Origin of the sequence: Haloarchaeobius sp. FL176, assembly GCF_024609245.1 — an archaeon.
Taxonomy (GTDB): Archaea; Halobacteriota; Halobacteria; order Halobacteriales; family Natrialbaceae; genus Haloarchaeobius.
This window is the reverse complement of sequence record NZ_JANJYH010000015.1, coordinates 1-56,944: the sequence shown is the minus strand read 5'-3', so window position 1 is coordinate 56,944 and position 56,944 is coordinate 1. Positions and strand designations below refer to the sequence as shown.

At 68.6% G+C, this 56,944-nt stretch carries 52 protein-coding genes (1 of these 52 cut by a window edge); 34 read left to right on the top strand and 18 right to left on the bottom strand.

The genetic code is table 11. The features are described from left to right. The 4 genes from NO978_RS18380 to NO978_RS18365 form a co-directional block, all read left to right on the top strand. Positions 1-694, top strand: partial view of a hypothetical protein gene (locus tag NO978_RS18380; protein WP_257300995.1) — the 3' portion only. The gene continues 587 nt to the left of window position 1, outside the view; 694 of the gene's 1,281 nt are visible here — the last part of the coding sequence; the start codon falls outside the window, past its left edge; it ends in the stop codon at positions 692-694. An 84-nt stretch (positions 695-778) separates the two neighbouring features. Beyond that, positions 779-1,576, top strand: a complete 798-nt coding sequence (locus NO978_RS18375; protein ID WP_257300994.1) for an electron transfer flavoprotein subunit beta/FixA family protein — start codon at positions 779-781, stop codon at positions 1,574-1,576. Further along, complete coding sequence (locus tag NO978_RS18370; protein ID WP_257300993.1) at positions 1,573-2,529, top strand: electron transfer flavoprotein subunit alpha/FixB family protein; 957 nt, start codon at positions 1,573-1,575, stop codon at positions 2,527-2,529. Before NO978_RS18375 ends, NO978_RS18370 begins: the two co-directional genes overlap by 4 nt. Positions 2,530-2,644: 115 nt before the next feature. Next, positions 2,645-3,487: a polyprenyl synthetase family protein gene (locus NO978_RS18365; protein ID WP_257300992.1), complete on the top strand. Its 843-nt coding sequence runs from the start codon at positions 2,645-2,647 to the stop codon at positions 3,485-3,487. 29 nt (positions 3,488-3,516) lie between these two features. Here NO978_RS18365 and NO978_RS18360 read toward each other — a convergent pair whose 3' ends face one another. Beyond that, the gene (locus NO978_RS18360; RefSeq protein ID WP_257300991.1) at positions 3,517-4,602 is read right to left on the bottom strand and encodes a DUF373 family protein; all 1,086 of its coding nucleotides are present in this window, start codon (positions 4,600-4,602) and stop codon (positions 3,517-3,519) included. Positions 4,603-4,763: 161 nt separating this feature from the next. Here NO978_RS18360 and NO978_RS18355 point away from each other — a divergent pair, with 161 nt between their 5' ends. Then, positions 4,764-5,387 carry a recombinase RecA gene (locus NO978_RS18355; RefSeq protein ID WP_257300990.1) on the top strand — a complete coding sequence of 208 codons (624 nt, stop codon included), beginning with the start codon at positions 4,764-4,766 and terminating at the stop codon, positions 5,385-5,387. Here the strand turns inward: NO978_RS18355 and NO978_RS18350 are convergent, their stop codons facing one another. Beyond that, positions 5,388-5,777, bottom strand: a complete 390-nt coding sequence (locus NO978_RS18350) for a hypothetical protein (RefSeq protein WP_257300989.1) — start codon at positions 5,775-5,777, stop codon at positions 5,388-5,390. Between the two features lie 128 nt (positions 5,778-5,905). On the opposite strand from NO978_RS18350, the gene serB reads away from it, so the two are divergent. Further along, entirely contained in the window at positions 5,906-6,541 is a 636-nt protein-coding gene (gene serB, locus NO978_RS18345) for a phosphoserine phosphatase SerB (RefSeq protein WP_257300988.1), read from the top strand. An 83-nt stretch (positions 6,542-6,624) separates the two neighbouring features. Next, positions 6,625-7,104, top strand: coding sequence for a hypothetical protein (locus NO978_RS18340; RefSeq protein WP_257300987.1), 480 nt, complete (start codon positions 6,625-6,627; stop codon positions 7,102-7,104). Here the strand turns inward: NO978_RS18340 and NO978_RS18335 are convergent. The 3 genes from NO978_RS18335 to NO978_RS18325 form a co-directional block, all read right to left on the bottom strand. Continuing rightward, complete coding sequence (locus NO978_RS18335) at positions 7,101-8,402, bottom strand: O-acetylhomoserine aminocarboxypropyltransferase/cysteine synthase family protein (RefSeq protein WP_257300986.1); 1,302 nt, start codon at positions 8,400-8,402, stop codon at positions 7,101-7,103. The genes NO978_RS18340 and NO978_RS18335 overlap by 4 nt on opposite strands. A 512-nt stretch (positions 8,403-8,914) precedes the next feature. After that, a complete protein-coding gene (gene metX, locus NO978_RS18330) occupies positions 8,915-10,153 on the bottom strand; it encodes a homoserine O-acetyltransferase (protein ID WP_257300985.1) in 1,239 nt (412 codons plus the stop codon). Next, positions 10,150-11,478: an O-acetylhomoserine aminocarboxypropyltransferase/cysteine synthase family protein gene (locus tag NO978_RS18325; protein ID WP_257300984.1), complete on the bottom strand. Its 1,329-nt coding sequence runs from the start codon at positions 11,476-11,478 to the stop codon at positions 10,150-10,152. Before NO978_RS18325 ends, metX begins: the two co-directional genes overlap by 4 nt. A gap of 192 nt (positions 11,479-11,670) precedes the next feature. On the opposite strand from NO978_RS18325, the gene NO978_RS18320 reads away from it, so the two are divergent. Both NO978_RS18320 and NO978_RS18315 read left to right on the top strand, forming a co-directional pair. After that, positions 11,671-12,867 (top strand): alanine racemase, encoded by a 1,197-nt coding sequence (locus NO978_RS18320; protein WP_257300983.1) that lies wholly within the window; start codon positions 11,671-11,673, stop codon positions 12,865-12,867. Beyond that, entirely contained in the window at positions 12,864-14,156 is a 1,293-nt protein-coding gene (locus NO978_RS18315; RefSeq protein ID WP_257300982.1) for a D-arabinono-1,4-lactone oxidase, read from the top strand. The genes NO978_RS18320 and NO978_RS18315 overlap by 4 nt, the downstream gene beginning before the upstream one ends. Positions 14,157-14,417: 261 nt before the next feature. On the opposite strand, the gene NO978_RS18310 is transcribed toward NO978_RS18315, so the two are convergent. Continuing rightward, a complete protein-coding gene (locus NO978_RS18310) occupies positions 14,418-15,869 on the bottom strand; it encodes an aldehyde dehydrogenase (protein WP_257300981.1) in 1,452 nt (483 codons plus the stop codon). A 148-nt stretch (positions 15,870-16,017) separates the two neighbouring features. Here NO978_RS18310 and NO978_RS18305 point away from each other — a divergent pair, with 148 nt between their 5' ends. The 6 genes from NO978_RS18305 (at position 16,018) to NO978_RS18280 (ending at position 24,677) form a co-directional block, all read left to right on the top strand. After that, positions 16,018-16,929: an MBL fold metallo-hydrolase gene (locus tag NO978_RS18305; protein WP_257300980.1), complete on the top strand. Its 912-nt coding sequence runs from the start codon at positions 16,018-16,020 to the stop codon at positions 16,927-16,929. 74 nt (positions 16,930-17,003) lie between these two features. Then, positions 17,004-18,953 carry a long-chain fatty acid--CoA ligase gene (locus NO978_RS18300; protein WP_257300979.1) on the top strand — a complete coding sequence of 650 codons (1,950 nt, stop codon included), beginning with the start codon at positions 17,004-17,006 and terminating at the stop codon, positions 18,951-18,953. A 173-nt stretch (positions 18,954-19,126) separates the two neighbouring features. Beyond that, positions 19,127-21,109, top strand: coding sequence for a long-chain fatty acid--CoA ligase (locus tag NO978_RS18295; RefSeq protein WP_257300978.1), 1,983 nt, complete (start codon positions 19,127-19,129; stop codon positions 21,107-21,109). Between the two features lie 105 nt (positions 21,110-21,214). Beyond that, positions 21,215-23,146 (top strand): cation:proton antiporter, encoded by a 1,932-nt coding sequence (locus NO978_RS18290; RefSeq protein ID WP_257300977.1) that lies wholly within the window; start codon positions 21,215-21,217, stop codon positions 23,144-23,146. Positions 23,147-23,210: 64 nt separating this feature from the next. Next, positions 23,211-24,014, top strand: coding sequence for an N-acyl homoserine lactonase family protein (locus NO978_RS18285; protein WP_257300976.1), 804 nt, complete (start codon positions 23,211-23,213; stop codon positions 24,012-24,014). Positions 24,015-24,146: 132 nt separating this feature from the next. After that, positions 24,147-24,677, top strand: a complete 531-nt coding sequence (locus tag NO978_RS18280) for a 2'-5' RNA ligase family protein (RefSeq protein ID WP_257300975.1) — start codon at positions 24,147-24,149, stop codon at positions 24,675-24,677. 34 nt (positions 24,678-24,711) lie between these two features. Here NO978_RS18280 and NO978_RS18275 read toward each other — a convergent pair whose 3' ends face one another. From NO978_RS18275 to NO978_RS18265, 3 genes are all read right to left on the bottom strand, one after another. Then, positions 24,712-24,942, bottom strand: coding sequence for a hypothetical protein (locus NO978_RS18275; protein ID WP_257300974.1), 231 nt, complete (start codon positions 24,940-24,942; stop codon positions 24,712-24,714). Positions 24,943-25,174: 232 nt separating this feature from the next. Further along, positions 25,175-25,942 (bottom strand): ABC transporter ATP-binding protein, encoded by a 768-nt coding sequence (locus NO978_RS18270; protein ID WP_257300973.1) that lies wholly within the window; start codon positions 25,940-25,942, stop codon positions 25,175-25,177. A gap of 351 nt (positions 25,943-26,293) precedes the next feature. Then, the gene (locus tag NO978_RS18265) at positions 26,294-27,484 is read right to left on the bottom strand and encodes a thiolase family protein (protein WP_257300972.1); all 1,191 of its coding nucleotides are present in this window, start codon (positions 27,482-27,484) and stop codon (positions 26,294-26,296) included. A 189-nt stretch (positions 27,485-27,673) separates the two neighbouring features. Between NO978_RS18265 and NO978_RS18260 the strand changes: the two genes are divergently transcribed. Genes NO978_RS18260 through NO978_RS18250 form a run of 3 tightly spaced genes read left to right on the top strand, consistent with a single transcriptional unit; the run spans position 27,674 to position 32,338 of the window. Beyond that, positions 27,674-30,052 (top strand): flippase activity-associated protein Agl23, encoded by a 2,379-nt coding sequence (locus tag NO978_RS18260; RefSeq protein WP_257300971.1) that lies wholly within the window; start codon positions 27,674-27,676, stop codon positions 30,050-30,052. 48 nt (positions 30,053-30,100) lie between these two features. After that, positions 30,101-31,453 carry an ATP-binding protein gene (locus NO978_RS18255; RefSeq protein ID WP_257300970.1) on the top strand — a complete coding sequence of 451 codons (1,353 nt, stop codon included), beginning with the start codon at positions 30,101-30,103 and terminating at the stop codon, positions 31,451-31,453. A 60-nt stretch (positions 31,454-31,513) separates the two neighbouring features. Beyond that, positions 31,514-32,338, top strand: a complete 825-nt coding sequence (locus NO978_RS18250) for an MBL fold metallo-hydrolase (protein ID WP_257300969.1) — start codon at positions 31,514-31,516, stop codon at positions 32,336-32,338. Positions 32,339-32,517: 179 nt separating this feature from the next. Here the strand turns inward: NO978_RS18250 and NO978_RS18245 are convergent, their stop codons facing one another. The 3 genes from NO978_RS18245 to NO978_RS18235 form a co-directional block, all read right to left on the bottom strand. Further along, positions 32,518-33,414 (bottom strand): winged helix-turn-helix domain-containing protein, encoded by an 897-nt coding sequence (locus NO978_RS18245; RefSeq protein ID WP_257300968.1) that lies wholly within the window; start codon positions 33,412-33,414, stop codon positions 32,518-32,520. Between the two features lie 216 nt (positions 33,415-33,630). Then, entirely contained in the window at positions 33,631-34,602 is a 972-nt protein-coding gene (locus NO978_RS18240) for a DUF5787 family protein (RefSeq protein WP_257300967.1), read from the bottom strand. A gap of 41 nt (positions 34,603-34,643) precedes the next feature. Next, positions 34,644-34,790: a hypothetical protein gene (locus NO978_RS18235; RefSeq protein WP_257300966.1), complete on the bottom strand. Its 147-nt coding sequence runs from the start codon at positions 34,788-34,790 to the stop codon at positions 34,644-34,646. 166 nt (positions 34,791-34,956) lie between these two features. Between NO978_RS18235 and NO978_RS18230 the strand changes: the two genes are divergently transcribed. The 6 genes from NO978_RS18230 to NO978_RS18205 all read left to right on the top strand — a co-directional run bounded on the left by NO978_RS18230 (position 34,957) and on the right by NO978_RS18205 (position 39,846). After that, a complete protein-coding gene (locus NO978_RS18230; protein WP_257300965.1) occupies positions 34,957-36,789 on the top strand; it encodes an SLC13 family permease in 1,833 nt (610 codons plus the stop codon). 115 nt (positions 36,790-36,904) lie between these two features. After that, the gene (locus tag NO978_RS18225; RefSeq protein WP_257300964.1) at positions 36,905-38,140 is read left to right on the top strand and encodes a translation initiation factor IF-2 subunit gamma; all 1,236 of its coding nucleotides are present in this window, start codon (positions 36,905-36,907) and stop codon (positions 38,138-38,140) included. 3 nt (positions 38,141-38,143) lie between these two features. Beyond that, a complete protein-coding gene (locus tag NO978_RS18220; RefSeq protein WP_257300963.1) occupies positions 38,144-38,530 on the top strand; it encodes a PIN domain-containing protein in 387 nt (128 codons plus the stop codon). A gap of 4 nt (positions 38,531-38,534) precedes the next feature. Beyond that, positions 38,535-39,104, top strand: a complete 570-nt coding sequence (locus NO978_RS18215; RefSeq protein ID WP_257300962.1) for a DNA-directed RNA polymerase — start codon at positions 38,535-38,537, stop codon at positions 39,102-39,104. After that, positions 39,105-39,302: a transcription elongation factor subunit Spt4 gene (gene spt4 / locus NO978_RS18210; protein ID WP_257300961.1), complete on the top strand. Its 198-nt coding sequence runs from the start codon at positions 39,105-39,107 to the stop codon at positions 39,300-39,302. It begins immediately after the preceding gene. Between the two features lies 1 nt (position 39,303). Beyond that, positions 39,304-39,846: a GTP-dependent dephospho-CoA kinase family protein gene (locus tag NO978_RS18205; RefSeq protein WP_257300960.1), complete on the top strand. Its 543-nt coding sequence runs from the start codon at positions 39,304-39,306 to the stop codon at positions 39,844-39,846. Here the strand turns inward: NO978_RS18205 and NO978_RS18200 are convergent. Beyond that, positions 39,843-42,296, bottom strand: a complete 2,454-nt coding sequence (locus NO978_RS18200) for a methyl-accepting chemotaxis protein (protein ID WP_257300959.1) — start codon at positions 42,294-42,296, stop codon at positions 39,843-39,845. The two genes, NO978_RS18205 and NO978_RS18200, sit on opposite strands and share 4 nt — an antisense overlap. Before the next feature lie 214 nt (positions 42,297-42,510). Between NO978_RS18200 and NO978_RS18195 the strand changes: the two genes are divergently transcribed. The 3 genes from NO978_RS18195 to NO978_RS18185 are packed head-to-tail and all read left to right on the top strand — an operon-like array spanning position 42,511 to position 44,585. After that, complete coding sequence (locus NO978_RS18195; RefSeq protein ID WP_257300958.1) at positions 42,511-42,822, top strand: 30S ribosomal protein S24e; 312 nt, start codon at positions 42,511-42,513, stop codon at positions 42,820-42,822. 2 nt (positions 42,823-42,824) lie between these two features. Then, the gene (locus NO978_RS18190; protein ID WP_257300957.1) at positions 42,825-42,959 is read left to right on the top strand and encodes a 30S ribosomal protein S27ae; all 135 of its coding nucleotides are present in this window, start codon (positions 42,825-42,827) and stop codon (positions 42,957-42,959) included. Next, on the top strand, positions 42,960-44,585 hold the full coding sequence (locus tag NO978_RS18185; protein ID WP_257300956.1) for a bifunctional N(6)-L-threonylcarbamoyladenine synthase/serine/threonine protein kinase: 1,626 nt from the start codon (positions 42,960-42,962) through the stop codon (positions 44,583-44,585). It begins immediately after the preceding gene. A gap of 3 nt (positions 44,586-44,588) precedes the next feature. Here the strand turns inward: NO978_RS18185 and NO978_RS18180 are convergent, their stop codons facing one another. Next, positions 44,589-45,590 (bottom strand): transcriptional regulator, encoded by a 1,002-nt coding sequence (locus tag NO978_RS18180; protein ID WP_257300955.1) that lies wholly within the window; start codon positions 45,588-45,590, stop codon positions 44,589-44,591. A gap of 181 nt (positions 45,591-45,771) precedes the next feature. Here NO978_RS18180 and NO978_RS18175 point away from each other — a divergent pair, with 181 nt between their 5' ends. The 6 genes from NO978_RS18175 to NO978_RS18150 all read left to right on the top strand — a co-directional run bounded on the left by NO978_RS18175 (position 45,772) and on the right by NO978_RS18150 (position 51,233). After that, complete coding sequence (locus tag NO978_RS18175) at positions 45,772-47,040, top strand: tRNA(Ile)(2)-agmatinylcytidine synthase (protein WP_257300954.1); 1,269 nt, start codon at positions 45,772-45,774, stop codon at positions 47,038-47,040. Positions 47,041-47,114: 74 nt separating this feature from the next. Then, positions 47,115-47,378, top strand: coding sequence for a hypothetical protein (locus tag NO978_RS18170; protein ID WP_257300953.1), 264 nt, complete (start codon positions 47,115-47,117; stop codon positions 47,376-47,378). 156 nt (positions 47,379-47,534) lie between these two features. Beyond that, positions 47,535-48,515 carry an ABC transporter ATP-binding protein gene (locus NO978_RS18165; RefSeq protein ID WP_257300952.1) on the top strand — a complete coding sequence of 327 codons (981 nt, stop codon included), beginning with the start codon at positions 47,535-47,537 and terminating at the stop codon, positions 48,513-48,515. Continuing rightward, positions 48,512-49,360 carry an ABC transporter permease gene (locus NO978_RS18160; RefSeq protein ID WP_257300951.1) on the top strand — a complete coding sequence of 283 codons (849 nt, stop codon included), beginning with the start codon at positions 48,512-48,514 and terminating at the stop codon, positions 49,358-49,360. Before NO978_RS18165 ends, NO978_RS18160 begins: the two co-directional genes overlap by 4 nt. Positions 49,361-49,461: 101 nt before the next feature. Continuing rightward, positions 49,462-50,373: an ABC transporter ATP-binding protein gene (locus tag NO978_RS18155; RefSeq protein ID WP_257300950.1), complete on the top strand. Its 912-nt coding sequence runs from the start codon at positions 49,462-49,464 to the stop codon at positions 50,371-50,373. Then, complete coding sequence (locus NO978_RS18150; protein WP_257300949.1) at positions 50,370-51,233, top strand: ABC transporter permease; 864 nt, start codon at positions 50,370-50,372, stop codon at positions 51,231-51,233. The genes NO978_RS18155 and NO978_RS18150 overlap by 4 nt, the downstream gene beginning before the upstream one ends. A 126-nt stretch (positions 51,234-51,359) precedes the next feature. Here NO978_RS18150 and ligA read toward each other — a convergent pair whose 3' ends face one another. The 4 genes from ligA to NO978_RS18130 are packed head-to-tail and all read right to left on the bottom strand — an operon-like array spanning position 51,360 to position 55,735. Continuing rightward, on the bottom strand, positions 51,360-53,450 hold the full coding sequence (ligA, locus tag NO978_RS18145) for an NAD-dependent DNA ligase LigA (RefSeq protein WP_257300948.1): 2,091 nt from the start codon (positions 53,448-53,450) through the stop codon (positions 51,360-51,362). A 46-nt stretch (positions 53,451-53,496) separates the two neighbouring features. Further along, positions 53,497-54,555, bottom strand: coding sequence for a hypothetical protein (locus NO978_RS18140; protein WP_257300947.1), 1,059 nt, complete (start codon positions 54,553-54,555; stop codon positions 53,497-53,499). A 42-nt stretch (positions 54,556-54,597) separates the two neighbouring features. Next, positions 54,598-55,155, bottom strand: coding sequence for a magnesium transporter (locus NO978_RS18135; protein ID WP_257300946.1), 558 nt, complete (start codon positions 55,153-55,155; stop codon positions 54,598-54,600). A 1-nt stretch (position 55,156) separates the two neighbouring features. Then, positions 55,157-55,735, bottom strand: a complete 579-nt coding sequence (locus NO978_RS18130; protein ID WP_257300945.1) for a magnesium transporter — start codon at positions 55,733-55,735, stop codon at positions 55,157-55,159. Positions 55,736-55,889: 154 nt separating this feature from the next. On the opposite strand from NO978_RS18130, the gene surE reads away from it, so the two are divergent. Then, entirely contained in the window at positions 55,890-56,738 is an 849-nt protein-coding gene (gene surE, locus NO978_RS18125) for a 5'/3'-nucleotidase SurE (protein ID WP_257300944.1), read from the top strand. The last annotated feature ends 206 nt before the right edge of the window (positions 56,739-56,944 follow it).

Genomic DNA, 56,944 nt, shown 5'->3' with positions numbered 1-56,944 from the left:
GCTGTACGAGGGCCAGCGGTTAGTGCTGAACAGTCCGACGAACTACGGTATCCGCGACTCCCCCGACAACAAGGGGCCGGACAACGGGACGCTGATGTGGGACGGCCCGGCGAGGTTCGAGCCGGGGTATCTGGAGGCGACGTACTTCGAGCTCGCACCCCCGAACACGTCCACCCCGACGGAGCCCGGTCCCGGCCCGGGGGACGAGCGACTATCGCCGTTCCTGCTCGTCGGACTCGTCGGCATCCTCGTCGTCGCGGCAGCCGGTGGCGCGTACATGTTCGCGAAGCGCCAGTCGGAGACACCGGCTGGCGGCGACCAGGAACCGACACCGAACGGTGGACACGGCGGGACCCTCGACGGCGACGACGGGTCCGGCCCCACCGACGGCTCGCCCGGCGGTGCGGCGGCCGGGACGACCGAGACCGAGCCGGCGGACGAGCAGGGAGGAGACGGCGACGTTGACGAGGAGCTGCTATCCGACGAGGAGCGCGTACTCCGGCTGCTCGACGACAACGGCGGGCGGATGAAGCAGGCGAACATCGTCAAGGAGACGGGCTGGTCGAACGCGAAGGTCTCACAGCTGCTGTCGGGGATGGCCGACGACGAGGAGGTACGGAAGCTCCGCATCGGCCGCGAGAACCTCATCACGCTCCCCGACGAGAGTCTCGGTGAGTTCGACGACGAGCAGTGACGGCGTAGACCGCCGCAAAAACGGTTCTCGGTGGACGCCCGGTTTCGTAACCATTTACGTACGGGGCAGCGTTAGCCTCTGACGATGAAAGTTCTCGTTACCGTCAAGGAGGTAGCCGCCGTCGAGGACGAGTTCCAGATCGCGGGCACGTCCATCGACGAGACGTACCTCGAGTACGACCTCAACGAGTGGGACGACTACGCCGTCGAGGAGGCCGTCCAGCTCCAGGAGGCCGGCATCGCGGACGAAGTGGTCGCCGTGACCATCGGCCCGGAGCGCAGCGAGGAGACCATCCGGATGGCGCTCGCGAAGGGTGCGGACCGGGCGGTCCGAATCTGGGACGACGCACTGGAAGGCGCGGACCTGCTCGACGTCGGCGCGAAGACCGCCATCCTCGAGAAGGTCGTCGAGGAGGAGGACCCGGATCTGGTCCTCTCCGGCGTGCAGGCCGACGACGACGGCTTCGGCGCGACCGGCGTCTCGCTGGCCGACGCGCTCGGCTACGAGTGGGCTGCCGTCGTGAACCACCTCGAACAGGACTCCGTCGAGTCCGGTACTGCGTCGATTCGGCGGGAGCTCGAGGGTGGCGTCGAGGAGCTCACCGACGTGGAGCTGCCCGCCGTCCTGACCATCCAGACGGGTATCAACGAGCCGCGCTACGCGAGCCTCCGCGGCATCCGGCAGGCACAGCGCAAGGAGATCGCACCGAAGACGCTCGACGACCTCGGCCTCGACGCCGCGGCCGTCGAGAACGAGCTGACACTGACCGACATGTACGAACCCGAAACGGAGAGCGACGCGACCTACTTCGAGGGAGGCCCCGACGAGGCGGCGGGACAGCTTGCTGACCTGCTCCGCGAGAAGGGGGTGGGCGCACAATGACGGACGTACTGGCCATCGCCGACCACCGGCGCGGTGAGCTCCGTGACATCTCGTTCGAACTCGTGACCGCGGGCCGCGAGCTGGCGGACGAGACCGGCGGCGACCTCCACGTCGCCGTCATCTCCGGCGATACCGAGCGCTTCGGTGAGCAGCTCCAGCTCGACGGCGTCGACACGGTCCACACCGTGGACAACGGTGAGGAGTTCAACCACGACGTGTACGCACAGGTCGTCACGCAGCTGTTCGACGCCGTTGCGCCGCAGTTCCTGCTCATGCCCAACTCGGTCAACGGGCTGGACTACGCGCCGGCCGTCGCGAACCGGCTGGACCTCACGTACGTCAGCGACGTCGTCGACATCGGTGTCGACGGCTCGACGCTGACGGCGACCCGGGAGATGTACAGCGGCAAGGTCGAGACGACGACCGCGGTCGAGGCCGACCAGGTCGCCGTCTCCATCCGCGGTGCCGAGTGGCCCGGAACCGAGGACACCGGCGACGCGGCCGTCGAGACGTTCGAGGCCGACGTCGACGAGTCCGCCGTGCGCTCGACGGTCACCGGCTTCGAGGAGGTCGGCGGCGGCGACGTCGACATCAGCGAGGCGGACGTGCTCGTCTCCATCGGCCGCGGTATCGAGGAGGAGGAGAACCTCGACCTCGTTCGCGACCTCGCGGACGCGCTCGACGCGACGCTGTCGTCGTCCCGCCCCATCGTCGACGCCGGCTGGCTGCCGAAGAACCGCCAGGTCGGGCAGTCCGGGAAGGTCGTCACGCCGGACGTCTACATCGCAATCGGCATCTCCGGGGCGGTCCAGCACGTCGCCGGCATGAAGGGCAGCGACACCATCGTCGCCATCAACACGGACCCGAACGCGCCCATCTACGACATCGCGGACTACGGCATCGTCGACGACCTGTTCGACGTCGTCCCCGCGCTCATCGAAGAGTTCGAGTAACCACCGCACCGGGGGCTTCGAGCGCCTGAGCCCCGGAACGCACGGTCTGGTTGATGTTGTCGCTACTTGGCGTGTTCCGTCACCTACTTTTCGCGGCGTTCCTAAGGCTCTCGCGATGGAGTTCCTGAAGCGTCGGCGTGAGCTGGTCGACGACCGGCTCGTCGAAGTGTTGGACGCCGTCGAGCCGCCGGAGCTTGCCGACGAGCTGCGACACGTCTCGCTCTCGGGGGGCAAGCGGGTGCGACCGACGGTCACCGTACTCGCCTGCGAGACGGCGGGCGGGAGCCCGGAGGACGCCGTCGACTTCGGGGTCGGTATCGAACTGGTCCACAACGCGTCGCTCGTCGTCGACGACATCATCGACCAGTCCGAGGTCCGTCGCGGCACGGCCGCGGCGTGGTCCGAGTACGGCTACGGGCCGGCGATCGTCGCCTCCGACGGGCTGCTCGGGGAGGCGTTCGCACTGTTCTCGTCGGACCCGCAGGCGATGCAGATCGTCTCCGAGGCGATGGTCGAACTCGGCGAGGGCGAGGCGACGGAGCTCGCCGCACAGCCGACGAACGAGCACGAGTACATGGAGCTGGCGCGTCGGAAGACCGGCGCGCTGTTCCGCGCCGCCGCCGAACTCGGCGCGGTCGCGGCCGACGCCGACGCCTACACGGTCGAGGCGCTGGGCGAGTACGCCGAGCGCGTCGGCGTCGCGTTCCAGATTCGCGACGACGTGCTCGACGCGACCGCGGACGCCGACGACCTCGGCAAGCCCACCGGACAGGACGCCGAGATGGACCGCCCCTCGGTCGTGCAGGTGACTGACCTCACCCCCGCGGAGGCGAACGAGCGCGCGAAGACCGAGGCAAATGCGGCACTCGACGCGCTCTCGACGGTCGACGGTGGCAACACCGACGCCGGCGAGTACCTGGAGGACCTCGCGCGGTTCGTCGTGGTTCGGGAACGGTAGTCTAGCCGTCGTCGCCCGCGAGCTGGCCCTTATCCCGCCTCGACCCGCTCCGAGAAGTGTGTCTCCGCGATGGCGAAGGCGAGCGTGCTCGCCAGCCCCAGCAGCGTGCCACCCAGCAGCACCGCCGCCATGCTCGACAGCACCATGAACTGGAGGAAGTAGGCGGCGACCGAGTGGAGCACGACGCCCATCGCCACCACGTAGAACGGCGCGTTCAGGTAGCGCCACTCCAGCGTGCCGGCGATGTACTCGTCCGTGATCTGGCCGAGGCTGGTCGTCACTCCGGCGGCGGCGAACCAGCGCACGGCACCGAACGTGAGCGCGGCGAGTACCTCGGTCGCGGTGAGACCGGTCTCGCTCGCGGCCTGGACCGCCTCGAGCTGTTCGACGCCGGAGACGCCGCCGACGACGAGCAGCGCCGCGGCGACGACGTACGAGATGAGCGTCATCCGGCCCGCGTAGAGCCCGCGCCGGGCACGGTCGACCGCCGCGTCGATGCGTTCACTGAGGCCGAGCCCGCGCGAGATGAGGTAGAGCCCGAGCAGCGCCGAGGAGAGCCCCAGCATCGAGCCGGGGAGGTTCAGCAGGTCACCCAGTAGCGCGAGCGGGTAGATGAGCACAAGGATGCCGATGGGGACGAGGATTGTCCCCCGCGTCTCGGGGTCGTTCAGCACCTGCTTGATGGTGTAGTACATCGACTCGAGGTCCTGTGCCTGCCGGACGACCACCCGGCGAACGCCGTCGACCTTCACCCGCGAGCGGATGACCGGGATGACGGACTCGTCCTGCGCGCCGTCGGTGACGATGAGCGCGGTGACCTCCTCGCTGGTCGACAGCCCGGCGAGCACCTCGTCGACCTCCTCGCCGACCTGTCTGTTCGCGCTCACGTCCCCGCGCTCGTTGCCCGCGACCGCCGCGACCTCGACCGATTCGGCGGCCAGCTCGTCGACGAGGTGGACCCCCTGGAACAGGACGTTGACGTCGCTGTCCTCGGGGTCTACCGTGGCGAGCTTGACCGCCGCCTCTTCGACGGCGTCACGGCCGACGACCGGCGTGCGCACGTCGGTCTTACGGCCCACGTCGTCGTCGAGGTCGACGCACAACACGAGCAGCATTCACGTCTCCGTTGGCCGGTACCGGTCAAGTGCTTTTGGTTCCGTGTCAGTACGACGATACGCGTTCGCGTGTCCGGCGGGCGCTCGCTGGTGGCGATACGGCCAGCCAACGAGGCGAAGGGTGGCATTCATACGGGTTGCGACCAAACGCCCACGGGAGTATGCACGCGACGGCCGGGTCGGTCCTCGACACGATCCCGCGGGGGGCGAACGTGATGATCGCGGGACCGCCGCTGACGGGCAAGCGCCAGCTGCTGTACGAGCTGCTCGGTGGGGACACGACGGACGGGACGGTGTTCGTCTCGACCCGCAAGCGGGCGTCGACCGTCGAACGGGAGTATCGACAGGTGGCTCCCGGGCCGGCCTTGCGGGTCGTCGACTGCGTGAGCGGCCAGTTCGGGGAGACACACCGGACCGGCCACCATCGCTTCGTCTCGGACCCGGGCGACCTGACGGGTATCGGTATCCGCACCTCGGAGTTCATGCGCCAGCTGCAGGCGTCCTGTGAGACGGTCGGGCTGGGTGTGCACACGCTGTCGACGATGCTGATGTACTCGGACCTCCGACGCGTGTACCAGTTCCTCCACGTGTTGACGGGCCGCGTTCAGAGCAACGACTTCCGCGGCGGGTTCGTCCTCGAGGACGTGGGCGACCTGCGGTCGAACTCGGTGCTCAGACAGCCGTTCGACGGGCTGGTCGAGGTGCGCGACGGGGACGAGGCGCGAGAAGTACGGACCCGCGGGCTGGACATCGGCCCGCGGGCGTGGACACCGCTGCCGCAGTGACTACAGCTCCTCGTTCTCCAGTCCCTCGAGGGTCCGCTCGACGGTCTCGCTCCCCGCCCGGTCCGCGACGACGACGACGCCGGACCAGTCCTCGTCGGGGAACGAGGCGACGACGACCTCGTCGTAGAAGCGGAGGGTCGCGTCGAGGTGGCCGAAGTCGAACAGCGAGTCGTCGCTCGGCGGATCGCCGAGCCCCTTCATCATCAGCGTCTGGATGCGGTGCTCGAACTCCTCGTCGGTGAACTGCGCGCTGACGTCGTCGCGGACGTGCAGGGTCTCGTACGACTCGCCCTCGAAGCGGAAGGCGAGCCGGACGTCGTCGCCGAGGTCGAACTCGGAGAGGAGGGCCCTGAGCTGGGGGTCCTCGACGCCGTCGAAGTCGTCGGTCATGGACGGTGGTTCGCCGGGTCGCTACATAAATGATGTGCGCGACCACACCTGCTGCCGGTCCCTGGGTCGTGGAGGTAGCCCTGCGGGAACCTGAACCCCTTTACCGGCCGGTGTCGAACGGGGAGCCAATGACGCTGGTCGCGTTCGACTTCGACGGGACGCTCTCGGACTCCGAGATGACGGTGCTGCTCGGCCGCCGCTACGGCGTCGCCGAGCAGATGGAAGAGATCACCGCGCGGGCGATGAACGACGAGATCGGCTACGCCGAGAGCCTCCGCCAGCGCGCGGCACTGCTTTCGGAACTGCCGAACGAGGACGCCCAGGCGGCGTTCGACGAGGTGCGTCTGCGCCCCGGTGCGGCCGACCTCATCAGCGAACTGAACGAGGCCGGCGTGACGACGGCGGTGTTCACGGGCGGGTTCCAGCGTGGCGTCGAGGCCGCCCTCGAACGCGAGGGCATCACGGTCGACGCCATCGTCTCCAACCGGCTGCCCGTCGCCGACGGCGAGCTGACGGGCGAGGTCGAGGGGCCGCTCGTCGAGGGGACGAAGGACGACGCGCTCGAGTCCCACGCGGCCGAGCTCGACATCGACATGGCGGACACCGTCGCGGTCGGCGACGGCGCGAACGACCTGCCGATGCTGGAGGTGGCTGGGCTCGCGGTCGGCTTCGACCCGAAGCCGGCGGTGGAGCCGGCCTGCGACGAGACGGTGACGACGATGGCCGAGCTACGCGAGCTGCTGGACGCACGCGGCGTGCTCTGAGCCGGCGCGGAGCGGGATCGGTTCTGGTCCACCCGGGTTGTCGCGAGGCCAGCCTCGAAGTAGGTCCGGCGCCAACCACCCGCATGAGCCTCGAACCCGTCGCCTCGGTCGTCCCGCCACTCAGGATTCTACTCGGTGTCGTCGCGGGGGTGATAGCGACCCGTGGGATGGATATCGTGATGGCGAGACTACCAGAGGGCGGGACTCCGCCCTCTGTCGCCGCCGGCGTGCTCACCGAACGGTCGCCCGACACCGCGCCCGACCGCCTGGCTGCGGTCGTGCACCACGTCGCCGGCTGGCTGACCGGGCCGCTGTTCGTGACGCTGCTGCTGCTCGCGGAAGGTGTCCTGGGGACCGGTCCGGTCGCGCTCGTGGCCACCACGCTGCTGCTGTTGGTCCTGATGGTCGGCTTCTTCGTCGTCGTCGTGCTCCCCCGGGTCCGCGGGCTGGCCCGCCAGCGGGTGCGCCAGACGGGGCGCGACTGGGCCATCTCCGCGGCGGCCTACCTCGTCGTACTCGTCCCGCTGGTGTGGGCGAGCACCGAACTGCTGGGCGCGCTCTAGTCCGTCGCCTGCCCGATGGCCTGGTCGAGGTCCGCGACGATGTCCGCGACGCCCTCGGTGCCGACCGAGAGCCGGACCATGTCGGGCGTGACGCCCGCCGCGAGCTGCTCCTCCTCGGTGAGCTGCTGGTGCGTCGTACTGGCGGGGTGGATGACGAGCGTCTTCGCGTCGCCGACGTTCGCGAGCAGGCTCGCCAGCTCGGTCGACTCGACGGTCGTCCGCGCGGCGTCGTAGCCCTGCGCCAGCCCGAACGTGATCATGCCGCCGTAGCCGCCTTCGAGGTACTCGCTGGCGGCCTCGTGGGTCTCGTGGTCCTCGAGGCCTGGGTAGTTCACCCACGACACCTCGGGGTGGTCCGCGAGGTGCTCGGCGACGACCTGGGCGTTCTCGCAGTGTCGGTCCATCCGCATCGGCAGCGACTCGAGGCCCTGGATGGTCTGCCAGGCGTCGAACGGCGACTGCTGGTTGCCGAGGTCGCGCAGCCCGCGAGCGATGGCGGCGTAGGTGAACGCGGCATCGCCGAAGCGCTCGGCGAAGTTGACGCCGTGATACGCCGGGTTGTCCTGTGCGATCTCCGGGTAGTCCTCGGCGTACTCCTCCCACGGGAACGAGCCGCCGTCGACGAGGACGCCCCCGACCGTCGTGCCGGAGCCGTGGAGCCACTTCGTCGTCGACTCCCAGACGAGGTCCGCGCCGTGCTCCAGCGGTCGGCAGAGGTACGGCGTCGCGAACGTGTTGTCCACGAACAGCGGGACGCCGTGCTCGTGGGCGATGTCGGCGAGCCGCTCGATGTCCGGCGTCACGAGCGCCGGGTTTCCGATGGTCTCGAAGTGGACGTACGCCGTGTCGTCGTCGATGGCCTCCGCGTAGGCGTCGTAGTCCAGCGTGTCCACGAATCTGGCCTCGACGCCGTTTCGCGGCGCCGTGTGCGTGAAGTACGTGTACGTCCCGCCGTACAGCGACGACGCGGTGACGATGTTGTCCCCCGCGTCGGCCAGCAGGAACGTCGCGAGGTTCAGCGCGCCCATCCCCGACGCGGTGGCGACCGCACCGACGCCGCCTTCGAGCGCGGCGATGCGCTCCTGTAGCGTGGAGACGGTCGGGTTCATCAGCCGCGAGTAGATGTGTCCCGGCTTCTCAAGTGCGAACTGGGCGGCGGCGTCCTCCGCGTCGTCGAACACGTAGGAGGTCGTCTGGTACAGCGGCGGCGCGCGTGCGCCCGTCGCCGGGTCCGGTTCCTGTCCCGCGTGCAGCGAGTCCGTCGCGAACTGTCGCTCGTCGGAGTCCTCGTCTGTCATAGGTCCGTATATGATTGGTGGGGGTAGTAACGCGGTGGTAGCGGCCGGATTTGACGCTATGAGTGACGGTGGTTGGTGGTGTTTCGTGTGGGGTGTGCTTCGGCATCGTGACTGCGACCAGCCGGTAGGTTCGGTCAATCGTGGAACTCGTTGGTGCCAACAACGGCCAGAGATCTCCTCCAATCGTTGGACTCGCACGGCCCTCGACCAAGCAGAAAGCCCCGCCCCGTCTCGGCTCGGAGGACTCGCTGCGCTCCTCACTTCGTTCCGGTGCTTGCGTCGTCCGCCTTCATCGAGACGGGAGCCCCTTTCAGTCTCACCCCGCACAGCAACCACGCCTCGTTCCTCCCCAGCCTCTTGCGATGCTCGGACCGCTTCCTTCGGTCGCGTCCCTGCGCTTCTCATCCCTCGCGCGGACTGGCTCGCGTGCCGAAGGCCGCGAGCCAGCGCGCGCCGGCGGTAGAAGTGTACGTTCTGTGTGAATCTCTGACGCGACAACGCCCCAACCCGGTTCAATCCCCGAACAGGCTCGTGTGCACCGGCGCGAACTCGTCACCGTCGTCGGCTGATTCGGCGGTGTCGGTGACGGCCTGCCCGGCGACGCCGTCGGCGACGAAGTCCGACAGCGGCGGGCCGACGCGCTCGGGTTCGACGAGGAAGGCGTCGTGGCCGTGGTCGGAGTCGACGACGTGGTGGGCGACGGGAACGTCGGCCTCCCGGGCGGCCTCGGCGAGTCCCTCCGACTGCGCGACGGTGAAGTGCCAGTCGCCGGTGAACGAGAGGCAGAGGAGTTCGCCGTCGAACGCACCGAGGGCGGCGGCATCGGACTCGTAGCCGGCGGCGGCGTCGTACTCGTCCATCGCGCGGACGAGGTAGAGGTACGCGTTGGCGTCGAAGCGCTCGACGAATCGCTCGGCGTTGTAGTCGAGGTAGGACTCCACGTCGCGGTACGGGAAGAAGGAGCCGGCGGGGTCGGGCACCTCGCGGGAGTGGCCACGGCCGGCGGAGCGGCGGCCGAACTTGCCGTCCATCGAGTCCTTCGAGAGGTACATGATGTGGCCGATGCGGCGGGCCTGCGCGAGGCCGTCGTCAGGCTCGGGCTGGTCGTCGCCGTAGTAGTCGCCGCCGTTCCAGTTCGGGTCGGTGGTGATGGCGCGGCGCGCAACCGTGTCGAGGCCGAGGCACTGGGCGTCGAGCCGCGGCGCGGCGGCGACGACAGCGACGTGGTCCACGTCGTCCGGGTAGCGCACCGCCCAGTCGAGGGCGTTCATGCCACCGACGCTGCCGCCGACGACCGCGCGGAGGCGACCGACGCCGAGGTGGTCGAGCAATCGGCGCTGCGCGCGGGTCCAGTCCGCGACCGTCACGGGTGGGAAGTCGGTGCCCCAGGGCTCGCCGTCGGGGCCCTCGCTCGCCGGCCCGGAGGAGCCGTAGCAGGAGCCGGGGACGTTCGCGCAGACGACGAACTGCCCGGTGGTGTCGATGGCCTTGCCCGGGCCGACCACGTCGCCCCACCAGGCGCGGGCCTGTCCGGCGGTGTCGGTGCCGTCCTCGTCGCCGCGTTCGGGCCGCCGGGCGACGTGCTGGCTGCCGGTGAGCGCGTGACAGACCAGCACCGCGTTGCCCGCGTGGCGGTCGCCGTCTGCGGGTTCGTACTCGCCGTAGGTCTCGTAGGCGATCTGCAGGTTCCCGATGGACTCGCCGCACTCGAAGGTGAACTCGCCGAGGTCGGCGACGCCGCGCTCGTTCATCGCGTGGCCTCCGTCCCCTCGGCCGTGCCGGCCGCGCCGTCACCCTCGGCGTCCGTCGCCGCATCGATGGCCTGCTCGACGTCGGCCAGCAGGTCAGTCGGGTCCTCGGTGCCGACCGAGAAGCGCAGCAGGTCGGGCGTCACCCCGGCGTCGCGCTGCTCTGCCTCGGTCAGCTGGGCGTGGGTCGTACTCGCGGGGTGGATGACGAGCGACTTCGCGTCGCCGACGTTGGCGAGGAACGAGACCAGCTCGACGGCCTCGCAGAAGCGCTTCCCGCCGGTGTAGCCGTTCTCCAGCCCGAAGGTGAGCATCCCGCCGTAGTCGGCGAGGTACCGGCTGGCGTTCCCGTGGGTCGGGTGCGAGTCGAGGCCCGGGTGGGAGACCCACGCCACGTCGGGGTGGTCGTCGAGGTACTCCGCGAGGACGGCGGCGTTCTCGCAGTGGCGGTCCATCCGGAGCGGGAGCGTCTCGATGCCCTGGAGGGTCTGCCAGGCGTCGAACGGCGACTGCCCGTTGCCGAGCGCGCGGAGCGACCGGTACTGCACGGCCTTCGCAAGGGGTGCGTCGAAGCGCTCGGAGAAGTCGACGCCGTCGTAGCCCGGGCTCTCGCCCGCGAGCTCGTCGTAGCCGCCGGCCGCCCAGTCGAACGTGCCGCCGTCGACGACGACGCCGCCGACGGTCGTGCCCGAGCCGTGGAGCCACTTCGTCGTCGACTCCCAGACCACGTCGGCGCCGTGTTCGAGCGGCCGACAGAGGTGCGGGGTGGCGAACGTGTTGTCGACGACGAGGGGTACGTCGTTCGCGTGGGCGAGTTCGGCGACGCGCTCGAAGTCGGGCGTCACCAGCGAGGGGTTGCCGACCGTCTCGACGTGGACGTACGCGGTGTCATCGTCGATGGCGTCGACGTAGGCGTCGTAGTCGAGCGTCTCGACGAACGTGGTCTCGATGCCGCGTCGGGGGGCGATGTTCGAGAGGTACGAGGTCGTGCCGCCGTAGGTGTCCGTGGAGCAGACGACGGTGTCGCCGGCCTCGGCCAGGACGAGTGTCAGGGCGTCCAGCGCCGCCATGCCGCTGGCGGTGGCGGTCGCACCGGGCGCGCCGTGGAGCGAGGCGAGCCGCTCCTCGAGGCGGTCGACCGTCGGGTTGGAGATGCGGGAGTAGACGTGGTCGTCGCGGTCGAGCGCGTACCGGGCGGCAGCGTCGTCGGCGTCCGGAAACGTGTACGAGGTGGTCTGGTAGATGGGGGGCGCGCGGGCCCCTGTTGCTGGGTCCACCTCCCCGCCCGCGTGGAGCGCACGGGTGTCGAAGCTGGCGTCGTCGTTCATGTATGTGGTGCATATTCCTGCAAGCTGGTATAACCCTCAGTTACGGCAATATTGGGTGGAATCACCGGTGTGCCGACGTGGACCACAGACGTCGTTCCGATGCCGGGCAGCATGTCGGCTCCGAATACATTTATGTGGCCGCCACACGGCCGTGTGAGTCATGAACGTCCCCCACGCGACGGTTGGTCCACCGTGACCGTCGACCAGTACGACGACTACCGGACCGCCCTCTCAGACGAGACGCTCCCCGGCGCCTTCGTCGACCTCGACCTGCTGGAGACGAACGCGGCGACCGTCCGCGACCGCGCCGACGGGACACCAGTCCGGGTCGCCAGCAAGTCCGTCCGCTGTCGCGCCGTCCTCGACCGCGTCCTCGCCTTCGACGACTGTTTCCAGGGCCTCATGTGCTTCTCCGGGCTGGAGGCCGCCCACCTCGCCGCCCACGACTTCGACGACCTGCTGGTCGCCTACCCGCTCTGGGAGCGCGCCGAACTCGACGCGGTCTGTGACGCTCTGGGCGACGGCACCGACGTGCAGGTGATGGTCGACAGCGCCGAGCACGTCGACCGCGTCGCGTCAGTCGCCCGCGAGCACGACGTTACCGTTCCAGTCATCCTCGACGTCGACATGTCGACGGAACACCTCTCGGTCCACTTCGGCGTGCGACGGTCCGGCGTCCGGTCCCCGGCCGCGGCGCTCGACGTTGCCGGCAGCATCGCCGACGCCGACGGCGTCAGCTTCGCCGGCGTGATGGGCTACGAGGCCCAGCTCGCCGGGCTGCCCGACGACGACCCCTCGAACAACCGGCTGATGAACGCCGTCGTCAGGTTCCTCAAGCGTCGCTCGCGTCCCCGCCTCCGCGAACGCCGCGGTGCCGTCGTCGACGCGCTGCGCGACGCCGGCCACGAGGTGTCGCTGGTCAACGGCGGCGGTACGGGCACCGTGGAGTTCACCGCGGCCGACCCGAGCGTGACCGAAGTGACCGTCGGCTCCGGCTTCTACAGCCCCGCACTGTTCGACCACTACCGGCGGTTCCAGCACGAGCCGGCCGCCGGCTTCGCCGTCGCGGTGACCCGCCGACCCGACCCTGACATCTACACCTGCCGCGGCGGGGGGTACGAGGCGTCGGGACCACCGGGCGTGGACAAGCAGCCGGTCCCGACCTACCCGGCGGGCGCGACCCTGCTCGACGGCGAGGGCGCAGGGGAGGTACAGACGCCCGTCCAGTACGACGGTCCCGTCGACCTCTCGCTCGGGGACCCGGTCGTGTTCCGCCACGCGAAGGCAGGCGAGCTCTGCGAACGGTTCCGCGACCTGCACCTCGTCCGCGACGGGGCGGTCGTCGAGACGGTCCCGACCTACCGCGGCGACGGACGGTGTTTCCTGTGAGCTGGCGCAACTGGGGCGGGACGGCGAGCTGCGAGCCGACCGTCCTCGCGCGCCCGGAGACCGAGGCCGACCTGCGCGAACTCGTCGCCAGTAGCGTCGACGCCGGCGACACCGTCCGTATCGTCGGCTCCGGGCACTCGTTCACCGGGCTCGTCCCCACCGACGACGTGCTCCTCTCGCTGGAGCGGTTCACCGGTGTGGTAGCGGTCGACCGCGACGCGGAGGAGGTGACCGTCCGCGCCGGTACGACGCTGGCGACGCTGAACCGAGAGCTCGCCGACCACGGGCTGGCGATGGCGAATCTGGGCGACATCGACCGCCAGACGATCGCGGGCGCGGTCGGCACCGGCACCCACGGCACCGGCCTCGACTTCGGGACGCTCTCGTCGCAGGTCGTCGGTTGTCGGCTCGTCACCGCCGACGGGAGCGTCCATGAACTCGACGCTGACGGTGACTCGACGTTGTTCGAGGCGGCTCGCGTCTCACTGGGCGCACTCGGCGTGCTCTCGACGGTGACGCTGTCGGTCGTCCCCGCCTACGACCTGCGACTCCGGCGCGAGGCCCGTCCCCTCGACGCGGTGCTCACCGACGTCGACCGCTACCACACCGACCACGACCAGTGGGAGTTCTTCTGGTTCCCCCACACCGACACCGCGCTCGTGAAGACGTACGACCGCAAGCCCGCTGGGACCGGCGACCCCGGCACGGGCCGGTTCGACACGCTCGGCGACCGGGTCGAGAACGCCGCCTGGGAGACCATCTGTCGGGTCGGGACCCACGCACCCGTGACGGCTCCCACCGGTGCGAAGCTCGCTGCGGCGACGCTCTCGGACAAGACAGAGGTCGGCCCGAGCTACGAGGTGTTCGCGAACGCCCGCGAGGTCCGGTTCAGCGAGATGGAGTACGGCGTCCCCGCCGACGAGGTGGTGCCGGTCGTCCGTCGCATCCGCGCGATCGCCGACGGTGACCGTCACGTCCAGTTCCCCGTCGAGGTGCGCTTCGTCGGTGGCGACCAGCCCCTGTTGAGCCCCGCCCACGCCCGTGACTCCGCGTTCGTCGCGGTCCACACCTACCACCGGAAGGCCTATCGAGAGTACTTCGACCGCTGCGAGGCCGTCTTCCGGGAGTTCGGCGGCCGCCCGCACTGGGGGAAACTCCACACCGCCGACGCCGCTACGCTCGCGGAGCGGTACCCGCGCTGGGACGCGTTCCAGTCGGTCCGGCGAGAACTCGACCCCGACGGCGCGTTCCTGAACGAGCACCTGCGCGACGTGTTCGGCGTCGAGTGAGGCCGTCGCCCGGGGCTCGAAGAAGGCACGGGAAGAGAGAGTCGGTTGGTGGTGGATTCAGCAGGCAGTCCGGGTCGGTCGGGAGTCCGACCCGGATGGGTGCAAGGGCCGAGTCAGTCCGGTCCAACGAACATGCAGATAGGCGCAGATGGCTCGGCCCAGTCGGTGACTCGAAGTGCGGAGCAAAAGAGGGGGCGGCCGATTCCAAGCGACTGAGAATCGGCGGCGTCGCTTCAGTAGTCCCGGTCGTACTCGGCCGGCTCAGTACAGGTTGACGTTGACGTTCTTGACCTGCGTGTACTCCTTGATGGCCTCCTCGCCCTGTTCGCGGCCGTAGCCGGACTCCTTGTAGCCGCCGAAGGGCGTCTGCGGGAAGGTGACGGGGTACTCGTTGATGGAGACCATGCCGTACTCCAGGCGCTCGGCGACGCGGTGGGCGCGCTTGATGTCGTTCGTCCAGATGCCGGACATCAGGCCGTACGGCGAGTCGTTGGCGATCTCGATACCCTCCTCCTCGTCGCTGAACTCGATGACCGAGAGCACCGGCCCGAAGATCTCCTCGCGGGCGACGGTCATGTCGTTGGTCACGTCGGTCAGCACGGTCGGCTCGACGAAGTGGCCGACGTCCTTGTCGTCGGGGACGCCGCCGCCGGCGGCGACGGTCGCGCCCTCCTCGACGCCCTGCTCGATGTACGAGAGGACCTCGTCCTGCTGGCTGGCGGAGACCTGCGGCCCCATCCGGCCGTCGTCGTCGATGCCGGAGCCGAGCGGCATCGCCTCGGCCATCTCACAGACCATCTCGACCAGCTCGTCGTGGACGTCCTCGTGGACGACCAGGCGCGAGCCGGCCCAGCACATCTGTCCGCAGTTCATGAAGATGCCGTTGCGGACGCCCTTCGAGGTGGCGTCGAGGTCGGCGTCCGGGAAGACGACGTTCGGGCCCTTGCCGCCGAGTTCGAGCGTGACGCCGGTGACGTGCTCGCTCGCGGTCTCCATGACGTGCTTGCCGATGGAGGTCGAGCCGGTGAACGCGACGTGCTCGACGCCCTCGTGGCTGGCGAGCGCGTCACCGGCCGTGCTCCCGCGCCCGGGCAGCACGTTGAACACGCCGTCGGGCAGGCCGGCCTCGTCGGCGGCCTTCGCGTAGTACAGCGCCGACAGCGGCGTCTCGCTCGAGGGCTTCAGGATGGCCGTGTTGCCGGCGGCCAGCGCGGGCGCGAGCGAGCGGCCGGCGAGCTGGAACGGGTAGTTCCACGGGCTGATGTGGGCGGTGACACCCAGCGGCTCCCGGCGTGTGTAGTTCAGGCGCGGCCCGTCCACGGGGATGGTGTCGCCCTGTATCTTGTCGGTCCAGCCGGCGTAGTAGCGGAACGTGTCGACGACCATGCCGACGTCGATGGACGCCTCGAACGGCGTCTTGCCGTTGTCGTGGGACTCGACGAGCCCGATCTCTTCGTCCATCGCCTCGATGGCGTCGGCCATCGCGTGGAGGTGCTGTCCGCGCTCGCTCGGTCCCATGCGGCTCCACTCGCTGTCGTGGGCCGCCGCCGCCTCCGCAGCCTCGACCGCGCGGTCGACGTCCTCGGCGTCCGCCGCGGCCACCTCGGCGTACAGCTCCTCTGTCGCCGGGTCGTGCGTCTCGATGGTCTCGCCGGACGGCGCGTCCGTCCATTCGCCGTCGATGTACAGCTGTGTTGGGCCGTCGTATGCCATAGACGGTAGTTCGGCGTCAGGCGGATTAGTAGTACCGGAGCGTGGCAAGGCGCGCCGGGTCTCGATGCTCACCCGTCCGACCCCGGAATCGGCCGGGCGCGGCCGCCCACGAGACACACTTTTCACCCGTGGGCACGCGCCACCACGTATGACAGCAGGCGACGTGAACGAAGTCACGACGGGCGAGTGCTCCGACCTGTACTACGTCGACACCGGGATGTACGGCACCGCCGAATACGGCGCGGTCTACATCCTCGACGCCGACGAGGTCGCCCTCGTCGACACCGGCATCGGCACCCACCACGACCGCATCCTCGACGCGCTGGACGAGCTCGGCATCGCGCCCGAGGCGGTCGAACATCTCGTGGTCACGCACGTCCACCTCGACCACGCGGGCGGGGCTGGCTTCCTCGCCGACGCGTGCGAGAACGCGACGGTCTGGGTGCACGAGCAGGGCGCACGCCACCTCGCTGACCCGGCGCGGCTCTGGGAGGGGACGAAGGCCGCGGTCGGCGACCAGATCGAGTGGTACACCGAGCCGGAGCCGGTCCCCGAGGAGCGCATCGAGACGCTGGCCGACGGCGACGCCATCGACCTCGGGGACAGGGAACTCCGTGCGGCCCACGCGCCGGGACACGCACCCCACCAGCACGTGTTCCACGACCCCGCGAACGACGCGGTGTTCACGGCCGACGCGGCGGGCATCTACGTCCCGAACCTCGACGTGGTACGCGAGACGACGCCGCCGCCGCAGTTCGACCTCGAGCAGGCGCTCGCCGACGTGGAGACCATCCGGTCGTTCGAGCCGTCGACGCTGCTGTACCCGCACTTCGGGCCCGCCGAGACGGACGACCGGCTCACCGAGTACGAGGGCCGGCTGGAGTCCTGGGTCGCGGCCGTCGCGGAGAAGCGCGACGAGCTGACCGACGACGAGGCCGTCATCGAGCACTTCGTGGAGACGACGGAGATGGCCGAGCTCTGGGGCCAACGCAAGGCCCGGGGCGAGACTGGCATGAACGTCCGGGGCGTGCTCCGGTACCTCGACAGCCAGGACGAGTAAGCGGTGTTGCCGTCGGGGAGAAACTGACCGAAAGTTCAGGTGTTTTTATCCCCTCTGCAGTATAGGAGTGTGGTATGAACTGGCAGGAGGCGGAGCGAGAGTACACCGACGAGGTGACAGGTGAGACGAACCTCGCCCGGATGTTCGAGGACAGCGCCGAGCGACACGCGGACCGGCCGGCGCAGATGTTCAAAGGCGGAGTGTACGACCGTTCGCTGACGGACTCCGTCGTCCCGGCGGCGCCCGACGGCGAGTACCGCGCCATCAGCTACGACGACATGCGAACCATCGTCCGGCACCTCGCCGCCGGCTTCCGCGACCTCGGCGTCGGCACGGGCGACCGCGTCGGTATCTTCTCCAACACGCGGATGGAGTGGGCCCAGTGCGACTTCGGCCTGCTTTCGGCCGGCGCAGTCGTCACCACCGTGTACTCGGGCTCGTCGTCCCGGCAGGTGCGCTACCTGCTCGACGACCCGAACGCGACGGGGGTCGTCGTCGAGAACGCGGACGCACTGTCGCACGTTCTGGAAGTGGAGGAGGACCTCGACCTCGAGTTCATCGTCTCGATGGACCGCCTCGACGGCCACAACGAGCGCGACGACATCCTCACGCTCGGCGACGTCCACGACCGGGGCGCAGAGCTGTTCGACCGCGACGAGTACGAGTCCTGGGTGGACTCGCGCGAACTGGACGACCTCGCGAGCCTCATCTACACCTCCGGCACGACGGGCCAGCCGAAGGGCGTCCAGCTCACCCACGGGAACTTCCGCGCGAACGTGAACCAGATCAGGAAGCGGTACGGCCCGCGTCCGGACAAGGACGACCTCCCGGTCATCGACGAGAACACCCGGACGGTGTCGTACCTGCCGCTGGCGCACGTGTTCGAGCGGCTCGCGGGCCACTTCGAGATGTTCGCCTCGGGTGCCTGCGTCGGCTACGCCGAGAATCCGGACACGATTCGTGACGACTTCGCGGCCGTCCAGCCCAACGCGGCGACGAGCGTCCCCCGGGTGTACGAGAAGATATACGACGCCATCCGCGAGCAGGCCGAGACCTCCGGCCTGCGCTCGCGCATCTTCGAGTGGGCGACCGACGTCGGCGTTGAGTACCACGAGGCCGAGAATCCGGGCGTCACGCTCCGGGCGAAGGCCGGACTCGCGGACAGGCTGGTGTTCCAGAAGGTGCGCGAGGCGCTGGGCGGGAACGTCGACTTCCTCATCAGCGGTGGCGGCTCGCTCTCGGCGGAGCTCTGTGCGCTGTACCACGCGATGGGCCTGCCAATCATGGAGGGCTACGGCCTCACGGAGACCTCACCCGTGCTCGCCGTCAACCCGCCGGAGGCCCCGAAGATCGGCACCATCGGCCCGCCGCTGGTCGACGTCGACGTCCACATCGACGAGGAGGTCGTCGAGCAGGCGACGTTCGCCGACGACCCCGGACAGGTCGGCGAGCTGCTCGTCCGCGGCCCCAACGTCACCGAGGGCTACTGGGAGAAGCCCGGCGAGACGACACAGGCGTTCACCGAGATCGACGGCAAGCGCTGGTTCCGCACCGGCGACATCGTCCACAAGCGCCCCGACGGCTACATCGAGTTCCGCGAGCGCTCGAAGCAGATCCTCGTGCTCTCGACCGGCAAGAACGTCGCGCCCGCGCCCATCGAGGACGCCTTCGCGGCCTCGCAGGTCGTCGAGCAGTGCATGGTCGTCGGCGACGGCGAGAAGTTCGTCGGCGCGCTCATGGTGCCGAACCTCGAGCGGCTCCGCGACGAGGCTGCCGAGAACGGCACCGACATCCCCGACGACGACGAGGCGGCCGTCGAGCACGAGTACGTCCAGAACCGCGTCCGGGAAGAGGTCGACCGCATCAACCCGCAGTTCGAGACACACGAACAGATCAAGCAGTTCCGACTGGTCACCGAGGAGTTCACCGAGGAGAACGACCTGCTGACGCCGACGATGAAGAAGAAGCGTCGGAACATCATCGACGTCCACGACGAGCTCATCGACGACATCTACGCGGAGTGACGCCGGCGAGCGCGGCACGGTGAGGACTGTCGGCGCTCTCCTCGCGGGGAGCTACTGCTGGTGACGGCCCCCTCTATGAGGGGAAAACAGGGTGAAGGCGGCGCTTGAACTGCTGGAAACGGGCGAAACTGCCATAACTTTTTATGAGGTACCGTCCGTGTTAGCGTTCAGTCATGGATTGGCGGGAGGCAGAACAGGAGTTCTCTGACGACGTGACAGGCATGAACAGCCTGGCACGGATGTTCCACGACAGCGCGGACCGACACCCGGACCGCCCGGCCCAGAAGTACAAAGGTGGTGTCTACGACCGGAGCCTCGCCTCGGTGGGCACCGTGGACGCGGCACCGACCGATGGCTACGGGACGCTCAGCTACGCCGAGATGCAGGACATCGTTCAGAACCTCGCGGCGGGCTTCCGGGCCCTCGGCGTCGGTACGGGCGACCGGGTGGGGCTGTTCTCCGACACCCGGATGGAGTGGGCCCAGTGCGACTTCGGCCTGCTCTCGGCCGGCGCGGTCGTCACCACCGTCTACGAGTCGTCCTCGCCGGCACAGGTCCGCTACCTGCTCGACGACCCCGGTGCGACGGGTGTCGTCGTCGAGAACCAGGAGCTGCTCGACCGGGTGCTCGAGGTGTCCGACTCGCTCTCGGTCCGCTTCATCGTCTGCATCGACGACCTCCCGCCCGAGTACGACGACGAGGAGGGCGTCTACACGCTCGGCGAGGTGTACGAGCAAGGCAAGAAGCGGTTCGACCCCGACACCCTCGAGTCGTGGCTGGACGAGACCGACGTCGACGACCTCGCGAGCCTCGTCTACACGTCCGGGACGACCGGCCAGCCGAAGGGCGTGCGACTGACCCACCGCAACTTCCGGTCGAACGTCAACCAGACGTACCGGCGGTACGGCCCACGCCCGGACAAGTCGAGCCGGTTCCCGACGGTCGACGAGACCACGCAGATGGTGTCGTACCTGCCGCTGGCGCACGTCTTCGAGCGGCTCACTGGCCACTTCCTCATCTTCGCCGCGGGCGGCTGCGTGGGCTACGCAGAGAGCGTCGACACGCTGAAAGACGACTTCCAGGCCGTCGAGCCGAACGGGGCAACGAGCGTCCCACGGGTGTACGAGAAGATATACGACGCCATCCGCGAGCAGGCGTCCGAGAGCGGCTTCAAGGAGCGCATCTTCAACTGGGCGACCGGCGTCAGCCGCGAGTACTACCGCTCCGACCGCCCGGGGACGCTGCTGAAGACGCGGTACTGGCTGGCCGACAAGCTCGTCTTCAGCGACGTCCGCGAGGCACTCGGCGGGAACATCGACTTCCTCATCAGCGGCGGTGGCACGCTCTCGGACGAGCTCTGCACTCTCTACCACGGGATGGGACTGCCCATCTACGAGGGCTACGGGCTGACCGAGGCCGCGCCCGTCGTGTCCACCAACCCGCCGGAGGACGTCAAAATCGGCACCATCGGGCCAACGTTCCACGACATCGACACGCGCATCGACACCTCGGTCGTCCCCGAGGGCGAGACCACGGACACGATGGGCAAGCTCGGCGAGCTGCTCATAAAGGGCTCGAACGTGACCGACGGCTACTGGAACAAGCCCGAGAAGACCGAGGCCGCGTTCACCGAAGACGGCTTCTTCAAGACCGGCGACATCGTCCACAAGCGCCCCGACGACTACCTCGTGTTCCACGAGCGCTCGAAGCAGATTCTCGTGCTCTCGACCGGCAAGAACGTCGCACCCGCACCCATCGAGGACGCGTTCGCCTCCAACCATCTCGTCGAGCAGGTGATGGTGATGGGCGACGGAGAGAAGTTCATCTCCGCGCTGATCGTGCCGAACTTCGAGGCGCTCCGTGAGAAAGCGGCGGCAGAGGGCGTCGACCTGCCCGACGACGACTACGCAGCCTGTGACGACGACTGGGCGAACGAGACCATCGAGGCGGAGGTCGCCTCGGTCAACGAACGCTTCGAGAAGCACGAGCAGATCAAGGAGTTCCGGCTGGCCGAGGAGGAGTTCACCGAGGAGAACGACCTGCTGACACCGACGATGAAGAAGAAGCGCCGGGACATCAGGAGTCGGTACGACCGACTTGTCGAGGAGATATACGGCGACATCGAGCGTGCCGAGGCCGCGGAAGCAGACGACTGAGGGGCTGTCGACCCCTGGGCCGAGACCGTCCACCCTCAATCGCTGGCCGCAAACGGGTCGTTTATACGCGATGCCTCCAACAATCTGGGTACATGGGTGTCTCCCGTGATTGACGCGTTCGGAGGGCTGGTACTCGCTGGCGAGAGCGGCGGCCATCTCGCGCTCATCGTCGCGCTCATCGTCTCCCTCGGTGTCGTCTCGCAGATTCTCGGGGACCGGTTCCGTACACCGAGCGTGTTGTTCCTCATCATCGCCGGCATCCTCGTGGGGCCCGAGGGCATCGGCAACTGGTTCACGTTCATCGACCCCATCGTCACCGAAGAGACGTTCGGCGGCGCGCTGTCGACCATCGTCGGCCTCTCGGTCGCCGTCATCGTCTTCGAGGGAGCGTTCCACCTGAAGATATCCAAGCTCAGGGAGGCTCCCTCGGCAAACATCAAGCTGGTAACGCTCGGGGCGGTGGTCTCCTTCGTCGGGACGACGGTCGCCGTCCGGTACCTCCTCGGGACCGAGTGGGCCATCGCCGGGGTCATCGGTGCGCTGCTGGTCGCGACGGGGCCGACAGTCATCACGCCGATCCTCGAGGTGGTCGCGGTTCGCGACCGCGTCGAGGCGGCACTCGAGACCGAAGGTATCGTCAACGACGTGACCGCGGCCATCCTCGCGGTCGTCATCTTCGAGGTGCTCTCGGTAGAGGAGTCGAGCCTCGAGATCTACGTCCAGCGGTTCGCCGAGCGCCTCGGCACCGGGCTGCTCATCGGGCTCATGGTCGCCGGAATCATCTGGTACGCGCTCCGACACCTCGACCTCTCGCCGGACAACGCACCGCAGAACGCCCGGCTGCTGACGCTCGCGGGCGCTGTGGTCGCGTTCGCGACGGCAAACGAGATCTTCTCCGAGGCTGGCGTCGCCGCCGTCGCGACCGCCGGTATCGTCCTCGGAAACGCCGACCTGCCGTACGAGGAGCAGATCGAGGATTTCAAGGGTGACGTGACGCTCATCGTCCTCTCGTTCGTCTTCATCGCGCTGGCAGCGCTCCTGGAGTTCGAGAAGCTGTTCGGGCTCGGCTGGCAGGGCATCGCCGTCGTGCTCGTCGTCGCGGTCGTGCTCCGGCCGCTGCTCGTCTTCGCCAGCACGACCGGCGGACAGTTTACGTGGTCCGAGCGCTGGTTCATCAGCCTCGTCGGCCCGCGTGGTATCATCCCCGCGTCAGTCGCGACGCTGTTCGCGCTCCAACTCCAGAACACGGCCACCACGCCGGCCAACCCGGCCGGTGCGGACATCCTCGTCGGGACGGTGTTCCTCGTCATCCTCGTCACCGTCGTCTTCGAGGCCGGACTCGCCAGGCAGATCGCGGAAGCATTAGACGTCATACCAATGCGTGTACTCATCATCGGAGGCGGACAGGTGGGCCGGTCGCTCGCCGATCGCCTCGACGACCGAGGGGAGAACGTCGTCATCATCGAAAAGAACCCGGAGATAGTGGAGGTCGCCCGCGAGGCGGGTTTCACCGTCCACAAGGGTGACGGCACCGACACGGACGTGTTGCGTGCCGCCGGTGCCGACAACGCGAAGATCGTGGTCGCCGCCACCGGTGACGACGACGCGAACCTCCTCGTGGCACAGCTCGCAAACAGCAAGTTCAGCGTCGACACGGTCATCGCCCGGGCGAACAACTCGGACAACGTCGAGGCGTTCGAGGACCTCGGCGTCCGGACCATCTCCTCGGCGATGGCGACCGCGTGGGCCATCGACAACGAGATAGAGCGGCCCGCGCTCTCGGACTGGATCACCCACTTCGGCGAGGAGGGGGACATCCAGGAGATAACGGTCACCTCGGACGAGCTCATCGGGCGGACCCTGACGGAGATCGGGCCGGAGCTGCCGCCGGGCTGTCTCGTCGCGCTCGTCTCTCGGGACGGCGAAGTCAAGGTCCCCGGCGCGGACTACACGCTCCAGGAGGGCGACAACCTCACGCTGCTGGGCGAACGTGACAGCGTCCGCGACGCCATGTCGTTCTGTCACCCCGAGGACTGAGCCATCGTCGGCCCCACCCGGGGGCGAGCGCCCTTTTATGCAGGTCCACCCCCAAGCTGTTCACATGTCAGCGACTGCACTCTACACGCTGAACACGGCCCACTGGACGTTCGACTTCTCCGCAGCGGTGCAGATGCAGAACCCCGGCGAACCGTACCGTGGCACCTGTCCCGCCTACCTCGTCGAGCACCCGGAGGGGACGGTGCTCGTCGACACCGGCGTCAGCCCGGACCTCGTCGCCGACCCGGCGTCGTACGGCCCGGCCGGCGCGGCGCACATGGCCCCCCTGCTGGAGTCGCTGGACCAGAGCGAGGACCAGCACCTCGCGACCCTGCTCGACGGCATCGGCTACGCGCCCGAGGACATCGACAAGGTCGTGCTGAGCCACCTGCACACCGACCACGCGGGGAACATCGACCTGTTCCCCGATGCCGAGTTCATCGTCCAGAAGGAGGAGCTCCGCTACGCGTTCTACCCGGACGGGGTCCAGCGGCTGTTCTACGTCACCGGCGACTTCCACCACCTGCGCCGGATGGACTACGACGTGACCGCCGTCCACGGCGAGTACGACGTGTTCGGCGACGGGAGCGTCGTGACGTTCCCGACGCCCGGACACTCGCCCGGCCACCAGTCGGTGCAGGTCGAACTGCCCGACGCGGGGTCCGTCATCCTCGCCGTCGACGCGGCGAACCATCGCGAGGGCTACGAGGGCGAGCTCGCGGCGTCGTTCGCGCACTCGCTCGAGGACTCGGTCGAATCAATCCAGGCCATCAAGCGGCGGGCCACCCGAACGGACGCCGACGTGTACGTCCACCACGACCCCGACGACATCGGCTCGCTGCCCGAGCCGCCCGAAGCGCTGGAGTAGCTCGAACAGCGCACCCGGCGACACCGGCGAACAGGTAGTATTTCCAACAACGTTATTTCACAGACCTCCGAAGCGTCTGACGCATGTCCGACGCGGCGGGGAAGTGACTCGTCGGCGGCTGCGTGACCCACGATGCACTCGGCAGTCATCTCGACGTTGCCCGACGAACACCACCAGCGCGTGCTGGACGTCTGGAACGACCTGGAGGACGAGTTCGGCATCGACCCGGCCTCGGAGCTCCCGCCGCCGCACGTCTCCTACCACGTCGCGGAGACCTACGACGGCTCGACCGTCGAGTCCCGTCTCCACTCCGTCCGGCCGGAGGTCGAGCCCTTCACCGTCCGGACCGGCGGGCTGGGCGTATTCACCGCCGCACCCGTCGTCTACCTCCCCGTCGCCCGGTCGCCGGAGCTGGCCGAGCTCCACGACAGCCTCTGGTCGCGGCTCACCGACTTCGCCGACCGCGCCGACGACTACTACCACCCGGAGCGGTGGTTCCCGCACGTCACGCTGGCGTACCACAGCCTCGACGCGGAGCTGGCCGGTGAGGTCGTGACGTTCCTCTCGGACCGCGAGTTCGACTGGGAGATGGAGATACGTGACCTCGCGCATCTGGAGTCCACCGGCAACGAGACGCGCATCTGCTCGCGTGTGGAGCTGTGACGGGAGGAGACACTCGTCGCTCAGCCGGTGCTAGTCAACGGGTCCGCGAGCCACTGGCGCGCAAACCGGAGAGGCCGTGGGCGGCCATGACCCCGCCGAGGGCGAATAGCACGAGCGTGACGACCGCCCCGAGCGTTCCGCTACCTGTGACGAGCACTGTGTTCGGCGCTGCCTTCGTTAGCATCGTGTTCATCGCGGAGTACGCCGTCACCGCCATCAGGGCGAGACCGATGAACGTGTTGCTAGCATCGTAGACAGTGGTCATGGCCAATAGTACGCCCATTTGGCACGTATAACTTCGTCCTGGGGTTCGTCGGTGTCGCAGAGCCCTCTGGTTCAGAGGCTCTGGTCCCAGTTGTCCTGGTTCGGGAGCACCCTGTGACCCCCCTTCTCCGCGTCGCGACCCGGCAGGGAGAACTCGATGCGGACGTGCTCGGTCATGGTCGACCCGGGTCACGCAGCGGGTTAATGAAGCTGTCCACCGCCGTCCGCGTCTGTCACTCCGCCGGTGACTCTACCGGGGCCGCCTCCTCCTCGGTCGTCACCGCGAGGAACGCGTCCTCCAGACTGGCCGCCTCGCCAGCCTCGGCACGCCGTTTCAGCTCCGCCGGTGCACCCTGTGCGACGAGCCGGCCGTCGTGCAGCACGCCGATGCGGTCCGCCAGCTCGTCCACCACCGGCAGGATGTGCGTCGAGAGGAACACCGTCATCTCGTGGTCCGCCAGGTCCGCGATGGTGTCCCGCATCGTCCGGGCCGCCCGCGGGTCCAGCCCCGACGTGGGCTCGTCGAGGAACGCCACGTCGGGCTCGTGTAGCACCGCCTGGATGACGCCGATCTTCTGGCCCATCCCCTTCGAGTACGCGTCGATACGCTTGTCCGCGTCGTCGAGCAGGTCGAACCGCGCGAGGAGGGACTCGATACGTTCCTCGGCCTCGTCGTCGGGGATGTCCCGCAGCCCCGCGACGTACTCCAGCTGCTCGCGCCCGGTCAGCTCGTCGTACAGTGGTGGCTCCTCCGGCAGGTAGCCGATGTGCGGCGTGACCGTCTCCCGCTCGATGATGGACTGGCCGGCGACCCGGGCTGTACCCGACGTGGGCCGTGTGAGCGTCGTCAGCATCCGCATCGTCGTCGTCTTCCCCGCCCCGTTCGGGCCGAGGAAGCCGAACACCTCGCCGCTCTCGATTCGCAGGTCGAGGTCGCCGACCGCCCGTTCCCCGTCGTACTCCTTGGTGAGGCCGTCCGTGACGATGGCCGCGTCGGTCATTGTTTGACTCGTTTGCGGGCCGTCGGTATGAAGGCACCGTGGCTGTTTCCAGGTGTGAAAGTTGGGTCTCCTGTGCGAGGCTGTCTGTCGACCGCGTTGGACACGATACTGGGTCGTTCGCCGCGAACAGCCAGAAAGCCCCAGACAGTTGGCTGCCGGGACTCGCAGTGGCCCTCGTTCCTGCGGTCCTCGCGTCGTCCGGGTTCGCCGACTGCCTCGCCCGTTTCAATCGCACCCGCCCGCGACCGCACCGCACCTCACGCCTCCCCAGCCGACTGCGCTTCTCGGTCGGTTCGAACAACGGTGTCGTCACTCGGCGCTTGAAAACGAGGAAAACCAGGACCGAGAGCTCTACTCGCCGTTGACTTCGAACTCGATGGCCGCGCCCTGGCCGAAGCCGACACAGAGCGTGGCGAGGCCGAGGCCGCCGCCGCGCTTGCGCAGCTCGTGGATGAGCGTCACGGGCAGGCGGGCACCGGACGCGCCGAGCGGGTGACCGATGGCGATGGCGCCGCCGTTGACGTTGAAGATGTCCTCGTCGATGCCGAGCTCCTCGCGGGCGTACACCGTCTGGGAGGCGAACGCCTCGTTCAGTTCGACGAGGTCGTAGTCCTCGATGTCCCGCCCGTTGCGTTCGAGCAGGCCGCGGGTCGCCGGGACCGGGCCGATGCCCATGACGGTGGGGTCGACGCCGGCGACGTTGTTCGTGCCGACCTCGGCGAGGATCTCGAGGTCGTGCTCCTCCGCGAACTCCTTCGAGGTGACGAGCGTGGCGGCCGCGCCGTCGGAGATCTGGCTGGAGTTCCCGGCCGTGATGTCCTCCATGAACGCGGGCGGGAGGCTCTGGAGGGTCTCGAAGTCGGTGTCGGGGCGGATGCCCTCGTCCTCGCTGATGGTGCGGGTCTCGGTCTCGACGGGCTCGCCGTCCTCGTCCTCCTCGACGGTGACCTCGGCCTCGATGGGGATGATCTCGTCGTCGAAGCGCCCCTCCTCGGTGGCCGCGGCGGCGCGCTGGTGGCTCTGGACGGCGTAGCGGTCCTGGGCCTCGCGGGAGATGTCGAACTCGTCGGCGACCTTCTCGGCGGTCATGCCCATCTGGAGCTCGACCATGTTGTACATCTCCTGGAACGCCGGGTGGAACGCACGGCTGTCCATCCCGCCGCCCATCGGCACGCGGGACATGTTCTCGAAACCGCCCGCGATGATGCAGTCGCGGTTGCCGGCGGCGACGGCGTCGGCGGCGGAGATGACCGCCTGCATCGAGGAGGCACACCAGCGGTTGATGGTCGTCGCGGGCACGCCTTCGCCGAGTTCGGACATGAGCGCGATGATGCGAGCGACGTTGTTGTCCTGCTCGCCCCGCTGCTGGGCGCAGCCCCACATCAGGTCGTCGACGTCCTCGCCCGCGAGGTCGTTCTCGGCGAGGATCTCGTCGATGAGCGGGATGGAGAGGTCCTCGCCGCGGGTGTTCTCGTAGACGCCACCCTGGCGACCCTGGGGTGTCCGGTACGCTGCTGCGATGACGGGCGTGTGCGCTGGCATACGAGTAGCGAGGGGAGGCACCACCTTAAATCACGGCTGAACGGGCAGTAATCGGGCCGGGAGTTTATTCTGGCCGTTTACGAGCCGCCCGAATCGTCCCAGCCACCCGATACGGCGCCGAATAGCGGCGACAATTCCGGCGAACGGAACCCAAAAAGGGTTTAGGCACGCTCTTGCTGGAAGCGAGTAATGACCGACGACCCCACGCCGCCCTCCAGCCGTCCCGCGGACGCCCGCGCCGACGGTGGGTCGTCGTCCCGCCCGACGGACGACCGCGATGGGACCGACGACAGTGACCGAACCGACGAGCCCCGCGACCCGGACGAGCCCGTCGGAGACGACCCCGTCGACGGAGCCGACGACGAGACGACGGACGACGAGTGGAGCGAGTGGACGACCGCCGACGCCGTCACCGAGGCGGACGACGCCGTCGACGACTCCGACGGCTCTGACAACGACTCGGGCGACGACTCGAGCGACGACCCCGAGCCGGGGGAACTCGCGGGGAACGACGACTACCCCTGGTCGTCGAGCCATCGCACGCTCGGCGCGCTGGTGCTCATCGCCGTCGTCGGCCTCGCCGCACGACTCGTGTGGCTCGGCGAGCGGCTCGTGCACCAGGACGAGGGCCGGGTCGCCTACTGGGTGGTCCGCTACCTCGAGACCGGCGCGTTCGAGTACCGCCCCATCGTCCACGGGCCGTTCCTGTTCCACGTCGACAAGTACGTCTTCCAGCTGCTCGGGCCGTCGGACTTCAGCGCGCGCCTCGCCGTCGCCGTCCTCGGTGCCGTGCTGCCGCTCTCCGCGTGGCTCTACCGGAAGCACCTGCGGGACACCGAGGTCGTCGCACTCGGGCTGTTCCTGGCGTTCAACCCGGTGCTGCTGTACTACTCCCGGTTCATGCGCTCGGACGTGCCGCTCGTCGTGTTCGTCGGCTTCACCGTCGGGTTCTTCCTGCGGTACTACGACGAGCGCCAGCGACGGTACCTCGCCGCCGGGGTCGCGACGCTCGCGCTCGCGCTGACGACGAAGGAGAACGCGCTGCTGTATCCTGTCTGCTGGCTGGGCGCGGCGGCGCTCCTGCTCGACCACCGGCTGTTCCGCGCTCCGGTCGCGAACGACCTGACAGTCTGGGGCGTCCTCGTCGACTACCTCGACTGGGTACTGCCCTTCGACCTGCGCGGGTCGTGGGGTGAGCTCGCTGGCGGGAACGTGAACGGGCTCATCGACCGGCACATCGACTGGTGGCGCACGGGCTGGACCTCGGTCGCGGTCGCGGTCGGCCTCGTCGTCGAGTTCTTCGCCATCATCGTGCTGTTCTACGCGCCCCGCGGCGGCGGCTACACGGAGCCGGAGGCGGCGGGCTGGCCTGGCCCGGAGCAGGCGGGAGAGGGCATCGGCCTGTGGAACTCGCTCGGCCAGCTCGCCGGCGGCGACCCCGATATGTTCCTCGCGGTCGTCCGGGAGTCCATCGTGGGGTCGTGGGAGGAGTTCACCGGCCAGTGGGCGAGCGACCACGGCAACTCCTACCTCGCGTTCTTCGAGCACTACATCGACGTGCTGGAGGCCGCCGCGCTCGTGCTCTGTGCCTTCGCAATCATCGGGTTCGTGGTCGACCGCTACAGCAGCGACGGCCCCCGCGATCTCGTCGCGCTCGCGTCCTACTGGGGCTTCGTCAGCGTACTCGGCTACCCCATCGCGACGGACATCCGCGCGGGCTGGGCGACGACCCACGCCATCATCGCGCTGGCCATCCCCGCGGCGGTCGGCCTCGGCATCGTCTTCCGGTGGGGCATCGAGTCGTTCACCGACGACGACCCCGTCGGCGTCGCGCTGACGGTCGTCATCCTCCTGCTCGTCTCCGGGCAGGTCGCCACGACGGCGGTCGGGCTGGTGTACGTGAACGACCAGGACCCCGACAACATGCTCGTCCAGTACGCACAGTCCTCCAGCACCGACCTGAAGGACACCCTGCAGGACGTCGAGCGCATCGGCCGCGAGCAGGGTGGGCCCGACGACGTGGACGTGCTGTTCTACGGCAACGAGTACTACACCTCGAACCTGAGCGACGACTTCCAGCCACCGGCCTCCAGCGGCTACTACGAACGCCGGACGCTGATGTGGTACATGGAGACCTACCAGTACCGCGCGAACCAGACCGACGGAGAGAGCTTCGTCTACGACACCGCCATCACGCTCCGGCAGGTCAACCGGACGAACGCGCCGGTCGTCGTCGCCATCGGGAACGGCGAGAACGGCGACGACGCGGAGGACATCCACCGGTGGCTCGTCGAGGAGGGCTACGAGGCCCGCGAGTTCCAGCGCTTCGCGACGGTGAACCGGACCGATCAGGACCTCGGCCCCGGCACGCCGTTCGTCGTCTACGTCAACGAGTCGGCGCTGTCGGAGACCACGGACCTGCCGTCGCCGGAACGCTCCCAGCTGTCGGCGGCCGAGTCGTTGACCGACCACCGGCAGACGGTGGCCCGGAGCGTCGTCGGCGACGGCTGGCTCCGACGCGCGGCGCGGCCGGCCCGAGCGAGCGAGTCCGCCGTTCTCGGGTCGTAATCGGCGCTCCGACGGCCTTAAGCGGCCGTGGCGTCAACCTCTGAGAGAATGAGTAACGCGGCGCTATCGGTCGTCGAGTTTCTGTTGACCGCCGATGTCTACACCGAGAACCGCGAGCTGGACGAGAACGACCTCCCGCCGCGGTTCCGACGCGTGTTCTACGCCGACGGCGAGGTCGAACGACCGCTCACGGTCACGAACAAGACGACCCGGGCGGCGACGGGCATCGACCACCCGTGGGACGCGATCTCCGAGCTGTTGTTCACCGACCGCGACGAGTTCTCGGGCAAGCTGAAGCTGACCCAGCCGGAGATGGCCGAGAACTGGTTCCTCGAACGCGTGGATGCCGAGACGCTGCGCCGGAACCCCACGCTCGCCTGGGAGTTCGACGGCGCGTTCGACGACGTCACCTACGAGGAGGCCCGCGAGGCGAACCGACCCATCCAGGCCGACCGGGTCTGGATCGACTCGCTGCTCGACGAGATGTTCGAGGACGAGGAGGACGAGGAGATGCTGGACCTCGTCGACATCCGCGCCCCCGAGGAGATCGACCAGACGCTCGACGACATCGTCCTCACCGAGGAGCAGGAGGGCGAGATCCAGAAGGTCGTCAAGGCCATCGAGCACCGCGACTACCTCGCCGAGATCGGCCTCCGCGAGATCGGCAAGCTGCTGTTCGTCGGCCCGCCGGGCACCGGGAAGACCTCGGCCGCGAAGGGGCTGGCGTACAAGCTCGACCTCCCGTTCGTCGAGGTGAAGCTCTCGATGATCACCAGCCAGTACCTCGGCGAGACGGCCAAGAACGTCGAGAAGACGTTCGAGGTGGCCAAGCGGCTCTCGCCGTGTATCCTGTTCATGGACGAGTTCGACTTCGTCGCGAAGACGCGGGGCGGCGACGAGCACAACGCCATCAAGCGCGCCGTCAACACCCTGCTGAAGAGCATCGACGACATCTCCCTCATTCAGGACGACGTGCTGCTCATCGGCGCGACGAACCATCCGGACCAGCTCGACGCCGCGGCGTGGCGGCGCTTCGACGAGATCGTCAACTTCCCGAAGCCGGACCACTCGATGCGGTCGGACATCCTCCGCATCATCACCCGCGCGATGGAGATCGAGGAGTTCGACCCCGATTCCATCGCCGACATCACCGAGGGGCTGACCGGCAGCGACCTCCGGATGGTCATGCGCGAGGCCGTCCTCGACGCGCTCACCGAGGAGCGGACGACGCTGACCCAGGCCGACCTCGAAGCGGCCGTCGCCGACTTCGAGGAGCGGGACAACCTCAAGAACATGGACATGATCGAGGGCGACCACGACGCGCTCATCGCCGGCGGCGACATCGCGGGCGACGGCTCGGGGCACGACCACGACGACCACGACCACAGCCACGACGACTGAGCGGCGACGACCGACCGCCAACCCGCGCCTTTTTCGCTCCCGCCCGCAAAGGCGGGCACGATGCTGGTCACGCTGCTCGGAACGGGCGACACGACGGGGACGCCGACCCCAGGCTGCGACTGCGACACCTGTCGGGAGGCTATGGAACGCGGCGTCGAGCGCACCCGCTTCTCGGTCCACGTCCACAACGAGCGCACCGGCGAGTCGCTGCTGGTCGACTGCAGCCCGGACTTCCGCTACCAGTTCCTCCACAACGACGTCGACCTGCCGGACGCCGCAGTCGTCACGCACATCCACTTCGACCACCTCGACGGGCTCGGCAACGCCTACCGGCTGCTCGACGACCTCCAGGTGTACGCCGCGGACGAGACGGACCCGAAGACGGGCGAGAGCGTCGCCGACACCGTCGACCGGAAGTACGACTACCTCGACGCGGTGACGGTCAACCACGAGACGCCGTTCGAGCCGTTCGAGACCTGCGGCTTCGAGGTGACGCTCGTCCCGGTCGTCCATCCGCCGCTGGTCTGTTACGGACTGGCCATCGAGGACCCCGAGACGGGCCGGAAGCTCGCCATCCCGGGCGACACGAGCTACGCGCTCGGCGAGGCGGCGCGAGACGTGCTGCGGGACCCCGACCTGCTGCTCGCCGACGGTATCGTCCCGGCCGAACTCTGCAGTCACCACCCGCTCGGTGGCGACCACGCGGACGCTGAGGGCACTTTCCGTACGTTCGGCACGAAGCACATGACCTACGAGGGCGCGCTCGCGCTCGGCGAGGACATCGACGCCGACGTGACGCGGGTGGTCCACGCGGCGCACTTCTACCCGGTCGAGCAGGCGTTCGACGACGCTATCGCCGTCGACGGGGAGACGTACGAGCTGTAGAAGGAGACGACCGGCGATGAGACGACAGCGGCGGCCGCTTGGGCCGCCCGTTCAGAGCGTCCCCCGACGAGATGGACGAGCGCGAACGGGCTCGCGACGCCGGCGGCGGCGATACTGAAACTCCTTACACCAGCTGCTGGTGAGTGCGTGAGGAGCCGGAACGGCCACGAGAGGAGGACTCAGTCGTCGGCAGGGCGCTCGACGCGGTGCTCGACATCCGCGACGGCGAGCTCGTCGTCGATGGTGACCGCGAGGCGCTCGTCCGCCAGTTCGATGGTGACAGTGACCGACAGCGGGTCGGTCGAGTGGACCTCCGTGTCACGGTCGGAGACGCACCACGGGAGCTCCCAGTACGGCGTGCCGTTGAGGTCGACGCCGTGTTCGCGGTGGAAGTGGACCACGTCGGACTGGTCGAGCAGCACGAGGCCGATGGCAGAACAGAGCGAGTGGCCACACTGCTGGCAGACGTGCTCGACGCGGATGTCCGAGCCGATGCAGCAGTCGCCCTCGCGCTCGACGTGGCTCGTCATCTTCCCACTGCACTCCGGACAGACACCGTCCGCGGCGAGGCAGTGGAGGTGCCGGACGCGCTGGTCGAACGCCCGCATGACCTCGTCGCGGTCGCGGTCGGTCAGGCCACCCGGCGGGAACGGGTACTCACCGTGGGGGTGGCCGCAGTCGGGGCAGTCGATCGCGATACACTCGTCCTCGTACACGGCGACGAGGGAACCGCCGCAGGTGACGCAGTCGGCGTCGAGCTCGTGGGGCCCCCACCGTGGGTTCTGGTTGAACTCGCCGGCGATGACCGCCCGGACGACCTTCTTCCCGGCGTAGCGCAGGTCGTAGCCGTCGTCGGTGTTCACGACGAACTGGTCGGTGAGCTGCTGGAGGTGATAGTTGAACTGTGCGCTGTCGCGCATCTCGACGGTCTCTCGGAGGTCCGAAAACCGGACCGGTCGGTCGTCCGCCTGCCGAAGCGCCTCGAGGATGGAGAGGCGCGTCTCGTTGCCGACCACCGAGAACGCCTCCGCAGGCGCGACGCACGCCTCGCACTCGTTGATGTCCGGTTTGCTCATGGATAGCATTTCGACACCGTTCAAGTAAAACGTTCCCTCAACTCCGTTTTGGTAGATATTCAGATATTTCTTCGGCCGAGGCTTCAAACGTGAGGACGGAACCAACGACGGCGTGCCCTGACGAGTCGAGACGGGCCGGCCAGCGGTCGTACGGCACCCCGGCCCGTTCCTTGCCGACTGTGCCGTCTGTCCGCCAGCCAGTAGCGACGGTCTCGGTCAGCCGAAGCGGTCCAGTCCGGACTGTCTGCTCGCACGGCCGTCCGGCTCCGCCACCCAGCCGGTCCGTCGGTCGCGCTCCCCAGCCACGTCGACCGACGGCTGCTCGCTCTCCTCGAACCCCGGACAGTCGGGGCCACACTCGTTTCCCGGGTCGACGACCCGCCCCTTCCACTCGCAATGCGGGAGCCCGCCACCACCAGCGACGGCTTCGTCTCGGACCCGCGCACAGCCGGGGAACTCGTCGACGCGCCAGCCCTTGCCGTAGGCACGCTCGGCCAGCCGCCGTCGGGCCTGTGCCTTGGCAGTGGGGGTCGCCAGACGCACCTCCGTCCAGCCGGGGTGTTCCTCGACGAGTTCGGTCCCGAACGCGTCCACGTCCAGCGGCGTCGACTCCCTGACGACGGTACGGTCCAGCGTCTCGGGGTCGAAGCGCCAGACACCGACCGCATCGGGGATGCGGTTCAGGTGCGCCCGGGTGACGTGACTCGCCGTCGCCAGCACAACCTCGTCGACGAGGCCCAGCCGGACGTCCTTCAGGAGCTGCGTCTCCAGGTCGCCCGGCGTCCCGAGGTCGGGCTTGTTCTCGACGGCGACGAGGCTGTCGAACCACTCCGCCGGATAGCGACACGCCTGTCGGACGTGCTCGGCTCCGGCGCGCGGGTCGCGTTCGAAGAAGCCGACGTCGACCGCGCGCTCGACGATGTCCCGGGCTCGCTCCGCGGGCAGGTCGAACGCCCCGCGCCAGTCGCGTGAGCGGCCACGGCCCACGTCGCTCTCGATCGCCCGGTGTGGAATGGTCCGTTCGGTGATGGCAGCGCGGTCGTCGAATGCCGGTCCGGGCTCGACCACGACCACGTCGAGCACCCGCCGTGCGCTGTGGACGCCGCCACCGAGCTGTCGTGCGATCACGCCGTCGACCCCGCGCTCAAGACTGGCACAGAGCCGCTGTTCGAACGCGAATTCGCGCACAGCAGTGGTTGGTCTCGGGGGAGTAAAAGTCCGTCTCCGGCTCAGAGCGACGGGACGGCAGCGAGGACCGCGAGACCGTCGGTGCCGAGGAGTGCCGACAGTGTCGGGACGAGTGCGAAACGGCCGACGCTCCAGACGGCGGCGGGTTCGTCGTCGATACCGCCGATGGTGGGGCGGGTGGTACTCATCGAATTGGGTGAAGACGGCCACTGGACCATATGTAGCCAGATTTCCACTTCTGGTGGCCGGCGTCCCGAAGCCAGTTTCTATCGCTCCCGTGGCCTGATTTTCGTCCGAACCGTCCCGTCGGCTGATTGGGGTAGCTATTTTTGCTCGACGGGAGAACGACGGACAATGCCGGTCCCCCAACCGACGACCGCGATGCTCGTGGTGTTCGGCATCACCGGTGCGGCGCTGCTCGCGTTCGTCAGGGAGGTGGTCTCGCCGGACGTGACGGCACTGGCCGTCCTCGTCTCGCTGGTCGTCCTCGAGCCGTGGACCACGGTCGACGCAGCGACCGCCATCTCCGGGTTCGCGAGCGCCGCGACCGTGACTATCATGGCAATGTACATGTTGAGCGAGGGAGTCCAGCGGACCGGCGTCGTCCAGCGACTCGGCACGTTCCTCGCCCGCGTGACGGGGGGCGACGAGCGACGGGTGCTCGCGGCGACGGTCGGGACGACCGGGCCGCTCGCCGGCCTCGTCAACAACACGCCCGTCGTCGCCGTCTTCATCCCGATGATCAGCGACCTCGCGGAGGAGAGCCACCTCTCACCGTCGAAGTTTCTCATCCCCCTGTCGTACGCCGCGATGCTCGGCGGGACGCTCACGCTCATCGGGACGTCGACGAACATCGTCGCCTCCGACCTCATCGCGACCGACCTAGTGCCGGGCCACGGCCCCATCGGGATGTTCGAGCTCACGCCACTCGGTATCGTCGTCCTCCTCGTCGGGAGCGGCTACCTGCTGACGGTCGCGCCGCGACTGCTCCCCGAGCGGGTGCCGCCGACGCTCGACGTGACTGACACCTACGAGGTCAGCGACTACCTCGCGCAGGTCCGGGTCCGGGAGTCCTCCGCCCTCGTGGGCCAGCGCGTCGAGGACGCGTTCACGTCGATGGAGCTCGACGTGGACGTGCTCCAGCTCGTCCGCGACGACGAGGTGTTCATCGCGCCGGGGAGCGACCGCGACATCGTGGCGGGCGACGTGCTCACTGTCAGGGCGAACCTCCAGGACGTGAACCGGTTTGCGGAGGCGTACGACCTCCGACAGCTCCCCCGCGAGGAGGTGACCGGCGACAGGCTGAGCGCGCCGTGGATCCGTGGCGAACTGCTCGAACTCGTCGTTCCACCGGAGTCGGACTTCGTTGGCGATACACTCGCCGAACTCCGGTTCCGAGACCGGTACGGCGGGACGGTCATGGCCATCCGACGCGGGAGCCAGGTCACCCACGAGCGCCTCGACGCGTTCGAGCTCTCGGGCGGCGACTCGCTGCTCGTCTACGCGACCTCGACGGCTGCCGAACTCCTCGCGGACGAGGACGAAGTGCTGGTGACGAGAGGGCCGACAGGCGGGACGGAACAACCCTCGCTCTCGCCGAAGACCCCCGTCGCCATCGGCATCCTGCTCGCCGTCATCGGGCTCGCGGCGTTCACGCACTTCCCCATCGTCGTCACCGCGCTCGGGGGTGTCGTCGCGATGGTCGTCACGGGCTGTCTCGACATCGACGACGCCTACGACGCGGTGTCGTGGAACGTCATCTTCCTGCTCGCGGGTATCCTCCCGCTTTCGGCGGCGCTCCAGGCGTCCGGCGGCGCGGGGTACCTCGCGGAACTGCTGGTGTTGTTGGCCGAGGGTGCCGACCTGCTGCTGGTCGTCGGCGCGTTCTACGTGCTGACGGGGCTGCTCGCGAACGTCATCACGCCGGTTGCGAGTGTCGCGCTGCTGGTGCCGGTGGCGGCCCAGTCGGCGAGCCAGCTCGGCGGCGACCCGCTCTCGTTCGCGCTCGCCGTGACGTTCGCCGGCTCGACGGCGTTCATGACGCCCATCGGCTACCAGACGAACCTGATGGTGTACGGCCCGGGCGGCTACCGGTTCACCGACTACCTCCGGGTCGGCGCGCCGCTCCAGTTGCTGCTCGCTGTCGTGACGACGCTCGGTATCGGTGTGCTGTGGCCGCCCGGGTGAGGCGTCAGCACCCCTCTCAGTCGATTCCGCGCCGCGTTCGCCTCGGCGGATGGCGGCCGAGAACGGTGGGTTTATCAGTCGCTCGGGGGTAGTCGTAGCCAAGATTACTCTCGATATGGCAGGAAACCACCAACAACCGGAGGTGAACATCGGACTCGTCGGCCACGTCGACCACGGGAAGACGACACTCGTGCAGGCGCTCAGTGGCGAGTGGACCGACCAGCACTCCGAGGAGATGAAGCGTGGCATCTCCATCCGTCTCGGCTACGCCGACGCCACGTTCCGCCGCTGCCCCGAGTGCGAGGAGCCCGATGCGTACACCGTCGCCGACACCTGCGAGGAACACGATGTGGACACGGAGGTCGTCCGCACGGTCTCGTTCGTGGACGCACCCGGTCACGAGACGCTGATGGCGACGATGCTCTCCGGCGCGGCCATCATGGACGGCGCCGTCCTCGTCGTGAGCGCGACCGAGGACGTGCCCCAGGCCCAGACCGAGGAGCACCTGATGGCGCTGGACATCATCGGCATCGAGAACATCGTCATCGCCCAGAACAAGGTCGACCTCGTCGACGCCGACCGCGCCCGCGAGAACTACGAGCAGATCAAGGAGTTCGTCTCGGGCACCGTCGCCGAGGACGCCCCCATCATCCCGGTCAGTGCGGGCCAAGACGTCAACATGGACGTCCTCATCGACGCCATCGAGACGCGCATCCCGACCCCCGACCGCGACCCCGACGCCGACGCACGGATGCACGTCGCGCGGTCGTTCGACATCAACCGGCCGGGGACGACGTGGGACCAGCTCAAGGGCGGCGTCATCGGCGGCTCGCTCGTCAGCGGCCGACTCAACACCGACGACGACGTCGAGGTCCGTCCGGGCCGCGAGGTCGAGGAGGGCGGCCAGACCGAGTACCGTCCCATCGAGACGACCATCCGTTCGCTCCAGGCCGGCGGCCAGACCGTCGACGAGGCGTCGCCGGGTGGCCTGCTCGGCGTCGGGACCGGACTCGACCCGTCCTACACGAAGGGCGACGCGCTCGCCGGCCAGATCGCCGGCCCGCCGGGGACGCTCCCGCCGACGTGGGAGGCGTTTACCATGTCGGTCGACCTGCTCGACCGCGTCGTCGGCGACGACATGGGCGAGGTCGAGGACATCAACACGGGCGAGCCGCTGATGCTCACGGTCGGCACCGCCACCACGGTCGGTGCGGTTACCTCCGCTCGCGACGGCGAGTGCGAGGTCAACCTCAAGCGGCCGGTGTGTGCCCCCGACGGCGCGAAGATCGCCATCAACCGTCGCGTCGGCGCACGCTGGCGGCTCATCGGAGTCGGCACGCTCCAGGGATAGTCGATGTCGACACGGGTCGCCCTCGATACGAGTGCGCTCATGATGCCCGTCGAGCTTGACGTGCGGCTGTTCGACGAGCTGGACCGCCTCGTCGAGGGAGTCGACCCGATCGCACCGCAGGCAGTCGTCGAGGAACTGCGCCGGCTCTCCGAGAAAGGCGGTGAGGAGGGCACGGCGGCGAACGTCGGCCACGACCTCGTCACGGAACGCTGTCTCGTCGTCGACACGGAGGAATCGTACGCAGACGACGCCATCGTCGAACTCGCCCGCGAGGGCCACGCCGCGTACGTCGTCACCAACGACCTGCCCCTGCGCGACCGCGTCCTCGACGCGGGCGTTCCGGTAATAGCTTTACGGGGCAAGAACAAACTTGCAATAACTCAACCATAAACAGATGTACAAACGCGTCAGGCTCAAGGACACGGTCGAGGTGCCGCCGGAGGAGCTCGGGGACGTCAGCCCGGACCTCGTGAAGAAACTGCTGCAGGACAAGCTCGAAGGTCGCATGGACGAGGACGTCGGGAGCGTCGTCACCATCACGAAGGTGCACGACATCGGTGAGGGGACCGTCCTCCCGAACCGTCCGGGCGTCTACTACGAGGCGGACTTCGACGCGGTCACGTTCGACCCGAAGATGCAGGAGGTCGTCGACGGGACCGTCGTCGAGGTCGTCGAGTTCGGTGCCTTCGTCGGTATCGGCCCGGTCGACGGGCTGCTCCACGTCTCGCAGATCTCCGACGAGTACCTCGCCTTCGACCACGAGAACCAGCAGCTCGCCTCCAGCGAGTCCAACCGCACGCTCGGCGTCGACGACGCCGTCCGGGCGCGCATCGTCACCAAGAGCATCGACGAGCGCAACCCGCGGGACTCGAAGATCGGGCTGACGGCGAAACAGCCCGGCCTCGGCAAGCACGGCTGGCTCGAGGACGACAGACAGAAACGCGAAGCGCAGGCGGGTGATTAGATGGCCCAAGACAGAGTCGTTTGCCGCGAGTGCCACCGGGTGAACGAGCCGAACAACGCGACCTGTGAGTCCTGTGGTTCCAGTTCGCTGACGGAGGACTGGGCGGGCTACGTCATCATCGCCCACCCCGAGCAGTCCGACATCGCCACCGAGATGGAAGTCACAGAGTCCGGCAAGTACGCCCTGAAGGTTCGGTGACGTGAGCGGGGACAGCGACGGAACGGTCGTGCTCACGCTCCCCGAGTCGCTCCGCAGCGCGTTCAAGGAGCCGCTGGGACCGGTCGAGACGGACGCGAACACCCTTCTGCAGGACGTCACCGGACCGCTCGTAGCCGTCGGTGACATCGTCACCTACCACTTCGTCCGCGCCGGGCGACAGCCCGACGTGGCCCTGGTCGACGAGCGGACGAAGCGCGCACCCGTCGACGAGGCCGTCCGCGAGGCGGTCGTCGACGCGGACGTCACCGTGCCGAACCCGGCCGGGACCATCACCGCGGAGCTGCTCGTCGCGCTTCGCGAGGCGCTCGCCGACGGCGAGCCGACGACCATCTTCGTCGACGGCGAGGAGGACCTCGCGACCCTGCCCGCGGTACTGCTCGCTCCAGACGGTGCGAGCGTCGTCTACGGACAGCCCGACGAGGGGATGGTCCACGTCGAGGTAACGTCGGAGAACAGACGCGAGATGCAGTCGTTGCTCGACCGGATGGACGGCGACCACGACCGGGTCGCCGAGCTGCTCTAGTCCTCGTCCGCGCCCTCGCCGAACTCGAACTCCACGTCGTCAGCCGTGGGCTCGTCGGCCGGCTCGTCCAGCACCGTGTCCGTGTCGTCCGCTGCCGGGTCCTGCAGCGGCTGGTCGTCGAGCGAGTCCTCGAACTGCAGTTCCTCGCCGAGCAGGCCCTCCGCGCTGTCGGAGGCGTCGGTATCGAAGCGGTCGAGCGCCTCGCTCAGGCGGGACGCCTGCTGGCTGAGCGAGCTGGCGCTGTTGGACACCTCGGTGAGCGCGGTCGTCTGCTCCTCGGCGGCGGCCGCGACGTTCTCGGCCTCGCTGGTGGTCTCCTCGGAGATGGTCGCCGCGTCGTCGACCATCGCCACGACCTCCTGCGTGGAGGCCGCCTGCTGTTCGGTCGCCGCGGATATCTCCTGGACTCCCGTGTTCGTCTCCTGGGCGTACTCGGCGATCTCGTCCAGTGCCTCGACGGCCCGTTCGACCGACTCGACGTTCTGTGAGACACGTTCCGCCGTGTTCTCGACCTCTTCGGCGGTTTCGTCGGTCTGCTCCTGGATGCGCTCGAGCCGTTCCTCGATGTCCTCGGCCGCATCCTTCGTGTCCTCTGCCAGCTCCTTGACCTGCTGGGCGACGACCGCGAACCCTTCACCCTCGCCCTCGGCGTTCCCTGCGCCACCGCGGGAGGCCTCGATGTTCGCGTTCAGCGCCAGCATGTTCGTCTCCTTCGCGAGGTCGGTAATGAACTCGGTCAGCTCATCGATCTGCTGCATCTCGGCCTTGAGCTGGTCGATGGCCTCCACGGCCGACTCGGAGTCCGTCTCGATATCGCGCATCCCTTCGATGGCTTCCTCGGCGGCGTCACGCCCGGTACGGCCGGTCTCGGCGGTCCGTTCGGCGATGTCGGCGACCTCGTTCGAGGAGGCCGCGATCTCCTCGGTGGTCGTCGAGAGGCTCTCCATCTCGCCGCTGACGTTCTGGAGGCTCTGGTTCTGCTGTTCTGCCCCGTCCGAAATCTCCTGGATGGACTCCGTGACCTGCTCGGACGCGGAGCGCACCTCCTCGCTGGAGGCCGTCACCTGCTCTGACGCGGTCGCGACCTCGCTCGCGAAGTGCTTGAGGCGCTCGACGGTCGTCTCGATCTCGCCGATCATCTCGTTGAACTCGCTCGCGATGTCGCTCATCGCGTCGGACTCGGATTCGGCGTTCATGCGGGCGGTGAAGTCGCCGTCCCCGCAGGACTGCATCACCCGGGCGTACTGGTCGGCCTTCTGTTCCAGATGCTGGTTCATCTCCTCCGCCTCGGCCTGGGCGAGCTCGGCGGCTTCACGGGCCTCGTTTGCGTTCTGTATCTGCTCACGCAGGGCGTCGCGCATCGACGCGAAGCCGGCGTAGAGCTGGCCGATGTTGTCGATTCGCCCGGTCTCGAAGTCGACGTTCAGGTCGCCCTCCTCCATCTGCGCGGCCTTGCCGCGGAGGCGGTCGATGGAGGCCGACGTGTTCCGACCGAGCACCGCGCCGACGAGCCCGATGAGCAGAACGATGCCACCGGTGACGTACAGCCCGTACTCGGAGATATCGGAGACGACGCCGTAGGCCTCGTTCTGGGGCTTGTGGACCGCGACGACCCAGTCCGTGCCCTCGACCGGTGCGTAGCCGACCACGTAGGCGGACCTGATGCCGTACGAACTGCTGTCGAGGACGCTGCCGGGCGAGCTGGTGGTGAACGCCGCACTGTCGTTGCTGCTGCCGCCCGCGACCGCGGCGATCTCCTCGGCACGGTTCGCGTCGTAGGTCCTGCCGAAGAACAGCGACGCGAACTGGTCGTCGAAGAGGATGTTCCGGTCGCTGTCCATGACGACGGTCGCGCCCGAGTCGCCGACGGTGCCCCGCAGGTTCAGCGAGTAGGCGTCGGCGCTCATCGTCAGGAGGATAGCGTGCCCGTCACCGGTCGCCGCGGCGTAGGTGACCGCCTGCAGCTGACCGTTCTTGTAGACGTCGACCAGCCGGGGGTTCTCGGTCCCCTCGATGCCGTCGAGTGCGCTGGTCGAGGACATCCCGAGGGAGTCGACGCTCTGGCCCTCGAACCCGCGCGTGCTGGCCTCTATCGTCCGGTCGTCGAGGCTGATGTACTCGATAGCTTCGACGTCCTCGAGCGTGCTACGCTGTGAGAGCATCGACGCGATCCGGGAGACGTTACCGCTCTCGACCGTCTCGGACGTCGACATGATACGGGTCAGCTGCTGGTTCCGTTCGTTCCACTTCGCCAGCTCGTTCGCCTCCTGATTCGCGAGGATGGTGTACTCTTCGTTGGTCCCCTGTTTGACCTCCTGTTCGACCTGCGCGGTCGCGGCGAGTCCGACCGCGCCGACGACGACCCCGAGGAGAACGAGTGCGATTGCGAACTTCAATGCGTACCGTTTCCGAATCGCGTTCGGAACGAGCATCCGCATGAACTGGAACATACACTTGAATTTAGTGGATGATTGATAAAGCTCTCGGCAGGTATTGTCGCTCGAACTGAACTATGGTACCGATAACCGCGGAAAACGTCGCCGGGGAACGTCGCTACTGCTCGGCAGGACGTTCGCCGCCGGTCACCCGTCGCCTCAGCGGTCGAACCTCCCACTTCGAAATCCTTTTACCCGCTTCGCGGGGTAGATTAGGTAACTGGATACCATGGACATCGACATACTCTCTGAAGAAGAGAACCCCATGTTGCACCGAACGGACGTGAAGTTCGAGATGGTTCACGAGGAAGCGACCCCGTCTCGTCTCTCGGTTCGCGACAGCCTCGCGGCGATGCTGAACAAGGACGCGGACGAGGTCGTCATCCGCACGCTCGACACGAAGTTCGGGATGCGCAAGACCGTCGGCCACGCGAAGGTGTACGACACCGCAGAGCGCGCCCGCGACGTCGAACAGGACCACATGCTCGACCGCAACAAGATCGTCGCCGACGAGGCCGGCGAGGAAGCGGAGGAGGCCTGAACATGCCGCGCCACGAGTACTACAACGACGACGGCGAGGCCGACCGAGAGCTGTGCCCGCGCTGTGGCGACACGTTCCTCGGCGACTACGGCGACCGCAAACACTGCGGGAAGTGCTCCTACACCGAGTGGGAGTAGATGCGCGTCCTCGGCGTCGAGGGGACGGCCTGGTGCGCCAGTGCCGCCTGCTACGACGCTGAGGCCGACGCCGTTCTCATCGAATCTGACGCGTACGAACCGGAGAGCGGCGGCATTCACCCGCGCGAGGCCGCCGAGCACATGCAGGAGGCGCTGCCGCGCGTCGTCGAGTCGGTCCTCGCGCAGGTCGACGGTCCAATCGACGCGGTCGCGTTCTCGCGTGGGCCCGGACTCGGCCCGTGCCTCCGCATCGTCGGGACGACCGCCCGCGCGCTCGCGGGCTCGCTCGACGTGCCGCTCGTCGGCGTCAACCACATGGTCGCCCACCTCGAGATCGGGCGCCATCGCTCGGGCTTCTCGTCGCCGGTGTGTCTGAACGCCAGCGGCGCGAACGCCCACCTGCTCGGCTACCGTGACGGCCGCTACCGCGTGCTCGGGGAGACGATGGACACCGGCGTCGGCAACGCCATCGACAAGTTCACACGCCACGTCGGCTGGTCGCACCCCGGCGGCCCGAAGGTCGAGGCCCACGCCGAGGACGGCGAGTTCGTCGACCTGCCCTACGTCGTCAAGGGCATGGACTTCTCGTTTTCGGGCATCATGTCGGCGGCGAAGCAGGCCTACGACGACGGGGTCGCTGCGAGCGGAGCGAGTGGTGGCTCGTCGGACCCCTCCGACGGTGCGTCCGTCGAAGACGTCTGCTTCTCGCTGCAGGAGCACATCTTCGCGATGCTCACGGAGGTCTCGGAGCGCGCGCTATCGCTGACCGGCAGCGACGAACTCGTTCTCGGCGGCGGCGTCGGGCAGAACGCCCGCCTCCGCGAGATGCTCGCGGCGATGTGCGAGCAACGCGGCGCGGACTTCTTCGCGCCCGAACCCCGGTTCCTGCGTGACAACGCCGGCATGATAGCGGTGCTCGGGGCGAAGATGTACGCGGCGGGCGACACCATCGCGGTCCCCGAGTCAGGCGTCGACCCGAACTTCCGGCCCGACGAGGTGCCCGTCACCTGGCGCGGCGAGGACGAGGACGTGGCCATCGCGCCCGAATCGGGACCGGTCCGGGGTGCCGAGGCCGTCGTCGAGTTCGACGACGACCACGTGACGAAGCGGCGCGTGCCGAAGACGTACCGGCATCCCGAACTCGACGCGACGCTACGGCGCGACCGCACGGTGCAGGAGGCCCGGCTGACGAGTCTCGCCCGGCGTGCCGGCGTCCCGACACCGGTCGTCCGCGACATCGACGTCCAGTCGGCGACCATCGAGTTCGAGTACGTCGGTACGACGGACCTGCGCGACGCCCTCTCGGCGGCACGCGTCCGCGACGTGGGGCGTCACCTCGCGACCATCCACGACGCCGGCTTCGTCCACGGCGACCCGACGACCAGAAACGTCCGGGTCGGCGGCGACGACGACCGCACCTACCTCGTCGACTTCGGGCTCGGCTACCACACCGACCACGTCGAAGACTACGCGATGGACCTGCACGTATTCGACCAGAGCCTCGTCGGAACCGCCGACGCACCCGACGAACTGCGGACCGCCGTCCGCGACGGCTACCGGGAGGTCGGCGACGAAGCGGTGCTCACCCGGCTGCAGGACGTCGAAGGGCGCGGTCGGTACCGGTAAGAATCAGGCGGGGCGCTCCTCGACGTCGGCGCGCTCGCGGATCAGCTCGCGCAGCTCCTCGGCGTCGCGCATTTTCTCGACCTCCTCGCGCTCGACGATGGCCGTGCCGTCCACGGACTCGCGTTTCGAGCGGTCAACGAAGTACACCGACCGCGTGCGGGTCACGTCGCCGATGGAGGCCATGATCCTGGCCCGCTTCTCCGCGGCCTTGGTGAACGCCGAGTGGCCGGTGAGGATGGTGTCCTCGCGGACGTCCCACGCGTCGGCGTCGTCGCTGGCCTCGTGGTCCTCGCTGACGGCCTTGAACGGCGCGCGCGTCGTCGGATGGACGTCGAACCCGACGCGAGTCATCACCGTGACCATGGGTTCGTCGTCGGGGGCCGCGTCGGGGTCCTCCGGCGTCGGTTCGGCGTCGCGCACCTCCTCCGCGCCGTCCTCGAGCACGTCGACGGGGGCCGTCAGAGGTGCGTCGAACAGGTCCTCCAGACGCATCGCGACCTCGACGGAGGCGTTCATGCCGTCCTCGTACTTCGAGACGGTGCGCCGGGAGACGCCGAGCTCGCTGGCGAGCTGGCCGAGGCTCATGTTCTCCTCCTCGCGCTCGTCGGCGAGCAGGTCGCCGTCGATGTTGACGTAGAGACCGCCGGGCGCGGCGTAGACGAGCGGCGGGACGCCCTCGACGAACAGGCCCATGGCGGTGTCCGGAGCGAAGACGGGTACCCCGTGACGGAAGTACACCACGTCAGACTCCAGGTCCTCGTCGCGGGTCCGGAGGCCGATGACCATCGGGGTCGCGTTGAGGTACGCGCCCAGCCGGCGCATCTCCGCGCCGGTCGCGGCGTCGAACGCGTCGATGTTCGACAGAACCTTCAGGAGGACGAGGTCCTCCCCACGGCGGGCCGCGAGGTCGAAGCTCTTGGGTCGGATGGCACACCGGTCGCTCACGGCGAAGCCCGCGTCCTGGAGCATTGCTGTGAGGTTGCCGACCAGTGCATCCCGAGACATACCCGTACGTAATCGATTCTTCGCATATATGTGTTGTGCAGGGCGCAAACGCCCGATGTCCGGCGATTCCGGGCGAGTTCGAGGGGAAGGTTCAAGTACGTGGTCGGTCGCGCCCGCGGGCTCGCGACCCGCCGCCACGCTCCCGAAAGCGCTTACCGGACGCCCCCGCTACGCCCGTGCGATGACGGTCATCGGGCTGGACGACACGGACTCCCGCACGCTGGGGATGTGCACGACGTACGTCGCCAGCCGCGTCGCCGACCGGGTTTCGGCAGCTGGTGGTCGGGTCGACCGCGTCCTGCTCGTCCGCCTCAACCCCGCCGTCGAGCACAAGACGCGGGGGAACGCCGCGCTCGCGGTCCACTGCGACCTCGCCCCCGAGCGGGCCGAGACCATCGCCCGCGAGGAGCTCGCCGCCGCCGAGACCGACGACCCGCGGACGAACCCGGGTTTCGTCGTCGCCCCCGGGAGCCCCGAGAGCGTGTCGGACGGGGTCGTCGCCTTCGCCCGCGACGCGCTCCGCGAGATTCACGCCATCGGCGACGCGGTCGCGCTCGCCGACGAGTCCGGCTACCGCCACGGCGGCTGGGGCAACGCCCGCGGCACCGTCGGCGCGCTCGCCGCCGTCGGGGCGTGGGCCGCCTTCGACGACTGGACGTACGAGCAGATCAGCTACCGCGAACCCGACCGCTGGGGCACCGAACGCGACGTGGACTACGACTCCCTCTTCGCCGCCGCGGACCGCCACTACCCCGACGCCTGGGACACCGTCGACCGCGTCGAGGGCGAGGCGGTCTGTGTCCCCCGCACACCCTGTCCAATCCTCCACGGAATCCGCGGTGACGACCCGGACGCCGTTCGGGCGCTCGCGGGCGAGATCGGGGGAGAGCCCGTCCACGACGCGCGACTGTTCGTCACCAACCAGGGCACCGACGCCCACCTCGCCGACGGCGAACTCGACGCGCTCGACCCGAAGCGGGGGTGGCGCGTCGACGGGACCGTCCTCGACGGGCCGGAGACCCGCGAGGGTGGCCACGTGTTCGTCGCGTTCGGCACGGACGACGGCCCCCGCATCGAGTGCGCCGCCTTCGAACCCACCAAACGGTTCCGCGACCGCGTCCGCGCGCTCCGGCCGGGCGACCACCTCACCGTCTGCGGCGAAGTGAGCGACGGCACCCTCAAGCTGGAGAAGTTCGCGGTGCGAGAGCTGAACCGGACCGACCGCGTGACCCCGACCTGCCCCGACTGTGGCCGGACGATGAAGTCCGCGGGCCGGAACCAGGGCTACCGCTGCCGGGACTGCGGCACCAGCACCGACGGCAAGGTCGAGACCACCGTCGAACGCGACCTCGAACCGGGCTGGTACGAGGTGCCGCCGTGTGCCCGCCGCCACGTCGCGAAACCGCTCGTCCGGGGCGGGTTCGACGCGGAGACGCATCCGGAGCGGTGAGTGGAAGAACTCCAAAGCCGCGCGACTGGCGAGCACCGACACCGACAAACCCCTCCCACTCGAATCCCGGCCCAATGACCGACACCGTGCAGTGCTGGCTCGTGGAGCGTTCGTTCGGCGACCGGAACCTCGTCACCGTCGTCTACGCGACGGAGGACGGGGCGCTGTACCGCCAGCAGGAGCGGTCGGAGCACGCGGTGCGCCGGTCGCCGGTCACGGCTGGCGCGGAGTTCCCGGTCGACGAGCTGGAGGAGACGCCCGACGAGGAGACCCGCGAGCGCTACGCGCTGGAGGCGACCCGCACAGCCGAGTCGTACGAGCCCGACGAGGAAATCTGAGACGGGCCCTTCGGCGGGAACACGAGCGGAACGCCGAAAGGTACGAAATCATATACGGGTATCAGTTTTCACCCATTACAACCACTACAGAGCCATCTTTAGCCGTGCTACTACCAGTCAGAGCACCTATAAATAGCCGAAAGACGTATATCTGTTATGGCTTCTGTAATCGAACTTACCAACGTGACGAAGCAGTTCGGCGACGTGACCGCACTGCGCGGTGTGGACCTCGCCGTCGAGGCGGGGGAGGTGTTCGGCTTCCTCGGCCCCAACGGGGCCGGCAAGTCCACCACCATCGACATGCTACTCGACTTCATCCGCCCGACGGCAGGCGAGATCCGCGTGCTCGGGATGGACCCCCGGACCGAGAGCGTCGAGCTCCGCAAACACGTCGGCATCCTGCCCGACGGCTACCACATCTACGACCGGCTCACCGGCCGGCAGCACGTCCAGTTCGCCATCGACTCCAAGGGCGGCGACGACGACCCGATGGCGCTCCTCGAACGGGTCGGCATCCCCGAGGCCGCGGACCGGAAGGCGGGCGGTTACTCCAAGGGGATGACCCAGCGGCTCGTGCTGGCGATGGCACTCGCCGGCGAGCCCGACCTCCTCGTCCTCGACGAGCCCACCACCGGCCTCGACCCGGCCGGCGCGCGCGAGATGCGCGACATCATCCGCGAGGAAGTGGCCCGGGGGGCGACCGTGTTCTTCTCGTCGCACATCCTCGAACAGGTCGAGGCCGTCTGCGACCGCGTCGCCATCCTCAACCGGGGCGAACTCGTCGCCGTCGACACCATCGACAACCTGCGCGCGAGCATGGGCGACGGCGCGACCCTCACGGTGACGGTCGACGCCGAACCGACCGAGGACGCACTCGACGCCGTCGAGGCGCTCCCGGGTATCACCTCGGTTAGCGCGACGGGCACCACCGTCACGGTCCACTGCATCTCGAGCGCCAAGACCGCCGTGCTCGACGCCATCGAAGCGTCCGGCCTCCACGTCTCGGACTTCGCGACCGAGCGCACCTCGCTGGAGGACCTGTTCCTCAAGTACACCGGCAACGGTGACGAACCGGCCGCGTCGGCCGACGACGCGACCGAACCGGCCACCGACGCGGCGATGGAGGTGGAGCAATGAGCTGGACCGCCGTCGCACGGAAGGACTTCCAGGACGCCCGCCTCTCGCGGTCGCTCTGGCTGCTGACCGGGCTGTTCGTCCTGTTCGCGGCCGGCATGGCCTGGGTGTACACCGAGATCGAGGCCCTCGGCGCGGGCGACCCCCAGATCACCGCGCTCGGACTGTACGACTTCCTCGCCTCGTCGGCGACGCTGTTCGTCTCCATCGCGGCGCTGGTGCTGGCGTACAAGGCCGTCGCTGGCGAGCGTGACTCCGGCAGCGTGAAGCTGTTGCTCGGCCTGCCCCACTCCCGGCTGGACGTGGTGCTCGGCAAGGTCGTCGGACGCACCGCGACGCTCGCGGTCTCCATCGTCCTCGGGTTCGTCGTCGCTCTCGGGGTCATCGTGACCCTGTACGACGCCTACTCGCTGGTCGACTACGCGCTGTTCGTCGGCGTGACACTGCTGTTCGCGCTGGTGTACGTGAGCCTCATGGTCGGCATCTCGGCCAGCGTCTCCACCAGCGGCAAGGCCGCCGCCCTGGCGTTCGGCACGTTCGTCGTCGTCGAACTCCTCTGGGGTGCGGTCGCCACCGCCGCGGTGTACGTCGCGAACGGCTTCGCGCTCCCGGCCACCATGGCCCAGTACCCGACCTGGTACTTCGGCATCGTGAGCCTCTCGCCCAGCGCGGCCTACCAGTCCGCCCTCGCGACCGTCCTCGACGGGGCGAGCACCACCGGTGAGGTCATCGGCGGCACCGCCGAAGCGGTCTACCTCGAGCCCTGGTTCGGCTTCGTCTGGCTGACCCTCTGGCTCCTCGTCCCGCTCGCAGTCGGTGCGTTCCGGTTCAGCCGGGCCGACCTCTGAGCGAGGGAGTACGGACCGCGAGCTGAGAGGGAAGCCGCTTTTCGTGGTCGGCAAATCGCCGGCCCCTTTTATTTCGTGCCTGGTCGTAGCGTGGCATACACATGGCCGCCATCGAAATCGACCGCGTCACCAAGCGGTTCGACGAGGTCACCGCACTCGACGAGCTGAGCATGACCATCGAGGAGGGGGAGGTGTTCGGCTTCCTCGGCCCCAACGGGGCCGGCAAGTCCACCACCATCGACATCCTGCTCGACTTCGTCCGCCCGACCAGTGGCTCCTGTACGGTGCTCGGAATGAATCCCCAGCGCCAGCCCGAGGCCGTCCGCCAGCGCGTCGGTATCCTGCCCGACGGCTACCACGTCTACGACCGCCTGACGGGGCGCCAGCACGTCCAGTTCGCCATCGACTCCAAGGGCGGCGACGACGACCCGATGGCACTCCTCGAACGGGTCGACATCGCCGACGCCGCGGACCGGAAGGCGGGCGGCTACTCCAAGGGGATGACCCAGCGGCTCGTGCTGGCGATGGCACTCGCCGGCGAGCCCGACCTCCTCGTCCTCGACGAGCCGACAACGGGGCTCGACCCGGCGGGGGCCCGCGAAATGCGCCGCATCATCGAGGCCGAGGTCGACCGCGGTGCGACGGTGTTCTTCTCGTCGCACATCCTCGAACAGGTCGAGGCCGTCTGTGACCGCGTCGGCATCCTCAGCGAGGGCGAGCTCGTCGCCGTCGACACCATCGACAACCTGCGCGACGCCACCGCCGCTGGCGAGACGCTGACAGTGACACTCTCGACCCCGGCGAGCGAGTCAGCCATCGCCGACGCCGAGGCCGTCACCGGCGTCCAGAGCCTCACCACCGACGGCGCGACGCTCACCATCTCCTGTGACGGCAACGTGAAGATGGACGTGCTCGACGCACTGGAGTCGGCCGGCCACGAGGTCGTCGACTTCTCGACCGAGGAGACCTCACTGGAGGACCTGTTCATGCAGTACACGGAGGTGAACGCATGAGTCTGGCACTCGTCGCCAAGAAGGACTTTCAGGACGCCAGCCGGTCGAAGGTCCTGTGGATACTCTCGGTGCTGTACGTCCTGCTCATCTCCGCGATGGTCTGGGCCTTTGCGGAGTTCGAGAGCCTGCTCGCCGGCGGCGACGCGGCCGCCGCCGCCCAGCAGGGCGTCAGCTTCAACCTCTACCTGTTCATGGCCGGTGCGACCACGCTGTTCATCTCCGCCACCGCGCTCGTCGTGAGCTACAAGGCCATCGCCGGCGAGCGCGAGTCCGGCCAGCTGAAGCTGCTGCTCGGCCTGCCCCACTCCCGAGTCGACGTGCTGCTCGGAAAGGTCATTGGCCGCACCGCCGTCCTCGCCGCCCCCGTCGTGCTGGGCTTTGCGGTCGCGCTCCTCGTCGCGTTCGCCCTCGGCGTGAACGTCGTCGTCACGGAGTACGCGATCTTCGCGCTGCTGACCGTGCTCTACGCGCTGGTGTACGTCAGCATCGTCGTCGGCGTCTCCGCGATGGCCAGCACGACCACGCAGGCGACCGCCGGGGCCATCTCCATCTTCGTCGTCCTCGAGGTGCTCTGGGACCTCGTGCCGACCGTCACTCTGTTCGGCTACTACTACATCACCGATCAGTCCCTCCCCATATCGCCGGCGGAGTATCCCGAGTGGTACTACGTCGTCACCCGGCTCGCACCCACGTCGGCGTACAACGCCGCCCGAAACGCCGTCCTGCCGAAGTCAGCGTCCGTCAGCATCGACAGCAGCTCGTTCCTGCTCCAGGACTGGCTCGGCTTCGTCGTCCTCGGGCTGTGGCTGGTCGTGCCACTGCTCGTCGGCTACTGGCGGTTCGAGGCGGCCGACCTGTGACGCCGGTCGCGGTTCGAGCGGGCGTGACGTGCGTCGCCGGTCGGGCTGGTCCGTCGTCGATGGCTGCCCCGACGGGCACTAACGGCCGACGGTCGCGGCGGACCCACCGCCCTGGAACGCGGCCCCTCACTCCCCGACCCACTCGTCGACGCCGTGCTCCCGGAGCACGTCGCGGAACTCGGCCTCGTCGATGGTCGGCACGTCGTTCGCGTCGGCGTCGTCTCGCTTCGACTGCCCGGGGTTCTCGCCGACGACGAGGTAGTCGGTGTTGCCCGAGACCGACGACGTGGCCGAGCCGCCGTGGCGTTCCACGAGGTCCTGGAACTCGCTTCTGGACTCGGAGAGCGAGCCCGTGAAGACGAAGGTCAGCCCGTCGAGCTCGTCCGCCTCTTCGACCTCGTAGGGGTCGGGCTCGACGCCGGCGTCGGCGAGCCGGTCGAGGACGCGCTGGTTCGCCTCGCTCCCGAAGAAGTCGACGATGGTCTCGGCGACGATGGGGCCGACGTCGTCGACCGACTGGAGCCGCTCCTCGTCGCCGTTCTCGGCGGTCTCCCGTAGCGCGTCGAGACTCCCGAACTCGGCCGCCAGCGCGCGGGCGGTCTCCGGGCCGACCTTCTGGATGCCCAGCGCGGCGAGGAAGTCGGGGAGCGTGACCTCCTTCGAGGCGTCCAGTTCGGACAGGAGGTTCCGGGCGCTGGTCTCGCCCCAGCCCTCCAGTTCGAGCAGGTCGTCGCGCTCGATGTCGTAGAGGTCGGCGACGCCGTCGGTGACCAGGCCGGCCTCGACGAACTGCTCGACGGTCTCCGCGCCGAGCCCCTCGATGTCGAGCCCGGTGTCGCTGCCCCAGTGTTCGACGGAGCGCTTGAGCTGGGCCGGACAGCCGAGCCCGCCCGAACAGAAGGCGAGCGGGCCCTCGCGCTCGACCTGGCTGTCACAGACCGGACACGTCTCGGGCAGCTCGAAGTGGCCCTCCGACCGCTTCTCGACGACCGCCGCGACGTACGGAATCACGTCGCCGGCGCGCTCGACGCGCACCACGTCCCCGACGTTGACGTTCAGGCTCTCTATCTCGTCGGGGTTGTGCAGGCTCGCCCGGGAGACGGTGACGCCGCCGACGTCGACCGGGTCGAGCAACGCGACGGGCGTCAGCCGTCCGGTGCGGCCGACCTGCACCGCCACGTCGGCGAGCCGGGTCTCCTCGTTCCGGGCGGGGAACTTGTAGGCGAACGCCCAGCGGTAGGAGCGGGCTGTCGCTCCCAGCTCCTCGCGGGCGCCGCGGTCGTCGACCTTCACGACGACGCCGTCGATCTCGTAGTCGAGGTCGTCGCGGTCGTCGAGTAGCCGGTCGCGGTAGTCGATGGCGTCCTCGACGTCACAGCCCGTCTCGACGCGGTCGTTCAGCGGCAGGCCGAACTCGGGGAACGCGTCGAGTGCGTCGGTGTGCGTCTCGAACGCCCGGCTCGCGTCGAGCACGTCGAAGAAGAACACCGAAAGCGGGCGCTCGGCGACGACGCTCGGGTCCTGCTGGCGGAGCGTCCCCGCGGTCGCGTTGCGCGGGTTGGCGAACGACTCCTCGCCCGCCTCGACGCGTGCCTTGTTGTGTGCGGTGAAGTCGTCCTTCGGCATGTACACCTCGCCGCGGACCGCGAGGTACTCCGGATAGTCGCCGCGCAGTCGCTGGGGGACTGCCGGAATCGTGCGGACGTTCTCGGTCACGTCGTCGCCCTCGTGACCGTCGCCGCGGGTCGCCGCGCGCTCGTAGCGGCCGTCGCGGTAGATGACCTCGATGCTGACGCCGTCGAACTTCGGCTCGCAGACGTACTCGACGTCGCCGACGGCCTCGCGCACCCGACGGTCGAACTCCCGGACGTCCGCCGCCTCGCCGGACTGGTCGATGGACAGCAGTGGCGCGACGTGCTCGACGGTCTCGAACTCGTCGACGGGCTGGCCGCCGACCCGGCGGGTCGGGGAGTCCTCGGTCTGCAGGTCGTACGCCTGCTCGAGTTCCTCCAGCCGGGAGAACAGCGCGTCGTAGGTGCGGTCGCCGATGACCGGGTCGTGGTCGACGTAGTAGCGGTAGTCGTGATAGCGGACCGCCTCGCGGAGCAGGTCGGCCTGCTCGCGGGCCTCGCCCGCGGTCAGCTCCTCGGCCGGCTCGAACGTCGTCGGCGGGTCCTCGACGTACGGGTTGTCGTCGGCGAGTTCGGCCTCACTCATCGGTCTCGGCTTGGCGGCGGTCCGGGTTAGGTCTTGCTCGACGCGCTCAGCACTCGTCCACGCGCCGGAGGTCCTCTTGAGCCGCGTCACGCTGTTCGCGTGCGGTCGAAACGTCCTCGTTCCGGGCCGCCTCCAGTGCCCGCTGGAAGTGCTCGGTCGCCGCGACGAGGTGCTTGCTCTGACAGCGCGACCGCTCGAGGTGCGTCGCGATGCTCGACGGCACGTCCTCGATGCCGTCGAAGTACTCGTCGCCCGTGACGAACTGCTCTTCGGCGTCGTCCAGTGCCGTCTCCGCCGTATCGTACTCCTGGTTGTCGAGGGCATCCCGGGCGGTCGCGAGGTCGTCGCGTCCCAGCAGGATCGCCTCGTAGCCCCGGGTCATCGCGAGCAGCCCGTCGACGAGCCGGGTGGCCGCGTTCAGCGACGGCTCCAGCTCGTCGTAGCTGACGGCGTCGACCGCGGCCAGCCGGTCCGGCTCCATCGTGGCGGCCGCCTCCTCCGCGGCCGTCACGTGCCCGTCCGCCTCTTCCGCGAGGGTCTTCGCCTCGCGGACCTGCGCGAGCGCCTCGTCGTAGTTGCCGTTCTCGACGCCGGTCTGGACCGTGCTCAGCCGACCGTCGATGTCCACGGTCGCGAGCAGGTCCACCAGTCGCGTCATCGACTCCAGCACCGTCGCCAGCGCCCGCAGCGTCTCGACGGTCGCCCGCTGGTCCGAGTTCGCACCCTCGGCCGCCGCGTCGAGGTCCGAGCGTGCGCTGTCGATAGCCGCGAGCGTCTCCTCGGTGTCCAGCTCGACCGCCGTCGGGTCCTCCTCGACCTGCGACTGGAGCTCGGCGAGCCGGTAGCCGACGCGGTTGAGCATCCCGACCGCCGCGCGGATGTGCTCGGCGGTCTCGCCGCCGTCGCTCCCGCCGCCGTCGTCGCCATCCTCGTCGGACCCGCTGTTGCCGCCCTCGGCCTCGCCATCCGACCCGCCACCGCTGCCGCTGTCCTCGGTGGAATCGCCGCCACCGGCCTCGTTGCCGGCTCCGGGTGCCTCCGAGCAGCCGGCGACGGCCGCCGTGCCAGCGACCGCCGCTGCCCTGATGAAGACGCGTCTGTTCATATCTGCCTGCACTTGCCAACGGCCGGACTTCACGCTTCTGGCCTACAGCAGCACCAGTACGACGCCGAACAGGACCAGCACGCCGAGCACGTCGCACGTGTTCGTCACGACCGGGATGACCACGTCGTCGGGGTCGAGCCCGAGCCGGTAGGCGACGTACGTCGTCAGCAGTGTCACCGCGATGGCGAGCACCGCCAGCACCGCGCCCGAGCACGCCGCCACGAGGACGACCCGCGTCGGGGCGAGCGTCGCCCCCACGGTCAGCTCTGTCAGTCCCCACGCGCCGAGGCCGACGACCGGGAACACCGAGACGGCGAGCCCGGCCGTCGCGACGGCGTTGCCGACGAGCGTGTCGTCCTCGGGCGAGAACGTGATGGTGCCGAGGTGGACCGCCGTCGAGAGCCGTGCCGCCAGGATGGAGCCGAGGTTGCCCGCCGTCCCGATAGTCACCGGCACGAGCACCAGCAGTGATGGACGGCGCAACAGCTCGTCCTCGAAGCTCCCGAGCACCAGTCCAGAGCCGAGCTCGACGAGCGAGAGCACGAGCAACAGCGGGAGCATCGCCCGCGAGATCGACCGGACCGACCAGCGCTCGGGCACTTCAGAGCCCCCCGACCGAGAGCACGATGCGCGCCGCGAGCAGGAGGAACGCCATCCCGAACACGTCGCCCGTCGTGGTGACGATGGGGCCGACGAGCGTGTCCGGGTTCTGCCCGCGACGGAAGCCGACGAAGACGACCGAGACGACCGCGACGGTGAGCGTGATGCCCGAGAACAGCCCCGCGAGCAGCGACACTGCGACCAGCGTCGGCAGCGACGCGGCCGCCTGTCCGAGCAACCCGAGCAGGACGTACGCCGCCGTCGCCGCGAACACGCTCACCAGCAGCCCGTTCGTGATGGCCGCCGCGATGGCCCCCCGGAGCCGCTCGTTCCCCAGGTCGATGCTGGGTTCGAGCAGCCCCTGGTGGAGCCCGGTCGCGAGCCGCGCGCCCAGCGAGCCGTAGACGTTCCCGCGCGTCGCCAGCAGCGCCGGGACGAGCACCAGCAGCCCGGGCACCTGCTGGAGCTCCGAGCGCATTCCGCCCAGTACCACGCCAGCGAACAGCCCACCGACGACACTCGCGCCCAGCGCGGGCAGTGCCTCGCGATAGGCCTCGCGTGCGACGGCGCGGATGCTCATGTGGGTCGGCACACGGGCGAGGGCCATAAAAGACCCCGCCACGGCTGCAGTAACCCGTCCAGAACACTCCGTAGCCGACATACTCCACCGAACGCCCCATCCGGAAGCGGAGTCCGGGAAGACTTACCTCGTCGACCCCGAACGCACCAGTAACGTGACCGACATCCTCCTGACGAACGACGACGGCATCGACGGTGACGGGCTGGCTGCCCTCCGCGACGAACTCCTCGACATCGGCGACGTGACGGTCGTCGCGCCCGCCGACAACCAGTCCGGCGTTGGCCGCAAGCGCTCGCGGTACACCACCCGCGAGTCCCACGACTGGGGCTACGCCATCGCGGGCACGCCGGCGGACTGCGTGGCCTACGGCCTCCGAGGGCTGGACCGCGAGTTCGACCTCGTGGTGTCGGGCTGCAACCACGGGCCGAACATGGGCTCGTACGTGCTCGGGCGCTCGGGGACGGTCGGCGCGGCGGTCGAGGCCGCCTACCTCGGGACGCCCGCCGTCGCGGTCTCGGCCTACCACAACGTCGAGTTCTTCACCCACCCCGCCGAGGAGTTCGACTTCTCCGAGCCCGCCCGCATCGCCGGCGAGCTCACCCGCGCCGCGCTCGACGCGGACGTGTTCGACGCGGTCGACATCCTGAACGTGAACGCGCCGTGTGACGCGACGGACCCGCGCCTCCGGGTGACCCACCCCCACGACGACTTCGACGTGCGCGTCGAGCACCGCAGCGTCGAGGCGGCCGAGGTCGCCGACCTCCCGGTGGACGTCGAGCCGGACGACGAGCTCGTCGCGCTCCACGACCAGTTCTGGCCCCACGTCGAGGGCTGGGAGAACCCGATGGCGAACATCGACGAGGTGCGGGAACGCTACCCCGTCGGGAGCGACCGCCGCGCCGTCGTCGACGGCGAGGTGAGCATCTCGCCGCTGACCGCGCCCCACGAAGCCGCGCACCACGAGAAGCTCAACGCCATCGTGGAACAGCTGAACGCGTTGTGATTGGAGTAAGGAGCATTGGAGACACAACACGCTATTTTCGACCAAAGTGGACGGGTAGATTCCGACACTTGAGCAGATCGTATGTGTTTAGCCCGAGCTGATTTCGCCACCATCTCATAGGAGGCGCACAAATCGGGCTGTATGAGCTGGCAGCGGAGGTTCGTGATGATCCACAGGGATGGGCTCCGTCGCGGAGCCCATCCCGT

Bases quoted from the DNA above. Each gene is read 5' to 3' on its own strand.
- spt4 (WP_257300961.1), top strand. From the start codon at position 39,105: ATGGCCCAAGACAGAGTCGTTTGCCGCGAGTGCCACCGGGTGAACGAG.
- NO978_RS18300 (WP_257300979.1), top strand. From the start codon at position 17,004: ATGAACTGGCAGGAGGCGGAGCGAGAGTACACCGACGAGGTGACAGGT.
- NO978_RS18335 (WP_257300986.1), bottom strand. From the start codon at position 8,402: ATGACAGACGAGGACTCCGACGAGCGACAGTTCGCGACGGACTCGCTG.
- NO978_RS18295 (WP_257300978.1), top strand. From the start codon at position 19,127: ATGGATTGGCGGGAGGCAGAACAGGAGTTCTCTGACGACGTGACAGGC.
- NO978_RS18275 (WP_257300974.1), bottom strand. From the start codon at position 24,942: ATGACCACTGTCTACGATGCTAGCAACACGTTCATCGGTCTCGCCCTG.
- NO978_RS18215 (WP_257300962.1), top strand. From the start codon at position 38,535: ATGTACAAACGCGTCAGGCTCAAGGACACGGTCGAGGTGCCGCCGGAG.
- NO978_RS18230 (WP_257300965.1), top strand. From the start codon at position 34,957: ATGCCGGTCCCCCAACCGACGACCGCGATGCTCGTGGTGTTCGGCATC.
- NO978_RS18180 (WP_257300955.1), bottom strand. From the start codon at position 45,590: ATGTCTCGGGATGCACTGGTCGGCAACCTCACAGCAATGCTCCAGGAC.
- NO978_RS18220 (WP_257300963.1), top strand. From the start codon at position 38,144: ATGTCGACACGGGTCGCCCTCGATACGAGTGCGCTCATGATGCCCGTC.
- NO978_RS18260 (WP_257300971.1), top strand. From the start codon at position 27,674: ATGACCGACGACCCCACGCCGCCCTCCAGCCGTCCCGCGGACGCCCGC.
- NO978_RS18355 (WP_257300990.1), top strand. From the start codon at position 4,764: ATGCACGCGACGGCCGGGTCGGTCCTCGACACGATCCCGCGGGGGGCG.
- NO978_RS18350 (WP_257300989.1), bottom strand. From the start codon at position 5,777: ATGACCGACGACTTCGACGGCGTCGAGGACCCCCAGCTCAGGGCCCTC.
- NO978_RS18310 (WP_257300981.1), bottom strand. From the start codon at position 15,869: ATGGCATACGACGGCCCAACACAGCTGTACATCGACGGCGAATGGACG.
- NO978_RS18280 (WP_257300975.1), top strand. From the start codon at position 24,147: ATGCACTCGGCAGTCATCTCGACGTTGCCCGACGAACACCACCAGCGC.
- NO978_RS18130 (WP_257300945.1), bottom strand. From the start codon at position 55,735: ATGAGCATCCGCGCCGTCGCACGCGAGGCCTATCGCGAGGCACTGCCC.
- NO978_RS18325 (WP_257300984.1), bottom strand. From the start codon at position 11,478: ATGAACGACGACGCCAGCTTCGACACCCGTGCGCTCCACGCGGGCGGG.
- NO978_RS18270 (WP_257300973.1), bottom strand. From the start codon at position 25,942: ATGACCGACGCGGCCATCGTCACGGACGGCCTCACCAAGGAGTACGAC.
- NO978_RS18155 (WP_257300950.1), top strand. From the start codon at position 49,462: ATGGCCGCCATCGAAATCGACCGCGTCACCAAGCGGTTCGACGAGGTC.
- ligA (WP_257300948.1), bottom strand. From the start codon at position 53,450: ATGAGTGAGGCCGAACTCGCCGACGACAACCCGTACGTCGAGGACCCG.
- NO978_RS18200 (WP_257300959.1), bottom strand. From the start codon at position 42,296: ATGTTCCAGTTCATGCGGATGCTCGTTCCGAACGCGATTCGGAAACGG.
- NO978_RS18255 (WP_257300970.1), top strand. From the start codon at position 30,101: ATGAGTAACGCGGCGCTATCGGTCGTCGAGTTTCTGTTGACCGCCGAT.
- NO978_RS18160 (WP_257300951.1), top strand. From the start codon at position 48,512: ATGAGCTGGACCGCCGTCGCACGGAAGGACTTCCAGGACGCCCGCCTC.
- NO978_RS18225 (WP_257300964.1), top strand. From the start codon at position 36,905: ATGGCAGGAAACCACCAACAACCGGAGGTGAACATCGGACTCGTCGGC.
- NO978_RS18285 (WP_257300976.1), top strand. From the start codon at position 23,211: ATGTCAGCGACTGCACTCTACACGCTGAACACGGCCCACTGGACGTTC.
- NO978_RS18190 (WP_257300957.1), top strand. From the start codon at position 42,825: ATGCCGCGCCACGAGTACTACAACGACGACGGCGAGGCCGACCGAGAG.
- metX (WP_257300985.1), bottom strand. From the start codon at position 10,153: ATGAACGAGCGCGGCGTCGCCGACCTCGGCGAGTTCACCTTCGAGTGC.
- NO978_RS18340 (WP_257300987.1), top strand. From the start codon at position 6,625: ATGAGCCTCGAACCCGTCGCCTCGGTCGTCCCGCCACTCAGGATTCTA.
- NO978_RS18150 (WP_257300949.1), top strand. From the start codon at position 50,370: ATGAGTCTGGCACTCGTCGCCAAGAAGGACTTTCAGGACGCCAGCCGG.
- NO978_RS18305 (WP_257300980.1), top strand. From the start codon at position 16,018: ATGACAGCAGGCGACGTGAACGAAGTCACGACGGGCGAGTGCTCCGAC.
- NO978_RS18170 (WP_257300953.1), top strand. From the start codon at position 47,115: ATGACCGACACCGTGCAGTGCTGGCTCGTGGAGCGTTCGTTCGGCGAC.
- NO978_RS18195 (WP_257300958.1), top strand. From the start codon at position 42,511: ATGGACATCGACATACTCTCTGAAGAAGAGAACCCCATGTTGCACCGA.
- NO978_RS18375 (WP_257300994.1), top strand. From the start codon at position 779: ATGAAAGTTCTCGTTACCGTCAAGGAGGTAGCCGCCGTCGAGGACGAG.
- NO978_RS18265 (WP_257300972.1), bottom strand. From the start codon at position 27,484: ATGCCAGCGCACACGCCCGTCATCGCAGCAGCGTACCGGACACCCCAG.
- NO978_RS18185 (WP_257300956.1), top strand. From the start codon at position 42,960: ATGCGCGTCCTCGGCGTCGAGGGGACGGCCTGGTGCGCCAGTGCCGCC.
- NO978_RS18245 (WP_257300968.1), bottom strand. From the start codon at position 33,414: ATGAGCAAACCGGACATCAACGAGTGCGAGGCGTGCGTCGCGCCTGCG.
- NO978_RS18250 (WP_257300969.1), top strand. From the start codon at position 31,514: ATGCTGGTCACGCTGCTCGGAACGGGCGACACGACGGGGACGCCGACC.
- NO978_RS18140 (WP_257300947.1), bottom strand. From the start codon at position 54,555: ATGAACAGACGCGTCTTCATCAGGGCAGCGGCGGTCGCTGGCACGGCG.
- serB (WP_257300988.1), top strand. From the start codon at position 5,906: ATGACGCTGGTCGCGTTCGACTTCGACGGGACGCTCTCGGACTCCGAG.
- NO978_RS18235 (WP_257300966.1), bottom strand. From the start codon at position 34,790: ATGAGTACCACCCGCCCCACCATCGGCGGTATCGACGACGAACCCGCC.
- NO978_RS18365 (WP_257300992.1), top strand. From the start codon at position 2,645: ATGGAGTTCCTGAAGCGTCGGCGTGAGCTGGTCGACGACCGGCTCGTC.
- NO978_RS18175 (WP_257300954.1), top strand. From the start codon at position 45,772: ATGACGGTCATCGGGCTGGACGACACGGACTCCCGCACGCTGGGGATG.
- NO978_RS18165 (WP_257300952.1), top strand. From the start codon at position 47,535: ATGGCTTCTGTAATCGAACTTACCAACGTGACGAAGCAGTTCGGCGAC.
- NO978_RS18370 (WP_257300993.1), top strand. From the start codon at position 1,573: ATGACGGACGTACTGGCCATCGCCGACCACCGGCGCGGTGAGCTCCGT.
- NO978_RS18360 (WP_257300991.1), bottom strand. From the start codon at position 4,602: ATGCTGCTCGTGTTGTGCGTCGACCTCGACGACGACGTGGGCCGTAAG.